Source organism: Pseudomonas sp. BF-B-15, from assembly GCF_019946675.1.
Taxonomy (GTDB): Bacteria; Pseudomonadota; Gammaproteobacteria; order Pseudomonadales; family Pseudomonadaceae; genus Aquipseudomonas; species Aquipseudomonas migulae.
In genome coordinates, this window is sequence record NZ_JAGYFZ010000037.1 from 1 (window position 1) to 51,693 (window position 51,693).

The following is a 51,693-nucleotide window of genomic DNA, read 5'->3' on the forward strand; positions in this document are numbered from 1 at the left end:
GAGCGAGGCTTGCCCGCGAAAGCGGTGTGTCAGGCACGACGCCTTCGCGGGCAAGCCTCGCTCCTACAATAACGGGCATAAAAAAGGCCTCGCATTTGCGAGGCCTTTTATTTGGGCTTCAATCTGGTCAACTCTGCGGCCTCAGTCCTTGAGAAAGTCCGAACATGAACAGTAATAAATCATGATCGGGTTGGGTTGCAACGGTCGCCTTCGCAACCCGTGGCATCGGACAACGCACGTCCCCGCTCACTGAACTGAGGACCTGCGTGCGGGGCTGCTCCCAAGCCGCCACCGCCAGTGAAGCAACTGCCAAGGCTCCTATCAGGAACAAACCTCTAGCAATTTCGAGTTTCATTGCTATAAACCTTTGATAGCGCTGCCAAACGCCGTCTCATAAAGGTAGACGAGATTTTTCCAGTCCGTGTCGCTGAACGACGAGTGGCGGCGCAGTTGCCGCATGTCATGGGTAGCGGCGCGACGGGCGGTCAAACGCTTCCGGCTCTTCTCCAGATCGAGCATGGCAATCTCGACGTTGGCGGCCTCGCCCTCACCAGTGACGCGTACGAATACGTGCTTCATATAGAGGCAGCCGTGCTGCCAGCGGCCCTTGTGCATGCGAGCCAGATTCTCGGCCAGATCTTTCAGGACCCGATCATGCACCGCCTCGCCATGACGTTCGCGACCACCACCTGCATACCAGTGTTCGATTTCTTCGAAACCGTCCAGTGCCTTGGTCACCAGCAATGCGCGCCACTTGTGAACCGGGTCATGCTGCGCACCGCAGAAAACGATTTCCGGAACGCGCACGTCGATCAGGCGCATGCCCATGAGCGCATCTCGCTCACGCAACACCGTCGGCCGACCGAAAGGATGCAGCCAACTCCGATAGATATGTCCGGTCTGACGTTTGACGTAAAGCAGTTGTCCCTTGCTGCTCTTGATACGCTGCACGCCACTTTCGCCGCCGCGACGGACGTTGGGTTCTTCAACCCACTCACCGCGCTGATTCCAGAAATAGTCAAAGCGGTCTTGGGAAGCGACGTCCGTTTCTGCTGCACACTGCACTGCCATTGAGTTACCTCTTGCGTAATACATAAACCCGCCACATGGCATAGAGCGGTAAAAAGTCCAGTTGTTCCTGGACTCGAAAACCCGCCTGCTCGAACTCCTTTTCGACCGTAGCCGCCGGTAACACAAATCGGTTTTGGTAACCGAGATGCCCACGTGTTTTTTCAAGCCGCCTGCGTTTCCAGGCTTTGAAATTGCCGTCCACCCACAACGAAATAATCACGCTGTCACGCGTGACGCGTTCGAACTCACGCAAAATGGCCAGTCGATGCTCGGCTTCACCGATGTGGTGCAGCAAACGCATACAAAAAATGCTGTCGACGGCGTTATCAGGCAAGGCAATGTCGAACGCAGATGTGTGCAAGGGTTGTACCCGTTTCACCACATCGGCCGGTTGCGCCTTCAAAGCGATTTTCAGCATGGACTCGGAGTTGTCCGCACCGATAATCACCCGATTGGCTTTTTCCGCCAGTAGTGGCCAGAAGCGCCCGGCACCGCAGGGTAAATCGAGAACCAGGCCAGGTTCACCGGCCAATGTCAAAGCCTTGCGCGCCAGTTGCTCGTCACGCCAATGGGACAGTCGGCGACCGAGTCCGTCCTGATGTTTGCGCAGGTATTTCTGAGCGTGTTGATCGTCGTATTTTTCGGAAAAATCAAGTTTGATCGGGCCAGCCATCACGAAGGGCTCCTGCGTTTCTGATGACCACTACCCTAAGGAATGGTGTGTCAGCGCCAGGTCATGCCTTCGTGAAAAAATCGTGGTGTAAAACCCCGACTTATTTCGAGGTTTTACAGGTTGATGGCAGTGGCCGAGGGCCACCAACGAAATCAACTATCGCGCTGACTCAACGTCACCTGAAAACGACAGCCATTGGGCTCCATGTTCGTCAGGCTGACATTCCACCCCTGGTTCTCGCAGATCCGCTGCACCAGCGACAGGCCCAGCCCCAGTCCTTCACCGCGCTTCTCGTTGCCACGCACGAACGGCTCGAACATCGCCTCGCGTTTTTCCTCGGGAATGCCCACACCACTGTCCTCGACCGTGAAACCGGCGGTCGTCAGCGTCAAGCGGATGAAGCCCCGTTCGGTGTAATGCAGCGCGTTACGCAGCAGGTTCCCCATGACTGCGTGCAACAGGGTTGCGTTGTAGCAGGTGCTGGCCGGATTGCCCGGTTCAAATATCAGCGACAGCCCTTTTGCCTCGATCGGTTCTCGCCATAAATTGAGCAGCCCGCCGGCGACCTGGCTCAAGGACTGCTGCGGCGCCATGCTGGCGTCTTCATGTTGGGCGCGGGCCAGCATCAGGAAGGTTTGCACCAGCTCACGCATCTCTTCGCAGGCGCGGGCGATTCGTTCAACCTGAGCCCGACCCCGCTGGTCGATGCCGGGGTTTTCCAGCAACAGCTCACAGGAACTGGCCAGCACCATCAACGGCGTGCGCAATTCGTGGCTGACGTCGCTGGTGAACAATCGCTCCCGGGTCAATGCCTGCCGCAAGCGCCCGAGGGTGGCGTCGAAGGCGACCGCCAGCTCGCCCACTTCATCAGCGGCGTAGTCCGGTGCCAACGGGGGCGCCAGCCCCAGGAGCTGATCGCGGTGACGCACCTGCCGAGCGAGGCGCACCACCGGCGCCATCACTTTGCGCGCGAGGACCCAGCCGAGGAACACCGCCAACGCCAGGCTCAAGACGAAGCCCACCAGCACCACCGCGAACAGCACCCGCTCACGCTCTTCGAAATCACTCTGGTCTTGCAGCAGCACATAATGCCGGCCGTCGACGACTTCGACCATCGCGTGATACGACAGCTGCTCCCGGAACACCTCGTGAAAACCCGGCTCCAGATGACGCAAATCCTTGGGCAAGTCGAAATCGCCCGGCCCGCCGCTGAAGTAGAACAGCTGGTCTGGTTCGGGGCGATGGCTCCAGTCCGAGACACTGTCCATCAACAACAGACGTTGCAGATCGCCACCCAGACCTGCAGAAATCAGTTTTTCTTCCACCAGGTGCACGGTTGCCACAATGCCCATGGCGAAGGCGCCTGCCACCAATGCGCTCATCAGCGCAAAGGCGATGATGATCCGTTGAGCAAGGCTCTGTTTAAACTCCATCACGGCCCTCGGCCAAGCGATAACCCACACCGTGTACGGTTTGCAGCAACGGCTTGGCGAACGGCTTGTCGATCACCTGACGCAATTGGTGGACGTGGCTGCGCAGGCTGTCGCTGTCCGGGCAGTCATCGCCCCACAGGGCCTCTTCGAGAATTTCCCGGCGCAAGACGTGCGGGCTTTTCTGCATCAGCACGGCCAACAGTTTCAGGCCGACCGGGTTGAGTTTCAGCAAGCGCCCTTCGCGGGTGACTTCCAGGGTATCGAGGTCGTAGATGAGATCGCCGACCTGCAGGGTACGACGACCGCCGCCCTGCGCCCGGCGCATCACCGCTTCGATCCGCGCAGCCAGTTCAGACAGGGCGAAAGGTTTGATCAGGTAATCATCCGCCCCGGACTTGAAGCCTTGCAGCCGGTCGTCCAGTTGATCGCGAGCGGTCAGCATGATCACCGGGGTGTCACGGCGAGCGTCTTCGCGCAGGCGTTTGCACAACGTATAGCCGTCGATGCCGGGCAACATGATGTCGAGCACGATCAAGTCGTAGTGCTCGGTGGCTGCCAGGTGCAGGCCAGACAAACCGTCCTGCGCGCAATCCACGGTGTAGCCTTTGAGCCCCAGGTAATCGGCCAGATTGGCCAGGATATCGCGGTTGTCTTCAACCAATAGAATTCGCATGGGCACCTCCTCCGTACACAGTAACGGCCGTCTTGGCCCGCGCAGCTTAAGGCCTGGCGTGGCGCAGAGCCAGAACTGTGTGCAGTGGCCAAACCCATTGATAAACCCGGTGTGACGTTGACGATTTTTTCACTATCGGTTCACACGGCAGCGACAGAAACAGGCCCAAACTCCGCGCGGCTGCGCTCTCAAGAACATTTAACCGACCAAGGAACTGCCATGGTTTCGACCACTGCCCGCCCCGCCTCTCGCCCTCTGAACTTCTGGGTGTGCCTGGGTGTGCCCGCCGTTGCGGCGATCATTCTGGTGCTGCTCGAACTGACGTCCGTGGACATGGACCTGGCGAGGATGTTCTACGACCCGGCTGCGAGGGATTTCATCGGACGGCACAGTTACTTCCTCGAAAACATCCTGCATGACCGCGCCAAACAGGTGGTCATCGCGTTTTCAGTGTTGGCCATCTTCGGCTTCATCGGCGCCTTTTTCATCGACCGGCTCAAACCGTTCAAACGGGAACTGGGCTGCCTGGTGCTGTCCCTTGGCCTGGCGACCTCTTTTGTCACGCCCGTCAAAGCGGTGACCGCGGTTCAATGCCCATGGAGCCTGGAGCAATTCGGCGGTCATGAAACCTACAGTGAACTGCTCAGCCCGCGCCCACCTACCGAAAAACCCGGCCGTTGCTGGCCGGGGGGTCATGCCGCCACCGGTTTCACGTTGTTTGCGCTGTTTTTTGTGCTGCGCGACCGACGTCCGCGTCTGGCGCGCAAGGCGCTGGTGTTCGCGTTCGCGCTGGGCACGGTGTTTTCCATCGGCCGGATGCTGCAGGGTGCGCATTTTTTCTCGCACAACGTGTGGACAGCGATTTTCTGCTGGCTGATTTGTCTGGGGTCGTATTACTACATCCTTTATCGACCTGCGGTGAAAGTTGAACAAGCAACCAAGGCAGAACCGATCAGCGCCTGATCTGACGCCTTCGCGGGCAAGCCTCGCTCCTACAAGGATCGCGCAGAACCTGTAGGAGCGAGGCTTGCCCGCGAAGGGGTCCTCAAAAGCAACACAACTTTCTGGCACGCAATAAAAAACCCCGCCTGCTTTCGCAGGCGGGGTTTTTTCGTACGGGGTAAGGCTGGCTTACATCATGCCGCCCATGCCGCCCATACCGCCCATGTCTGGCATGCCGCCGCCAGCTGGTGCGTCTTCCTTGATCTCGGCGATCATGGCTTCGGTGGTGATCATCAGGCTGGCAATCGACGAAGCCGCTTGCAGAGCCGAACGAGTCACTTTGGCCGGGTCCAGGATACCCATTTCGATCATGTCGCCGTATTCGCCGGTGGCAGCGTTGTAACCGTAGTTACCCGAACCCTGCTTGACCTTGTCCACAACTACGCTTGGCTCGTCGCCGGAGTTGGCAACGATCTGGCGCAGTGGAGCTTCTACAGCGCGACGCAGCAACTGGATGCCAACGTTCTGGTCATCGTTGTCGCCTTTCAGCTCGGAGATAGCCTGCAGAGCGCGAACCAGTGCCACGCCGCCGCCAGGTACCACGCCTTCTTCAACGGCTGCACGGGTAGCGTGCAGGGCGTCTTCAACGCGGGCTTTCTTCTCTTTCATTTCAACTTCGGAACCAGCGCCAACCTTGATCACTGCAACGCCGCCGGACAGCTTGGCCAGACGCTCTTGCAGTTTTTCACGGTCGTAGTCGGACGAAGTGTCGGCCACTTGCTGACGGATCTGCAGAACGCGAGCCTGGATGTCAGCCTCAACGCCGGCACCGTCGATCACGGTGGTGTTTTCTTTGGACAGGATCACGCGCTTGGCATTACCCAAGTGTTCCAGGGTAGTGCTTTCCAGGCTCAGACCGATCTCTTCGGAGATAACGGTACCGCCAGTCAGAACAGCGATGTCCTGCAGCATGGCCTTGCGACGGTCGCCGAAGCCTGGAGCCTTGACGGCTGCGACTTTGACGATGCCACGCATGTTGTTCACAACCAGAGTCGCCAGGGCTTCGCCTTCAACGTCTTCGGCCACGATCAGCAGTGGACGGCCGGCTTTGGCAACGGCTTCCAGTACTGGCAGCATTTCGCGGATGTTCGAGATCTTTTTGTCGACCAGCAGGATCAGCGGACCGTCCAGCTCGGCAGTCATGGTCTCTGGCTTGTTGACGAAGTACGGGGACAGGTAGCCACGGTCGAACTGCATGCCTTCAACAACCGACAGTTCGTTTTCCAGGCCCGAGCCTTCTTCAACGGTGATCACGCCTTCTTTACCGACTTTTTCCATGGCTTCGGCAATGATGTCGCCGATGGAGTTGTCGGAGTTGGCCGAGATGGTGCCGACCTGAGCGATTGCCTTGGTGTCAGCGCATGGCTTGGACAGGGCTTTCAGCTCTTTGACGATAGCGATCGTCGCTTTGTCGATACCGCGCTTGAGGTCCATCGGGTTCATGCCGGCAGCGACGGCTTTCAGGCCTTCGTTGACGATCGATTGAGCCAGAACGGTAGCGGTGGTGGTGCCGTCGCCTGCGTCATCGTTGGCACGGGAGGCAACGTCTTTGACCAGCTGCGCGCCCATGTTTTCGAAGCGATCTTTCAGCTCGATTTCTTTGGCAACGGACACGCCGTCCTTGGTGATGGTCGGAGCGCCGAAGCTCTTCTCGATGATCACGTTACGGCCTTTAGGGCCCAGGGTCGCTTTTACTGCGTCAGCCAGGACGTTTACACCGGCGAGCATTTTCTTGCGGGCGGAGTCGCCGAATTTAACTTCTTTAGCAGCCATGATCGATATTCCTTAAATACTTTGTAGTAGCGGGAAAATGAGCGGGGAATCAGCCTTCGATAACAGCGAGAATCTCGTTCTCAGCCATTACCAACAGGTCTTCGCCGTCGACTTTCACGGTGTTGCTGCCGGAGTACGGGCCGAACACAACCTTGTCACCCACTTTCACGGCCAGCGCACGCACTTCACCGTTGTCCAGCACGCGGCCGGTACCTACAGCGAGCACTTCGCCGCTGTTGGCTTTTTCAGCAGCCGAACCTGGCAGGACGATACCGCCAGCGGTTTTCTTTTCTTCTTCGCTGCGACGGATGACGACGCGGTCATGCAGAGGACGAAGCTTCATTGTCGATCTCTCCTAATTGTGGTTTTCATCGGCCGGTGTAGTCCCGGCGGGTTTAACAAATCCGGCGGTGCCGGGTGCGGTTCGTCAAGCGAACCGCGGAAGTCTGTCTGGCGTGATTGCCAGAAACCTTGCGGTGACCGTTACATAAGGGCGCATAAGCTTATTACAAGGGCGGGGATCGAAATTTTTTACGTTGATGCCCCGAAAATGAACACGGCACCCGAAGGTGCCGTGCAGGTGAAACGATTTACTTGGAATCGCGGTGTTCGAACTCACCTTCGATCACGTTCGGCTCTCGGCCCAACGGCTCGCGCGGGGCAGGACCGCCACGCGGCTGAAGATCATCGGCGAACGCACGCTGACGGATCGCCGCCTCTTCGGCGCGCTGGCGCATTTTATTGGCCAGCAGTCGACGCGAGATCGGCAGCAGCATGATCAGGCCCAGCACGTCGGTGACGAAGCCCGGCAGAATCAACAGACCACCGGCCAGGGCCAGCATCAGGCCTTCGAGCATGGTCTGGGCTGGCAGTTCGCCGCGGTTCAGACTTTCACGCGCACGCAGCGCAGTTGCCAGGCCGGCGATGCGCAGCACGAACACGCCGAGCATCGAGCCGAGAATGACCAGCAGCAGCGCCGGGAAAAACCCGATCGCACCGCTGACCTTGACGAATACGAACAGCTCCAACACCGGAAACAGTACAAAGAGCAATAAAAAAGGGCGCATCAAATGGTTCCTCAACGCAAGAATGCCTTGCCAGTCTTCCCTAGATGACGTCGCCCTTTCGTGAATTCAAGCGCCGGCCACTTCATTTTTCGGCCAATGTTCGGCGTGAGCCAGGAAAACCAAGGCCTCCCGAACTTGTGTCGGCGTATTACACGGGGCTTGAAACGGTAGCCAGTACAGCGCCTGACCAATGCGCAGGTGCATGCCTTCAGTGTCGATCCCGGCCAGTTGCGCCGGCTCGGTTTTCGGCAGCCCCGCCAGTTCGACGTAGTGGGCGATGGCTTTGGCGTGATCGGCGTTCATGTGCTCGACCATGCTCACCTCGGCCTTGCCGGCGAACGGATTGGCCAACGTCAGTTGATCAACCCAATGAATCGCGCCGAAGCCGCCGATGTAACGGTGACGCACGGGTTTGAGCACCCAGAAATCGAAATCGTGGGCCCTGTGGTAATTCTGCGAATCCGGGAAGTAACGGTAGTAGCGCTCGGCGGCCGCTTCAATCGCAGCCGCGTCCTCGAGTTTTTCTGCTTCGGCGAGGTACGTCAGGCGGCCGACCGCTTGCACGTCCTCGGCCCCGCGCTCACCGACGAACAGCGAACACTTCGGGTCTTTCTGCAGGTTGTGGGTGTGCTGGGCGATGCGGCTGATCAGGATCAGCGGCCGGCCCTGCTCGTCCAGACAGTAAGGAACCACGGAGCCAAACGGGAAACCGGGCATCGCCTTGGAGTGCGTCGACAGCACTCCGCGGTATTCCTTGAGAAGCAATTCTCGGGCATTCTTGGCCGCTTCAACGCTCAATTTATGACTCCTTATATAGAATCCGTCGAAAAAACGGACAGGCGACTGCAAAAAGTTCCAGTCCGCCATCGGGGCAGTTCTCATGTGCAACCAGGCCACATCAGGTGCAGATCGAGAGGCTCTCTAGAAGGAAGACCACTCCAACCTGCAACTGGGGCACGCGAATGCAACTCACTGACAAAGTAATCATTATCACTGGCGGTTGCCAGGGTTTAGGCCGTTCGATGGCCGAGTATTTAGCCGGCAAAGGCGCGAAGCTTGCGCTGGTTGACCTGAACCAGGAAAAGCTCGATGACGCCGTTGCCGCGTGCAAGGCCAAGGGCGTCGAGGCCCGCGCCTACCTGTGCAACGTGGCCAATGAAGAGCAAGTGACGCACATGGTCGCCCAGGTGGCCGAAGATTTCGGCGCGATCCATGGCTTGATCAACAACGCCGGGATCCTGCGTGACGGGCTGCTGTTGAAGGTCAAGGACGGCGAGATGACCAAGATGAGCCTGGCCCAATGGCAGGCGGTCATCGACGTCAACCTGACCGGCGTGTTCCTGTGCACCCGCGAAGTCGCGGCGAAAATGGTCGAGCTGAAGAATATCGGCGCGATCATCAACATCTCGTCGATCTCCCGCGCCGGCAACGTCGGCCAGACCAACTACTCGGCGGCCAAGGCCGGGGTTGCTGCGGCGACCGTCACTTGGGCAAAGGAATTGGCGCGTTACGGCATCCGCGTTGCGGGCATTGCACCGGGCTTTATCGAGACCGAGATGACGCTGGGCATGAAGCCTGAAGCGCTGGAGAAAATGACGTCCGGGATTCCGCTCAAGCGCATGGGCAAGCCGGAAGAGATCGCCCATTCGGCGGCGTACATTTTCGAGAACGACTACTACACCGGCCGGATCCTGGAAATGGATGGCGGGTTGCGCATCTAACCAACACCGCAAAACCAATGTGGGAGCGAGCCTGCTCGCGATAACGGTGTGCCAGTCAACGCATCCGTTGAATGTTAATCCGCTATCGCGAGCAGGCTCGCTCCCACAATTGGATCGCGTTTAATCGTCGCTGATGGTGATGTTCGGCATCGCCGGGGTCGCCGCTTCCTGCAACACGATCCGCGCGCCGACGTGGCGGGCGAGTTCCTGATACACCAGCGCGATCGGGCTGTCCGGCTCGGCAATGACCGTTGGCTTGCCGCCATCGGCCTGTTCACGAATGGCCATCGCCAGCGGCAACGACGCCAACAGTTCGACGCCGTACTGATTGGCCAGCTTCACCCCACCACCCTCGCCGAACAGATGCTCGGCATGCCCGCAGTTCGAGCAGATGTGCACCGCCATGTTTTCCACCACGCCCAGCACCGGGATGTTGACCTTGCGGAACATCTCCACGCCCTTGCGCGCGTCCAGCAACGCCAGGTCTTGCGGGGTGGTAACGATGACAGCGCCAGCCACCGGGACTTTCTGCGCCAGGGTCAGCTGGATGTCGCCGGTGCCAGGCGGCATGTCGATGACCAGGTAATCCAGATCGCCCCATGCGGTTTGTGTCACCAGTTGCAACAGTGCGCCAGAGACCATCGGCCCGCGCCAGACCATCGGCGTGTTGTCGTCGGTCAAAAACGCCATGGACATCACTTCGACGCCATGGGACTCAATCGGCACGAACCACTTCTGATCCTTGACCTTTGGTCGGGTGCCTTCGGGAATGCCGAACATGATGCCTTGGCTCGGACCGTAAATGTCCGCATCCAGAATCCCCACCTTGGCGCCTTCGCGAGCGAGGGCCAACGCGAGGTTGGCGGCGGTGGTGGACTTGCCCACGCCGCCCTTGCCGGACGCCACGGCCACGACGTTCTTGACGTTGGCCAGGCCCGGAATCTGTGCCTGAGCCTTGTGTGCAGCGATCACACTGGTGATATCAACGCGGGCGCTGGTGACGCCGTCGAGGCCTTCGATGGCCATCTGCAGCATCTGCGCCCAGCCACTTTTGAACAGGCCGGCGGCGTAACCCAACTCCAGCTGGACGCTGACGCGATCACCCTGGATGTCGATGTTGCGCACGCACCCGGCGCTGACCGGGTCCTGGTTCAGGTAAGGGTCGGTGTATTGGCGAAGGACGGCTTCCACCGCTGCGCGATTGACGGCGCTCATGGGCAACTCCGATAGCAAGACTGGAAAATCAGGCGGGTATCGTACCTGTTCTGATCGTTTGGCGGCATGCCGAAAAGATCTGTAGGAGCCGGCTTGCCGGCGATAGCTGACTTGAGGACGCCATCGCCGGCAAGCCGGGCTCCTACAGGAACGCGGCGCATCGCATGAATCCACGTCAGTCATCCAATGAAACAGGCGCACGGGGTGAAAAATATGCGCCGGCGCTTTATAGTGGCCGACCTCCGTTTCATCAAGTAGCCGAGCCCCATGTCCGAGCCACGCAAGATCCTCGTCACCAGCGCCCTGCCCTATGCCAATGGTTCGATCCATCTTGGCCACATGCTGGAATACATCCAGACCGATATGTGGGTGCGCTTCCAGAAGCACCGCGGCAACCAATGCATTTATGTCTGCGCCGACGACGCCCACGGTTCGGCGATCATGCTGCGCGCGGAAAAGGAAGGCATCACCCCGGAACAACTGATCGCCAACGTCCAGGCTGAACACAGCGCCGACTTTGCCGAGTTCCTGGTGGACTTCGACAACTTCCACTCCACTCACGCCGAAGAAAACCGTGAGCTGTCGAGCCAGATCTACCTGAAGCTGCGCGACGCCGGGCACATCGCCACGCGCTCGATCACACAGTATTTCGACCCGGAAAAGAAAATGTTCCTGGCCGACCGCTTCATCAAGGGCACCTGCCCGAAATGCGGCACCGAAGACCAGTACGGCGACAACTGCGAGAAATGCGGCGCGACCTACGCACCGACTGACTTGAAGGATCCCAAGTCGGCCATCTCTGGCGCCACCCCGGTGCTCAAGGATTCCCAGCACTTCTTCTTCAAACTGCCGGACTTCCAGGAAATGCTGCAAACCTGGACCCGCAGCGGCACGCTGCAAGACGCCGTCGCGAACAAGATCGCCGAATGGCTGGATGCCGGCCTGCAACAGTGGGACATCTCCCGCGATGCGCCGTACTTCGGTTTCGAAATCCCAGGCGAGCCGGGCAAGTACTTCTACGTCTGGCTGGACGCGCCAATCGGTTACATGGCCAGCTTCAAGAACCTGTGCAACCGCACGCCGGAGCTGGATTTCGATGCGTTCTGGGGCAAGGATTCCACTGCCGAGCTGTACCACTTCATCGGCAAGGACATCGTCAACTTCCACGCCCTCTTCTGGCCAGCGATGCTCGAAGGCGCCGGTTTCCGTAAACCGACCGGCATCAACGTGCACGGCTACCTGACCGTCAACGGTCAGAAAATGTCCAAGTCCCGCGGCACCTTCATCAAGGCCCGGACCTACCTGGATCACCTGTCGCCGGAATACCTGCGTTACTACTACGCGGCCAAACTGGGACGTGGCGTCGACGACCTCGACCTGAACCTCGAAGACTTCGTGCAGAAGGTCAACTCCGACCTCGTCGGCAAAGTCGTCAACATCGCCAGCCGCTGCGCCGGTTTCATCCACAAAGGCAACGCCGGCGTGCTGGTGGCCGGTAACGCCGCGCCAGAACTGACCGAAGCTTTCCTCGCCGCAGCGCCAAGCATCGCCGAAGCCTACGAGGCTCGCGACTTTGCCCGTGCCATGCGCGAAATCATGGGCCTGGCCGACCGCGCCAACGCCTGGATCGCCGACAAGGCGCCTTGGTCGCTGAACAAACAGGAAGGCAAGCACGACGAAGTCCAGGCGATCTGCGCGCTGGGCATCAACCTGTTCCGCCAACTGGTGATATTCCTCAAACCGGTGCTGCCACTGCTGGCCGCCGATGCCGAGGCGTTCCTCAACGTCGCACCGCTGACCTGGAACGATCACGCGACCCTGCTCAGTAACCATCAGTTGAACGAGTTCAAGCCGCTGATGACCCGCATCGACCCGGTGAAAGTGCAAGCCATGACCGACGCTTCGAAAGAAGACCTGACCGCCAGCCAGACCGACACCGGCGAAGCTGCACCTGCCGGCAACGGCGAACTGGCGAAGGATCCGCTGTCGCCAGAGATCGAATTCGATGCGTTTGCCGCCGTCGACCTGCGCGTTGCGCTGATCGTCAAGGCCGAAGCCGTGGAAGGCGCCGACAAGCTGCTGCGCCTGACCCTCGACATCGGTGACGAGCAACGCAACGTGTTCTCCGGGATCAAGAGCGCTTACCCGGATCCGTCCAAGCTCGATGGTCGCCTGACCATGATGATCGCCAACCTCAAGCCACGGAAAATGAAGTTCGGTATCTCCGAAGGCATGGTGATGGCGGCCGGTCCTGGCGGTGAAGAAATCTACCTGCTCAGCCCCGACAGCGGTGCCAAGCCAGGTCAGCGCATCAAGTAAGATCCTGCGGCAAACCGATCCCACAGTCGTGCCCGACGCGACTGTGGGATTTTCATGTCTGGCCCCCCCTCCTTCCTTGCCGGATAATGCCTAACCTTGTTAGCAAGGCTTCTTTCTTCCGGCACGATCATGACCGAGATGCTTCTTACGCTTATCAGCGCTGCCCTGATCAACAACGTCGTGTTGCACTGGCCGCTGGGCGTCGATCCGCTACTGGGCTCCGAGCGCCGTCAGGTGCATGCGCTGGGCATTGCGACGACGTGCCTGATGCTGATCGTCGGAATGCTTGGCTACGCGCTCTACCACTGGCTACTGGCGCCGCTGGAGCTGACTTCGCTGCGTTTGTTCGCGTTTCTGCCCGTGAGCGTGTTGTTGATCACACCGCTGCTGAAGCTGCTGCCGAAAGTGTTTTCGACGTTTTCGTTCGAAGGGCTCTGGCCGCTGCTGCTCGGCAATGCCGGCGTGCTCGGTCTGGCGCTGATCAACGCCCAGGAAAACCGCGGATTTTTCCACGCCACAGCCCTGAGCCTCGGCGCCGGGCTGGGGTTCTGGCTGGTGCTGAGTCTGTTCAGCGACTTGCGCCAGCGCACCCTCGATAACGATGTTCCCCTGCCCTTTCGCGGCCTGCCGATCGACCTGATCGGCGCCGGACTGATCGCAGTGGCTTTTCTCGGTTTCAGCGGACTGATCAAAACATGAGTCTGATTCAACGCATCGACGCCCTCTTGCCGCAGACCCAGTGCGGCAAATGTGGCCATCCCGGATGCAAGCCGTACGCAGAAGGCATCGCCAGCGGCGAGCCGATCAACAAGTGCCCGCCCGGCGGCAGCGAAACCATCGCAGCCTTGGCTGAGTTGCTGAAAGTGCCGGTGCTGGAGCTGGACGTCAGTCGCGGTTCGGCCCCGGCGCAAATCGCCTACATCCGCGAAGCCGAGTGCATCGGTTGCACCAAGTGCATTCAGGCCTGCCCGGTAGATGCCATCGTCGGCGCAGCGAAATTGATGCACACGGTGATCATCGACGAATGCACCGGTTGCGACCTTTGCGTGGCTCCTTGCCCGGTGGACTGCATCGAAATGCGGCCGTTGCCGCTGGCCACGGTGTTGCCGATTGTCGGTGGCCTGGCATTCAGCCCTGAAGAACAACAGGCGCGTACCGCCAAACGCAATCACGCCCGGCGGCGCTTTGAACAGCGCAACGCCCGCTTGCACCGCGAAGAAGAACAGAAACTCGCCGAGCGTCAGGCCCGGGCACATCGCGCTGCGCAACAGCAGCACAGTGAAGTGACAACGCTCGACCCGGTTCAAGCCGCGCTGGAAAGAGTTCGTGCGCAGAAAGCGGCCAATGCCGACGCGGCGTTGAAGAAAGCCAAAATCGATCTGGCGATGAGCCGCGCGCAACTGAACAAATCGCTCAAGGCGTTCGGCCATCCGCCGACCTTCGAACAGCAGTCGCAACTGATCGTCCTGCAACAGCAATTCGACGCCGCTGAACACGCCTTGGCACAGTTGGAAAACAGCGCTCCACCCGCCGCTGCGCCGGCGGTGCCAGTGAAAGACGCGGAGCTGAAGCGGGCGAAAATACAGTTGGCCATGCGCCGCGCCGAACTCAAGAAAGCGCAAACCAGTGACGCGCCGGCCGAGCAGATCGAAGCCCTGGAGCGTGCACTCGGCGAAGCTGAAAAAGCCCTGCACGCGGCAGAAGCTGCAAGCGAGCAGCCTTTACCTGACCTGGCGCGTGTCGAAAAACGCCCCATCGACAGCCAGCTTCGACAGCTGAAAACCGAATTGGCCTACGCTCGCGCGGATGTCAGCAAACTCGAACGTCGCACCGACACACCCGCTGAGTTATTGGACAAGGCGCGCGCTCGCCTGCAAGAAGCCGAGCGCCAGGTGGATGCCTATGTCGCCCCTTGAATCGGTCGACGAGCGCCTTCAGCAGGCCATGAAGCTGGTGTTGCTGGCCACCGTGCCGGGGATGCTGGTGCTGTTCTGGTTGTATGGCTGGGGCGTGTTGATCAATTTGATGCTGGCCGGCGTTACCGCGTTGGCCGTTGAAGCGGCAATGTTATGGCTGCGCAAACGCCAGATCAAACCGACCTTGAGCGATGGCAGCGCGCTGGTCAGTGCAACGCTGCTGGCCCTGGCCTTGCCGCCGTATTGCCCATGGTGGCTGACGGTCTGCGCCGCGGCATTCGCACTGATCGGAAAACAACTGTATGGCGGCGTGGGGAAAAACCCGTTCAACCCGGCGATGCTCGGTTTCGCTTTGGTGCTGGTGACCTTTCCCCAACCAATGACTCACTGGCCTTCGTCCCACGGCATGGACCTGCTCGGGGGTCTGCAGCAAGTGTTCGGTTTCAGCCTCAGCCAGACGCCGGATGCGTGGGTCCAGGCCACGGCGCTGGACAGCTTGCGAATCAACAAAAGCCTGACCATGGACGAACTCTTCGCCGGCAATCCAGCGTTCGGTCACTTCGGCGCGCGCGGCGTGGAATGGGTCAACCTGGCGTTTCTGGCGGGCGGTTTGTTTCTGCTGCAACGGCGGGTGTTCAGCTGGCATGCGCCGGTGGGCATGCTTGCCAGCCTGTTCGTCATCAGCCTGCTGTGCTGGAACGGTTCGGGCTCCGACTCCCATGGTTCCCCCCTGTTTCATCTGCTCACGGGCGCGAGCATGCTGGGCGCATTCTTTATCGTCACGGAGCCGGTGTCCGGCGCAAAAATCCCTGGCGCCCGACTGCTGTTCGGCGCGGGCGTGGGACTGCTGACTTACCTGATTCGCACTTGGGGCGGCTATCCGGACGGCGTTGCGTTTGCAGTGTTGTTGATGAATCTTTGCGTGCCGGCGCTGGAGCGGTTTGTCGCGTCCAGGCAGGAGCAGCTTTCGCCATGAGCCGAACGTCGAGCGTTGTGATTCTGCTGTTGCTGGCAAGCCTGGGGATTGGCGCAACCTGGCTTGTGCAGTACAGCAGCGCGCCACGTATCGCAGCCGAACAGCGACGGATCGACAGCCGCAACCTGCTCGACTTGCTGCCTTCCGACAGTTACGACAATCAACCGCTGGAGCAGCCGCTGCACCTCGGTAACCTGGCTTTGACCAACAGCACCTTGCTGGGCGGCTACCTCGCCACCAAGGCCGGCCAACCCGTTGCGGTCCTGCTGCGCAGCCAGACGATCGGGTATGCGGGCTCCATCGATTTGCTGATCGCCATTGACGCAAACGGCAAGTTGCTGGGGGTCAAGACCCTGAAACAATCGGAAACCCCGGGCCTGGGTGCACGTATCGCTGACTGGCCCAATACCTGGCTTCAGGCGTTCACTGGCAAATCCTTGAATGAACCCGCCGACAGCGGTTGGGCGTTGAAAAAGGATCAGGGGCAATTTGATCAAATCGCTGGCGCGACCATTACCTCCAGAGCCGTGATCAATGCGATCCACGAGGCTCTGCGCTACTTCGATGAACACTCGCGTCAGCTGATCGGGAGCGGCCTCCATGAATAAGTCCGCGAATTTACAGAACTCGCTGATGCTCGCACCGCTGATCGGCGCCACTGACTCGTTAGTGACCGCACTGGGTGTGTGGTTGATATTCATCGTGGTGATCAGTGCGTTTGGTGCGAGCATGGCTGCCTTGCGATCCCGACTGATCCCGGCGGCTCGCTTGTTCGCAGGCGTCCTGCTGGCGGCCACGCTGACCGGTTGTGCAGAACTCGCCGCGCAGGTCTGGTCACTTCAATGGCACCAGCATTCGGGGTTTTATGCAGCACTGATCGCTTTGCAGTGCGTCGTGTTGGAACATACCGGTTTTTTCCAGAGTGCATGGCGTGAGCGCCTGCGCCTGTGTGTCCTGTTCGGCGCGCTGATGGTCGGCCTGGGCCTGCTGCGCGAGTTCCTCGGCGACGCAGGCTTGCGACTGGCCACGTTGGCACCTGGCGGATTCATTCTGCTGGGCCTGCTGATCGCCGCCTGGCAAGCCTGGCCCCGCCCGACTCCCTCACATTGATCGCTTTCGAGGAAACGCACTGCCCATGAATGCCGCAAAACGTCTGGAAATTTTCCGCAGGCTGCATGAAGACAACCCGGAGCCGAAGACCGAACTGGCCTACTCCTCGCCATTCGAATTGCTGATCTCGGTGATTCTCTCGGCACAATCGACCGATGTCGGCGTCAATAAAGCCACCGCCAAGCTCTACCCGGTGGCCAATACGCCGCAGGCGATTTACGCCCTGGGCGTGGAAGGTCTGTCCGAGTACATCAAGACCATCGGCCTGTTCAACAGCAAGGCAAAAAATGTAATCGAAACCTGCCGCTTGCTGGTGGAACGCCATGGCGGGGAAGTGCCGCAGACCCGTGAAGAGCTCGAAGCGTTGCCCGGTGTCGGCCGCAAGACTGCCAACGTGGTGCTCAATACTGCGTTCCGCCAACTGACCATGGCCGTAGACACGCATATTTTCCGGGTCAGCAATCGTACTGGCATCGCTCCCGGCAAGAATGTGGTCGAGGTCGAGAAAAAACTGATGAAGTTCGTGCCGAAGGAATATCTGCTCGATTCCCATCACTGGCTGATTCTTCATGGGCGTTACGTTTGCCTGGCTCGCAAGCCTCGCTGCGGCAGTTGCCGGATAGAAGACCTGTGCGAATACAAGCACAAGACTTCGGACGATTGAGGCGCTATTAGGTTTTTTGATTTATCGATTGAAAAAATCTTTTTTACCCGCGAGGCGATTATCGATATAAGGAGCGCCAAAGGCAGTCTTAGCCTGGAGTTAACCTTATGAGCACTGGCAAAGAGCAATTGGACGTAGAAGACGACTTCACACCCGTTGAGGCCGATGACGCGGAACCGGTGGTTGAAGTGGCAAAGACCAACCTGAGCAAACGCCGCACCATCGACAATCTGCTGGAGGAGCGCCGACTGCAAAAGCAATTGGCCGATTACGATTTTGACCTATGACACCTGAAAGCCTCCCGAAACGGAGGCTTTTTACTAGGTGCGAAACCTTGAAAACGCCCACTCTTTACGCCCCTTCAAGCACTGGCGCAGTCATACCAACCCATTGCGTTGAGCCAGCTCGATCAGGTCAACCAGGGACCGCGCATTGAGTTTCAACAACAGCCGCGTCTTGTAAGTACTGACGGTTTTATTGCTGAGGAACATTCCATCGGCAATTTCCTTGTTGGTCTTGCCGCGAGCCAACTGTTGCAAGACCATCATCTCCCGCCCCGAAAGACGATCCACCATATCGGCTTCACTGGCATTCCCCAGACTGGAGCGCACGGTATGCAAGGCTTGATTGGGAAAGTAACTGTAGCCCGACAATACCGCCTTTATTGCACTGAGCAACTCAGTGAGGTCCTGTTGTTTGCAAACATATCCTGCAGCACCGGATTGCATGCAACGCATCGAAAAATGCCCGGGAGCCTGTGAAGTCAATATCAGTACTTTCATTGGCATCGCTGCCGATGCCAGACGTGCAATGACTTCCAGCCCATCCAGTTTGGGTATTCCAATATCCAGGATGACAATATCCGGCATATGTTCACGAGCTAGTTGCAATGCATCCACGCCATTATCTGTTTCTGCAATGACTTCGTAGCCATGACGCTCCATCAGCATACGTACCGCAAGACGAATGACGGGGTGATCATCCACGATCAGCACTTTATTCATGGGCAAGTCCAATTTTCGCTGTTCGAATTTTTAGAGCCCGCACAATAGCCTAGTCGTTTCACCCATGGCATGCCGCTCCCCCCGGCCACCCACACCGAGAGACATTCCCTACAAACATCGCGGAATAATCTTACAAAAAATCTTGAAACACAGCGCGCCAGAAACTTTATCTGTCTCATGATATTTCAGTATTCAACAGTTCTTTGTTTCGATTTACAACCAGCACGCCACACAACAACAGTTGACCAAGATGATCCGACACACGCCAACGATTAGTCTACCCTTGTAGGGTAATTGATATTTCCCGGCCTGCCCACCACACCAGAAACATCAAACACAAAACCTTACATCAAAAGTCAATTAACAATAAATGAATAGCAAAACTGATATATCCGAACTATAAATCCACCGCTACCATATAAACTCTACACCCTAACAACCACCAACTAACACAATGAGAAAAGACGAACTAATATGAGTAAAAAATATGATAAAACTCAAACAACGAATCACCAACCCCATGACAGTCATCGCGATATTCGCAACACTGTCTGAAACATCGGCCGCCATCTCTCTACCCTTCCTCGATGACGAAGATAAAGAGATCTACATCTGGTTTTTGATCAGCTTTCCCTTTTATTTGCTTTTTCTTTTCTTCGCCACCCTTAACTTCAATTATCGATCGCTTTACGCGCCTTCCGACTTTGAAAAGGGAAAGCATTTCATAAAGGTGATGGACAACGCAGAGCGTTCAGGTAACGCGCAAGATCCGCCCGACGAGATCGGCTTACAGCCAAGTCTCTCGGCTCAGTACCCTATTCGGCTGCCTGAGTCACTCAAGGATCTGCACATCATTGATGCGCGGTGGATGAACAAAAAAAATGAGTTCCGCGCCCTTCTGGAAAAGCTTCGCCAGCCCAAGGGGAATCCGGCACACGTTGTCGTGTTTCTCGTTGTTGCCGAATCGGAGACGTTACTGAAAGAAAGCGCACTCAAGTTTTGCCGAAACGCAAAAAAACGCAGCAGCGCAACGTTCTGTATTGCTTACAATTTGAGTTCACGTGACGTGACGGTCATTGATCAATATTGCCGGGCTGACACACAGCAGGCAGTTGCTCTTTAGGATCAATGGGGGGCGGACAGGAAGGAATTTAAAACAACAAGAATGTTGAATCGCAATGTCAGACAGAAAATCCCTGTTTTCAAATGTGTGGCCTTGTCCTGGACAAGGCCACACATTCCATCAGCGTGTCAAAGATCTCAGAACAGCTTGCGACCTTTGTTTGCCGCGATACGCATGCGCAGCGCGTTGAGCTTGATGAAGCCCGCCGCGTCGGCCTGGTTGTAGGCGCCGCCATCTTCCTCGAAGGTCGCGATGTTGGCATCGAACAACGATTCGTCGGACTTGCGGCCAGTGACGATCACGTTGCCCTTGTACAGCTTCAGGCGCACGACGCCGTTCACGTGAGCCTGGGACGCATCGATCATCTGTTGCAGCATCAGACGCTCAGGGCTCCACCAGTAACCGGTGTAGATCAGGCTGGCGTATTTAGGCATCAGCTCGTCTTTGAGGTGAGCCACTTCGCGGTCCAGCGTGATCGATTCGATCGCACGGTGGGCGCGCAGCATGATGGTGCCGCCAGGGGTTTCGTAGCAGCCACGGGACTTCATGCCCACGTAACGGTTCTCGACGATGTCGAGACGGCCGATACCGTGTTCGCCACCGATACGGTTCAGGGTCGCCAGCACGGTGGCCGGAGTCATTTCGACGCCGTCCAGTGCAACGATGTCGCCGTTACGGTAAGTCAGTTCGAGGTACTGCGCCTTGTCAGGAGCCTTCTCCGGGGAGACGGTCCATTTCCACATGTCTTCTTCGTGCTCGGTCCAGGTGTCTTCCAGCACGCCGCCTTCATAGGAGATGTGCAGCAGGTTGGCATCCATCGAGTACGGGGATTTCTTCTTGCCATGACGCTCGATCGGGATCGCGTGCTTTTCAGCGTAATCCATCAGCTTTTCACGGGAGAGCAGGTCCCATTCGCGCCACGGAGCGATCACTTTCACACCTGGCTTCAAGGCATAAGCGCCCAGTTCGAAACGAACCTGGTCGTTACCCTTGCCGGTGGCACCGTGGGAAATGGCGTCAGCGCCGGTTTCGTTGGCGATTTCGATCAGGCGTTTGGCGATCAACGGACGAGCGATGGAAGTACCCAGCAGGTACTCGCCTTCGTAAACGGTGTTGGCGCGGAACATCGGGAATACGAAGTCACGCACGAATTCTTCGCGCAGATCGTCGATGTAGATTTCTTTTACGCCCATGGCCTGAGCCTTGGCGCGAGCCGGCTCGACCTCTTCGCCCTGACCCAGGTCAGCGGTAAAGGTCACCACTTCACAGTTATAAGTATCCTGCAGCCACTTGAGGATCACCGAAGTGTCCAGGCCGCCGGAATACGCCAGAACGACCTTGTTTACGTCCGCCATGCCATCACTCCACGGGGTTCTACGGAAAGCCGTCAAGTCTACCGGTCATGCAGGATAATTTACAGAGGCGCGACAGCTTATGACGACGAAGCGACAGATTATGTCGAGCGGGCGACGATGACAGCCGGTTCAGTATGTCTTCGCGGGGCTCGCCGATGCGGTTGTCTGAGGCGCCGGCTGCTCGGTGGGTGCGACCCGCGCCAGATGCACATTGACCCGACGGTTCTTCGCCCGATTGGCGGCATTGGTGTTGGGTGCCAACGGATAACGCTCGCCGTGGAAGCGCACGGTGATCTGCGATTCCTGAAAACCGTTGGCCTTGAAGAACTCCATGACCGCCAGGGCCCGACGCCGCGACAGGTCACGATTGGCCAGGCGATTGCCGCTGTTGTCGGAGTGGCCGTCGAGTTCGATGTGATTGACCGTCGGATCAGCCTTCATGAATTCCAGCATGACCTGCAACTGGGCCTTGGCCTGTGCGTCGAGATCCAGGCCGTCGCCGGGAAAGCCGATCTGCGTTTGTTTGACTTGCTCGAAATTCTTCGGCAGCAGCTTCGCCACACAGCTTTGATAATCGTTGAACGCCTTGCTGAACTTGACCGGCAACAACCGCACTTCCGACACCCGGCCATCGCCCGAAGAATGTCGAATGACCGGGCTGCGCCCATCCATCAGGCCACTGATCAGGCGTCCGGCCTGAACTTGCGAACTGTTGAACAGCACATTGCCGCTACCAATCCGCACGGAGCCCAGATTGATGTCGCCCCGCCCCGGCTGCCAGGGCGCTGCGGCTGCCAGCAGGGTCGCCGAGCCGCCGCCGACCATCGAGTTATAGGCTTTCAGACGAAACGTCGCCTGCTCGCCGGCGCGGCGCACGAACTCACCCGAACCGAAATCGGTGATCGGTTGAGTCAGGCGGCACTCGAACTTGTCCCCTTCGACCGTCCACTCGATGCTCTCCAGACGGGTCTGGAAAGTGAGCGCCATCGCGGGAAGGCTGGCAAACACGCTGAGCAAGGCTAAATAACGCTGGCGCACGGGAGGCTCCACTGGCTTCTACAACAAAAAGACCGACACACACATGTTTACGGCATACCTGTTGGATATCGGAAGCTTCCCGCAAAACTTGATAGCGAGTGCCTGAGAGAGTCTTTTCCGGTAGCATTCCCTTCAGTTTGACCCGCCTGGAATCCCCTCATGTCCGACCGCCTGACCCTGCTGCGTCCCGACGACTGGCATATTCATCTTCGCGATGGTGCCGTGTTGACCAATACCGTTGCGGATGTCGCGCGCACCTTTGGTCGCGCCATCATCATGCCCAACCTGGTACCTCCGGTGCGCAACGCCGCTGAAGCCGACGGCTATCGCCAGCGGATTCTCGCTGCACGTCCGGCTGGCAGCCGTTTCGAACCGTTGATGGTCCTTTACCTGACCGACCGCACCCAGCCCGAAGAAATTCGTGAGGCCAAGGCCAGCGGTTTCATTCATGCCGCCAAGTTGTATCCGGCCGGCGCGACCACCAACTCGGACTCTGGCGTCACCAGCATCGACAAGATCTTCCCTGCGCTTGAGGCCATGGCCGAAGTCGGGATGCCTTTGTTGGTTCACGGTGAAGTCACCCGTGGCGATGTCGACGTGTTCGACCGCGAAAAAATCTTCATCGATGAGCACATGCGTCGTGTGGTCGAGCGTTTCCCGACGCTCAAAGTGGTGTTCGAACACATCACCACCGCGGACGCCGTGCAGTTCGTCAACGAGGCTTCGGCCAACGTTGGCGCGACCATCACCGCGCATCACCTCTTGTACAACCGCAACCACATGCTGGTGGGCGGGATTCGGCCGCACTTCTATTGCCTGCCGATCCTCAAGCGCAATACGCATCAGGAAGCCCTGCTCGACGCCGCCACCAGCGGCAGCGAAAAGTTCTTCCTCGGCACCGACTCGGCGCCTCACGCCCAGCATGCCAAAGAAGCCGCGTGCGGCTGTGCCGGTTGCTACACCGCTTATGCGGCGATCGAGATGTACGCCGAAGCGTTCGAACAACGTAACGCACTGGACAAGCTCGAAGCCTTCGCCAGCCTCAACGGCCCGCGCTTCTATGGCCTGCCGGTGAACACCGATCGCATTACTCTGGTCCGCGACGAGTGGACCGCCCCAACCAGCCTGCCATTTGGCGAGCTGACCGTTATCCCGCTGCGCGCCGGTGAAAAACTGCGCTGGCGCCTGCTGGAGGAACACGCGTGAGTGAAGACCATTACGACGACGAACAGGACGGTCAAGGCGGCGGAGGTGGTCCACGCCACCCGATGGCAGCTCGATTCCGTGGATACCTGCCAGTCGTTGTCGACGTTGAAACCGGTGGTTTCAACTCTGCCACTGACGCTTTGCTGGAAATAGCCGCTACCACGATCGCCATGGACGAGAAGGGTTTTGTATACCCTGACCACACCTACTTCTTCCGTGTCGAGCCTTTTGAAGGCGCCAACATCGAAGCGGCCGCGCTGGAGTTCACCGGGATCAAACTCGATCACCCGCTGCGCATGGCGGTGAGTGAAGAAGCGGCGCTGACCGATATTTTCCGCGGCATCCGCAAGGCGTTGAAAGCCAACGGCTGCAAGCGGGCGATTCTGGTCGGGCACAACAGCAGCTTCGATCTGGGCTTCCTGAACGCGGCGGTTGCGCGCCTGGACATGAAGCGCAACCCGTTTCATCCGTTCTCCAGCTTCGACACGGCCACCCTGGCCGGTCTGGCGTACGGTCAGACGGTGCTGGCGAAAGCCTGTCAGGCCGCCGATATCGACTTCGACGGTCGCGAGGCTCACTCGGCTCGCTACGACACAGAGAAGACGGCCGAGCTGTTCTGCGGCATCGTCAATCGCTGGAAACAGATGGGCGGCTGGGAAGACTACAACGACTGATCGGCTTTTCGTAGGAGCCGGCTTGCTGGCGATTCAGCCACCGCGGTTTGTCTGATTACCGAGGCGCCTGGATCGCCAGCAAGCCGGCTCCTACAGGAATCACCGCTTCTCCGCCCATAAAAAAACCGGCCTCAACGGCCGGTTTTTTTGTGCCTCGAATGCGCCTTACAGGGCAGCAGCATTCTCGGTCAGGTAAGCCGCGACGCCTTCGGTCGAAGCGGTCATGCCTTTGTCGCCTTTTTTCCAGTTGGCAGGGCAAACTTCGCCGTGCTCTTCGTGGAATTGCAGAGCGTCGACCAGACGGACCAGCTCTTCGATGTTACGGCCCAGTGGCAGGTCGTTGATGATCTGCGAACGGACAACGCCTTTGTCGTCGATCAGGAACGCGCCACGGAAAGCCACGCCGCCTTCGGATTCAACATCGTAGGCCTTGGCGATTTCGTGCTTCAGGTCGGCTGCCATGGTGTAGCGAACTTCGCCGATGCCACCATTGTTGACCGGGGTGTTGCGCCACGCGTTGTGGGTGAAGTGCGAGTCGATCGAAACAGCGATCACTTCAACGTTGCGGGCCTTGAAGTCGGACATGCGGTTGTCCAGAGCGATCAGCTCGGATGGGCAAACGAAGGTGAAGTCCAACGGGTAGAAGAACACCAGGCCGTATTTGCCTTTGATGGCCGACGACAGGGTGAAGCTGTCGACGATTTCGCCATTGCCGAGTACGGCTGGTACGGTGAAGTCAGGGGCTTGCTTGCCTACGAGTACGCTCATTGAATATCTCCTGGTGTAAAAACGTGAAGTTCCGGGTTTGCGCCAGCCTGCCACCCTCAGGCGACAGCCCTGTGACACCCACCCGCTTCATAAGGACCGGCCATCATACACTGCGTTTTTGAGCTGTCCTCAACGGATTTTCACCGACAGGCCAAATTCCCGGCGACACGCTTACTGGCAGATTGCCCTAGGAAAACCGTTCGTCAGTCACCCTCGCTTATAACGCAAAGCTTTCAGAAACCACTTTGACAATCATTCTCGTTAACATTAAGATCCATCGCAATTGAGTCATAACCAGCGACGGTTTCAGTTATGTATGTCTGCCTCTGCACTGGCGTCACCGACGGACAAATCCGCGAAGCAATCTATGAAGGTTGCTGCAGCTACAAGGAAGTCCGCCAAGCTACCGGCGTAGCCAGCCAATGTGGCAAATGCGCCTGCCTTGCCAAGGAAGTGGTGCGTGAAACCCTGACCAAATTGCAAACAGCCCAGGCTGCGATTCCTTTCCCTGTAGAATTTACTGCCGCGTAAATACCCTATTCCAAAGAACCGGACCTCATGTCCGCCTATATTTAGCTTTATATTTTAAAGAATTCTATACAAAACAAGGGCTTGCAGCGATGCAGGCCCTTGTCGTTTCTGGTCGTGGTTACTCATGGCTTACGCTGGCACTTCATGCAAACGTACGATATTCGGTTGCCCTCGGTGTTCGGCCTGCCACAAGTCATAGGCTGCCTTCATGGCCAGCCACTGGCGGCCGGTGCTTATACCGGCGAGTTCCAAGCGCAGCGCTAGTTCAGCAGAAATCGCTGCATGACCGTTGAGCACGGTCGATAGGTGGCCACGCGAATAGCGTCCCCGCTTTCGACTTTGCTGACATTTCTCGTTCTCCTTCTCCTTGCTCAAGGGCCGACCAAAGTTGTTTGGCTACTGGGAGCTAAAATTTCCTGTTCCCTCCTGCTTTGATTTTCCGGCCGAGAGCGTTTCCTGCCGAATTGACGCAATCCAATGTCACTGCTACACAAATAGCATGCGACACAAACTCGGGGGAGGGCGCTTTGTTAAATCTCAGCCTGGTAAAAAACGTTTATGCGCTCATCCTGATTAGCGTCACGATATCCGCCTTTGCGCAGATCGCCCTCAAGGCCGGCATGGACTCCCCTTCCGTCCAGAGGGGGATCGCAGAAGGAGGGGCACGAGTATCAGCATTGCTCGATATTGCCCTCAACCCCCTAATATTGCTCGGCCTTTTCCTGTATTTCAGCAGTGCGGCGGTCTGGCTGATGGTGCTATCCAAGGTGCAGGTCAGTTTCGCCTATCCGTTCGTGGCACTGGGCTTTGTGCTAACGGCCGTGCTCGGCCGCCTCGTCTTCAATGACACCTTCTCCGCGGCCAAGGTCATCGGCACATTGCTGATCATGAGCGGGGTTGTCGTGATGGCGAGGGGGGCGTGACGTCATGACGAACATGAACGAAATCGATGACGCGCCGATTCCGCTTTGCGTGGATCTGGATGGCACACTGGTGCGCACCGACATGCTGCTCGAAACATTTCTGTTGCTTGCAAAGACCTCGCCTCTCTCGCTCGCCTCCCTGCCGGGCTGGCTCATGAAGGGCAAGGCGAGCCTCAAGCACCGCATCGCCGAGCGAGTAACGATCGATGCAGCTAGCCTCCCCTATCGCACCGATGTGCTAGTCCTGATCGAAACCGCCCGCGCAGCGCAGCGCCCTATCATTCTTGCCACGGCATCTTGCGCCGGCGTCGCCAATGGTATTACGGACCATCTGGGCCTCTTCGACGAGGTACTGTGCAGCGACGAAGGCACCAATCTTTCCTCCCACGCCAAGGCTAGTATGCTCGTCGAACGCTTTGGCGAACGAGGCTTCGACTATATCGGCAACGACAAAGCGGACTTGCCCGTATTCGCACGGGCGCGCCGGGCGTTTCTGGTTTCCTCACAGGACGGTCTGAGGCAAGCGGCGCGGGATAGCAATCACGACATTGATTTTATAGAGGATCCAAGCGGTGGTTTTCGTGTCTGGTGGAGAGCCCTGCGCATTCAGCAGTGGCTGAAGAATCTCCTTGTCTTCGTCCCCCTGCTAGCGGCGCATCAGGTGACGAATCCGCAACTATTGTTCTGGGCGATCCTTGCCTTCATCTCGTTCAGCCTGTGCGCCTCGTCCGTCTATCTGCTGAATGATCTGCTCGACCTGCCCGCAGATCGCAAGCATCACCGCAAGAAGAACCGGCCTTTTGCCGCTGGGACCTTGTCCGTGAAATCGGGCATCGCCGCCATCCCCTTGCTGCTTGGTTCATCCCTGATACTTGCGCTGCAATTGCCGCCACGCTTTCTCGTTGTGCTCGGTGTCTACTATTTTCTGACCGCTGCCTATTCCTTCCTGCTGAAGAAGCAGGTGATCGTCGATGTGATGATACTGGCTAGCCTTTATTCGATTCGTGTCATAGCGGGCGCCGCCGCGACGGATATCAAACCGTCCTTTTGGTTACTCGCTTTTTCCATGTTCATCTTCCTCAGTCTTGCCCTGGTGAAGCGTTACTCGGAGCTGCGGGATACTGCCTTTTCGGTCAAGTCGTTGCCTGGTCGCGGTTATCGTCCTGAAGATCTGCCGGTGGTGCTGGCGCTTGGCTCATCCAGCGGCATGATCAGCGTTCTGATCCTCGCCATGTACACGCAGGCCGAGATTGTGCCCGTCATGTATCCTTCGCACGAATGGTTGTGGTTTGCGCCTTCGCTCATGCTCTATTGGACTGCACGCCTGTGGATGAAGACTGTGCGAGGCGAGGTGGATGAAGACCCCGTGCTCTTCGCGGCGCGGGACTGGCAGAGCATCGTCGTGGTAGCACTGATGGGCTGCACCTTCTTCATGGCAATAAGTGGTCCTTCCTTATGGTGAACACAACATGGCTACTCGCACAGGCCAGCTTCAAGTCAGGTGTCTTGCCCATTCTGATGCTGACTTTTGCGATCCGGTTGATATGGGGACTATTGGTTCCAGTAAGCCCTGTATCGGACGCGAACATGTATCACAGCTTCGCGCAGGAAATCGCAGCAGGCCGAGGCTATGTCTATCCTGGTGGTGAAGCCACGGCTTACTGGCCTGTTGGCCCGTCCGCCCTTTACGGCGCCTTTTATGCGATGTTGGGCGTGCATGGCTGGGTAGTCATTCTTGTCAACCTGATTCTCAGCTCTATATCGGTAGCTGGAATCTATCAACTCGGCCTTTTGTATTTTGACAGGACGATCGCACGCATCGCGGCGCTGCTATTCGCCTTCTGGCCCGCATGGATCGCCTTCACCACCGTTCCAAACAGCGAATTGCCTCTCATGACGCTGGTGATCTGGGCTTTTGTGGCTCGTGGTACGGGGAAGTTGCCGCACTGGGCTCGCACCGTTCTGTCGACTGCTCTTCTGGTCGCCGCCGCATTCATGCGGCCGACGGCTCTACCGCTAATTGTTTTGCTACCGCTTCTGGATCAGCCCTTCCGTAAACCGGCGCAAACTGTTCTGCACGTCATTCTGGCGCTGGTCGTCGCAGCAATATTGCTGACTCCTTGGGCAGAGCGTAATCGCGCTTTATTTGGCGAGCCGGTACTTATTTCTGCGAATTTCGGTATCAATCTGTGGATGGGCAATAACCCCCAGGCAAATGGGGCCTATATGTCGGTGCCCGAAATAAATCTCAATACAAAAAACGAAGTAGTCCGCGATAACCATTACAAAGGTCTCGCGCTCGACTTCATTCGCGAAAATCCAGGTCTCTATCTTCGGTTATGCCTGAACCGGGTCGCCCACAGCTTTGATCGCGAAAGCATCGGCATAGCATGGAACCAGAACTCGCTAGCTCCTGCATTGCAACCGATACTCAAGGCTGGCTCTGCCGCCTATTGGTTAGCAATTTTCTCCCTCTCTCTCATTGGCGTCGGAGTATTTCTCCGGGAAAATCCTTTGCGTTTGTTCGATCCGCTGGTGGTAACGCCCGCCTTGTTTGCAGCCGTGGCTCTGCTGATCGTCGGCCAGGATCGCTATCATATGCCGATGACGCCGTTCATCGCCTTGTTTGCTGCCTTTTTCATCAATCACATCCTGCACCGTCGATCATCTCGATCAGTGCCGGATACTGCTGCTTAGTTATGATTCGTATGTTCATTTAAGTTTCAATAAGTTAGGTTTGACACTCTTAGTTGTGCGGCTCAAACTCTGGTTTATAGACAGCTATTACAGGGCAGGACCCCATCATGAAAGGCGACATTACAGTCATCCAGCATCTCAACAAGATCCTTGCCAATGAACTGGTCGCGATCAATCAGTATTTTCTGCATGCGCGCATGTATGAAGATTGGGGTCTGAACAAGCTCGGCAAGCACGAATACCACGAGTCCATCGACGAGATGAAACACGCGGACAAGCTGATCAAGCGCATCCTGTTCCTGGAAGGCCTGCCAAACGTGCAGGACCTGGGCAAGCTGCAGATCGGCGAACACACCCAGGAAATGCTTGAGTGCGACCTGCGTATCGAACGTACCGGCCACGCTGACCTGAAAGTCGCGATCGCTCATTGCGAAACCGTTGGCGACTACGGTAGCCGTGAACTGCTCGAAGATATTCTTGAATCCGAAGAAGAACATATCGACTGGCTGGAAACCCAACTGGGCCTGATCGATAAAATCGGTCTTGAGAACTATCTGCAATCGCAGATGGGCGACGACGAGTAAGTTATCGCCCGTTAGATTCAAGACAATAAAAAGCCCCGCTCTCTTTTAAGAGGCGGGGCTTTTTTGTGCCTGTGCTGTTGTAGGAGCGAAGCTTGCTCGCGAAAGCGGTGTGTCAGGTACAACGCCTTCGCGGGCAAGTCGGAACGCCGAACCGCTCGCTCCTACAGAAAGCAGGTCAAGCTTCGGTCTTGGCAGCAGCGGCGGCTTCAACAGCCGCTTTGATGGTGCTTTGCAGCGAACCGTCTGCAGCCATCTCGGTCATGATGTCGCTACCGCCGACCAGCTCACCACCGACCCACAGCTGCGGGAAAGTTGGCCAGTTGGCGTATTTTGGCAGGTTGGCGCGGATTTCCGGGTTCTGCAGGATGTCCACGTACGCAAACTTTTCACCACATGCCATCACGGCCTGTGCGGCTTTCGCGGAGAAGCCACACTGCGGGGCATTCGGCGAACCTTTCATGTAAAGCAGAATGGTGTTGTTGGCAATCTGCTCTTTAATCGTTTCGATGATATCCATGAAGCACCTCGGCTGAACTTTCCGACTCGGGGGTCGGCACGGTGGCGCATTGTAACGGAAAGCCGAGCGCCATGCTCGGTCTCCCCGACAGACTCAATCAAGCCGCCGCTACGGTCACCGGCACACCGTTCAATGCCGCATTCCCCGACAACTCATCGAGCTGACACTCGTCGGTCAGGTCATTGGCACTGGAACCTGGCTGGCCGCTGGCAATCGTCATCTGCACGCCAGGCCGCGCATGGCCCCAACCGTGCGGCAGGCTGACCACACCTTTCATCATATCCTGACTGCCCAGCACTTCCACTTCGATCATGCCGACCCGGGAACTGACCCGCACCCGCTGCCCATCGCTGAGCCCGCGACTGGCAAGGTCGTCCGGATGCATCAGCAACTGATGACGCGGCTTGCCCTTCACCAGTCGGTGATAGTTGTGCATCCACGAGTTATTGCTGCGCACGTGACGACGGCCAATCATCAGCAGTTCATCAGCCGCCGGAGCTTGCAGCGCCGCAAATCGCGAGAGGTCGGCAAGGATCGCCGCCGGTGCTGCCTGAACGCGCTGGTTGGCGGTTTTCAGGCGTGGCGCCAGATTGGATTTCAGCGCGCCAAGGTCGACGCCATGCGGCTGATCAAATAGCGTCGCCAAAGACAGCTTGTGCAGCGAGGCGTCGCCATACAGCCCCATTCGCAAACCACGATCGATCATCTGCGCAGGGGGAATCGTCGGTTTCAGTTCCTTGCCGGTCTTCGCGGCAAAGGCCTTGGCCAGCCCGACGAAAATCTCCCAGTCGTGCAACGCGCCTTCCGGCTTGGCCAGGATCGCGCGATTGAACCGGCTGACGTTACGCACCGCAAACATGTTGAACGTGGTGTCGTAGTGATCGTTTTCCAGAGCGGAAGTCGACGGCAGGATCAGGTCGGCATAGCGCGTGGTTTCGTTGATGTACAAGTCAACACTGACCATGAACTCCAACCCGTCAAGCGCCTGCTCCAGTTGCCGGCCATTGGGCGTCGACAACACCGGATTGCCGGCCACAGTAATCAACGCGCGAACCTGCCCTTCCCCTTCGGTGAGCATCTCTTCGGCCAGCGCCGACACTGGCAGCTCGCCGCTGTATTCCGGACGCCCGGACACGCGGCTCTGCCACAGATTGAAATGTCCGCCCGAGGTAGATGCCACCAGGTCCACCGCCGGTTCGGTGCACACCGCACCACCGACGCGATCAAGGTTGCCGGTGACCAGGTTGATCAACTGCACCAGCCAATGGCACAACGTACCGAACGCCTGGGTAGAAACGCCCATACGGCCATAACAAACCGCTGTCGGCGCCGCCGCGAAGTCCCGCGCCAATTGGCGGATCTGCTCGGCCGGCACGGCACACAGCGGGCTCATGGCTTCGGCGGTGAAAGCCGCGACGGCCTTGCGCACGTCATCCAGGCCGTCGACCGGCAAATGGCTGTCGCGGGTCAGGCCTTCAGCAAACAACGTGTTGAGCAGCCCGAACAGCAATGCTGCGTCGCCGCCCGGACGGACGAACAGATGCTGATCGGCAATCGCAGCCGTTTCGCTGCGACGCGGATCGACCACCACCACTTTACCGCCCCGGCCCTGTATCGCTTTCAGGCGCTTTTCCACATCTGGCACGGTCATGATGCTGCCGTTGGAGGCCAGCGGATTACCACCAAGAATCAGCATGAAATCGGTGTGATCGATGTCCGGGATCGGCAACAGCAAGCCGTGGCCGTACATCAAATGGCTGGTCAGGTGATGAGGCAACTGATCGACCGAGGTCGCGGAAAACCGGTTGCGGGTTTTCAGCAGGCCAAGAAAGTAATTGCTGTGGGTCATCAGCCCGTAGTTGTGCACGCTGGGGTTGCCTTGATAAACCGCCACCGAGTTCTGCCCGTGGCGCTCCTGTATCCCTGCCAGGCGTTCAGCGACCAGGTTGAAGGCATCTTCCCACTCGATGGGTTGCCATTCGCTGCCAACGCGCAGCATCGGCTGACGCAGGCGGTCTGGATCGTTCTGGATGTCTTGCAGGGCAACGGCCTTGGGGCAGATGTGCCCGCGGCTGAACGTATCGAGGGCATCGCCCTTGATCGAGGTGATCTGCACATCACCATCGAGCTCGGTGGTCTCGATGGTCAGGCCGCAGATGGCTTCACACAGGTGGCAGGCACGGTGATGGAGAGTCTTGGTCATGGCCAGTCTCTGTCTTGTTCTGGGCGGGCAATAACGGCCGCGGGAACAAAACTATGGCGCGTGCCCCGCCACTGCGCCAGCGACGTTCGTCTTGTGAATCGGCGACCATCAGGCCAGCCGATGACCGCTCGGGATCAGTTTGACGGCAGCCTCGGTGGCGCCTGCAACTGAATCTCCTGGATGGTTTCAATCTGTTCGTGGGCGACATGCACGCCGGTGAGTTCGCCGATCAGCCGCCAGTGCTCGTCGAGCCCTGTGCTGATGGTGGCCATGCGGTCGATCATCCGCCGGCCAGCGGCCCTGGTCACCTCGTCGTTACTTCGCAAAAGCTCAAAGGACATTGAGGTCATGGAAGCGGTGAGATGCGTCAGTGAGCGGGCCGTGAGACCTAGTAATTCCATCAATTGCTGTTCTTTCGATTCCATTCCGAAGGCTTCCTGCATCGCTCGTGACTTAGTTATAACCCAGCACATTGCATTAGCAAGTGTTACAAACGAGGCACATTGCCATCAGCGGGCTGGAATGCCGGGTCAGAAACCGACCATCAGCACACCATGCCCGCCCTGTTTGATTGCAAAGCCCCGCAGCCGCAGTGTACAAATGAGCAGCTGCTGTCAGGAAACAGGCTTCAAAAGCGCTACTGCGGTCACCCCATAGCCCCTCTGAAATCCCCTAAAAACCGTAGCCCTATTGGTAAGACGCGACATTTAATTATAAGATCGCGCCTTCCCCTATTTCGTCGCCCTGTGCGGCTTACGCCGCAGGTCTCGCCCGTTTTCCAGTTAAACAAGGCTTTGAGCATCTGCGGTTTGTAGCAAAAAGGTAGTCAATGATGAGCGCAAGGCACTTTCTCTCCCTGATGGATTGCACGCCCGAAGAGCTGGTCAGCGTGATCCGTCGAGGCGTTGAGCTCAAAGACCTGCGTAACCGCGGCGTACTGTTCGAGCCCCTGAAAAACCGCGTGCTCGGGATGATTTTCGAGAAGTCCTCGACCCGTACCCGGATCTCGTTCGAGGCCGGCATGATCCAGCTCGGCGGCCAGGCAATCTTCCTGTCGCCGCGCGACACGCAACTGGGCCGTGGCGAACCGATCGGCGACGCCGCCATTGTCATGTCGAGCATGCTCGATGCGGTGATGATCCGTACGTTTTCCCACAGCACCCTGACCGAATTCGCCGCCAATTCGCGCGTCCCGCTGATCAACGGCCTGTCCGATGACCTGCACCCGTGCCAGTTGCTGGCCGACATGCAAACCTTCCTCGAACATCGCGGCTCGATCCAGGGCAAGACCGTTGCCTGGATCGGCGACGGCAACAACATGTGCAACAGCTATATAGAAGCGGCGATCCAGTTCGACTTCCAGTTGCGCATTGCGTGCCCTGAAGGCTATGAACCCAATCCTGAGTTCGTGGCCAGCGCCGGTGACCGGGTGACCATCGTCCGGGATCCGAAGGACGCCGTGCGCGGCGCGCATCTGGTGAGCACCGACGTCTGGACCTCCATGGGCCAGGAAGAGGAAACCGCCAAGCGCCTGAAGCTGTTCGCACCGTTCCAGGTCACCCGTGCCCTGCTGGACCTGGCCGCCGATGACGTGCTGTTCATGCATTGCCTGCCCGCCCACCGTGGCGAGGAAATCAGCCTCGACCTGCTCGATGACCCGCGCTCAGTCGCCTGGGATCAAGCGGAAAACCGTCTTCACGCACAAAAGGCCCTGCTCGAGTTTCTCGTTCCGCCTTCGTACCACCACGCATGAGCCAGCCATTACTGCTTAACCTGCGCAACCTCGCTTGCGGCTATCAAGACCAGCGCGTCGTGCAGAACCTCAACCTGCATTTGAATGCCGGTGATATCGGTTGCCTGCTCGGTTCTTCGGGTTGCGGCAAAACCACGACGCTGCGGGCGATTGCCGGTTTTGAACCGGTGCACGAAGGTGAAATCACCCTGGCGGGCGAGACGATCTCCAGCGCCGGCTTCACCCTCGCGCCGGAGAAACGCCGGATCGGCATGGTGTTCCAGGATTACGCGCTGTTTCCGCATTTGAGCGTGGCGGAAAACATCGCGTTCGGGATTCGCAAGCATCCGCAAAAGGATCGTGTGACCGAAGAGCTGCTGGAACTGGTCAACCTGAAAAACCTCGGCAAACGCTTTCCGCACGAGCTTTCCGGCGGTCAGCAACAGCGTGTCGCCCTGGCTCGCGCCCTGGCGCCGGAACCGCAACTGTTGCTGCTCGACGAACCGTTTTCCAACCTCGACGGCGAACTGCGGCGCAAGCTCAGCCACGAAGTGCGCGACATCCTCAAGGCCCGTGGCACCAGCGCGATTCTGGTGACCCACGACCAGGAAGAAGCCTTCGCGGTAAGCGATCATGTCGGGGTTTTCAAGGAAGGTCGCCTGGAACAGTGGGACACGCCCTACAACCTGTATCACGAACCGCTGACGCCCTATGTGGCCAGTTTCATCGGTCAGGGATACTTCATTCGTGGTCAGCTGAGCAGCCCGGAATCGGTGCAGACCGAGCTGGGTGAGTTGCGCGGCAATCGGGCCTACACCTGGCCGATTGGTGGCGCCGTGGACGTATTGTTGCGCCCGGACGATATCGTTTATGCACCGGACAGTGGCTTGAAGGCGCGGATTGTCGGCAAGTCGTTCCAGGGTGCGTCGACGTTGTATCGGTTGCAGATGCCCACCGGCGCGCAGCTGGAATCGATTTTCCCGAGCCATGCCGATCATCTGGTCGGTGCAGAAGTTGGCATTCGGGTTGCCGCTGAACACCTGGTGTTGTTCCAGGCGTCCGGCAGCATCGCCGCGCAGATTCCGACGGTCGAATCCGGCGTTCGTCGTTACAGCACCGCCAGCTGATACCTGAATCTGTAGGAGCGAGCGGTGCGGCGATCCGACTTGCCCGCGAAGGCGTAGTGTCAGTCGATATTTGCATTGCCTGACACTACGCCTTCGCGGGCAAGCCTCGCTCCTACGGGATTGGGGTTAACCGAGGATCAGCATTCCACTCGCAACCAGCGTCGCATTCCCGCCGATCTTCACCCGATCGCCTTCCAGCCGACAGAACAACTCCCCGCCTCGCTTCGAACACTGATACGCCGTCAGGCTCGACTTGCCCAAACGCTTCGACCAATACGGGATCAAACTGCAATGGGTCGAACCGGTCACCGGATCCTCATTGATACCGATCGCCGGCGCGAAGTACCGCGACACAAAATCATGCTTGCTGCCCTTGGCGGTGACGATGGCACCCGGCCACGGCAGTTTGGCCAACGCGACCATATCGGGCTGACAGTCGAGCACGGCCTGCTCCGACTCCAGCACCACGAATAACTCATTCGAACCCAACACATCGACCACGTCGACGCCCAAGGCACGTTCGACATCCAGGGTCACGCCGACTGCAGACGGCACGATTGCCGGGAAATCCAGCCACAAACGACCGCCCTCACGACTCACGCTCAGCGGGCCGGATTTACAAATGAAGTCCAGGCGTTCGACCGGCTCTTTATAGATCTCGAACAAGACATAAGCGCTGGCCAGGGTGGCATGCCCACACAAAGGCACCTCGGTGGTCGGAGTGAACCAGCGGATGTGCCACCCCTGCCCTTCACGCACCACAAAGGCGGTTTCGGCGAGGTTATGTTCAGCGGCGATTTTCTGCATCAACTCATCGGCGAGCCACGCATCGAGGCGATAGACCATCGCCGGGTTGCCGCTGAACGGTCGCTCACTGAACGCATCGACCTGATGAAACTCAAGCTGCATAACCTTCTCCCTGATTCAGGCGCGGCCGATATCGGCGAACTTGGCCTGGGTATGTTCGGCCAGTACCGCGGGGGCCAGTTCCACTTCCAGGCCACGTCGACCGGCACTGACGAAAATGCTGGCAAAGGGTTGGGCCGAATTATCGATAAACGTGCGCAGGCGCTTTTTCTGTCCCAGCGGGCTGATACCGCCCAACAGATAACCCGTCGAGCGCTGTGCAGCGGCAGGGTCGGCCATTTCGACTTTTTTCACCCCGGCCGCATGCGCCAGGCCCTTCAAGTCCAGACTTCCGACGACCGGCACCACCGCCACCAGCAATTCCCCTTTTTCACTGGCCGCCAGTAACGTCTTGAACACTTGCGCCGGGTCCAGCCCCAGTTTCTCCGCGGCCTCCAAGCCATAGGACGCCGCCTTCGGATCATGTTCGTAACTGTGCACGCGATGTTCGGCACGAACTTTTTTCAACAAATCCAATGCGGGGGTCATGACAGCTCCAGACTGGGCGGCAGAGAAAAATACTGCGCTGGATTCTAGGACATTGCTCCACAAAAGGCTCTATCACGGCAGCGTTTCCAGCGCTTGGCGCGATTTTTTACCGCTCGTCAGAGTTCGTCCGGTTCGCCAAACAAAACGATCATTCATGTGACTAATAGTTGCATTGTGACCGACAGTTCACTTTCGACCTTTGACAGCAGTGTTTCTTGTCTATATTTTTTCGAATCTGAATACAGCACAACGTGACAACGCAGTACCCAGCAGTAAGCCAGGAACAGGATGGGGATCCTGCCCTGGTGAAAATCGCGCTTTGGCCATGACGAAAAAAGCGCCAGACAACAAAAACAAAGAGGTTTTCAATGACAACTGCTTTACAACAACCGTCGCTTTCGAGCCAATGCATGGCCGAGTTTCTGGGCACTGCACTGCTGATCTTTTTTGGTACCGGTTGCGTTGCCGCGCTCAAGGTCGCGGGTGCCAGCTTTGGCTTGTGGGAAATCAGCATCATCTGGGGCGTCGGCGTCAGCATGGCGATCTACCTGACCGCCGGGGTTTCGGGTGCTCATCTCAATCCTGCCGTAAGCATCGCGCTGAGCATTTTCGCTGACTTCGAAAAACGCAAACTGCCGTTCTATATTCTTGCCCAGGTGGCCGGCGCCTTCTGCGGCGCGTTGTTGGTTTACACGCTGTACAGCAATCTATTCTTCGATTACGAACAAACTCACCATATGGTTCGTGGCACTCAAGCCAGCCTTGAACTGGCGTCGGTGTTCTCCACGTTCCCCAACCCGGTCTTGTCCACGGCCCAGGCCTTCCTGGTTGAAGTGATCATCACCGCCGTCCTGATGGGCGTGATCATGTCCCTGACCGATGACAACAACGGTCTGCCAAACGGGCCGATGGCGCCGCTGCTGATCGGCCTGCTGATCGCGGTGATCGGCAGCTCGATGGGCCCGCTGACCGGTTTTGCGATGAACCCGGCGCGTGACTTCGGTCCCAAACTGATGACTTTCTTCGCTGGCTGGGGTGAAATTTCCTTCACTGGTGGCCGCGATATCCCGTATTTCCTGATCCCGATTTTTGCACCGATTGTCGGTGCCTGCCTCGGTGCTGCAGCGTATCGCGGGCTGATTGCCCGTCATCTGCCCAGCGCCGAACCTGCTACAAAGGACGCAACACCGGCCATTGACGGCAAACCAAGAACTTCTTGATACCGTAGGCGCGTGATCCTGCCCATTTGGTCCCGCGCCTGACCTCACTCCCTTTTTTCGTCCAAGGCAATCGACATGACCGACATTCAGAATAAGAACTACATCATTGCCCTCGATCAGGGTACGACCAGCTCCCGCGCGATCATTTTCGACCGCGACGCGAACGTGGTTTGCACCGCCCAACGCGAATTCGCCCAGCATTACCCGCAAGCCGGTTGGGTCGAACACGACCCGATGGAAATCTTCGCCACCCAAAGCGCCGTGATGGTCGAGGCCCTGGCGCAAGCCGGCCTGCATCACGACCAGGTCGCGGCCATCGGCATCACCAACCAGCGCGAAACTACTGTGGTCTGGGACAAGACCACCGGCCGCCCGATCTACAACGCGATCGTCTGGCAGTGCCGCCGCAGCACCGAGATCTGCCAGCAGCTCAAACGTGACGGCCACGAGCAATACATCAGCGACACCACCGGCCTGGTCACCGACCCGTACTTCTCCGGCACCAAACTCAAGTGGATCCTCGACAACGTCGAAGGCAGCCGCGAGCGTGCGCGCAAAGGCGAACTGCTGTTCGGCACCGTGGACAGCTGGCTGATCTGGAAATTTACCGGCGGCAAAGTCCACGTCACCGACTACACCAACGCCTCGCGCACCATGCTCTTCAACATCCACACCCTGGAGTGGGATGCGAAGATGCTGGAGGTGCTGGATATTCCGCGCGAGATGTTGCCGGAAGTTAAATCCTCGTCGGAAATCTACGGCCACACCAAAAGCGGCATCGCCATTGGCGGTATCGCCGGTGATCAGCAGGCTGCCCTGTTCGGCCAGATGTGCGTCGAGCCAGGCCAGGCGAAAAACACCTACGGCACCGGCTGCTTCCTGCTGATGAACACCGGCGACAAAGCGGTGAAGTCCAAGCACGGCATGCTGACCACCATCGCTTGCGGTCCGCGTGGCGAAGTGGCCTACGCGCTGGAAGGCGCGGTGTTCAACGGCGGCTCCACCGTTCAGTGGCTGCGTGACGAACTGAAAATCATCAACGACGCGCACGACACCGAATACTTCGCCAACAAGGTCAAGGACAGCAACGGCGTGTACCTGGTGCCAGCCTTCACCGGCCTGGGCGCTCCGTACTGGGACCCGTATGCCCGTGGCGCATTGTTCGGCCTGACTCGCGGCGTACGCGTGGATCACATCATTCGTGCAGCGCTGGAGTCGATTGCCTACCAGACCCGCGACGTGCTCGACGCCATGCAACAGGATTCCGGCGAACGCCTGAAAGCACTGCGCGTGGATGGCGGCGCGGTGGCAAACAACTTCCTGATGCAATTCCAGGCCGACATCCTCGGCACTCAGGTCGAGCGCCCGCAAATGCGCGAAACCACCGCACTCGGTGCCGCGTACCTGGCCGGTCTGGCGTGTGGCTTCTGGGGCAGCCTGGAAGAACTGCGCGGCAAGGCAGTGATCGAGCGCGAATTCGAGCCGACACTGGACGAAACCGCCAAGGAAAAACTCTACGCCGGCTGGAAAAAAGCGGTCAGCCGCACGCGTGACTGGGAACCGCACGAAGGCGCTGAATAAGCCACGGACCGGACTCGTATCCGGTTGTAACTGGTCGGGAGCGGATTCCTGCGGCATCATGGGCAAATTTTGCACGGCAGCCCAAAGGAAGCCCCATGAATCTGCCTCCCCGTCAGCAGCAAATCCTCGAACTGGTCCGCGAACGCGGCTATGTCAGCATCGAGGAAATGGCCACGCTGTTCGTCGTTACACCGCAGACCATCCGCCGCGACATCAATCAGCTCGCGGAATCCAATTTATTGCGTCGCTACCATGGTGGCGCAGCCTACGATTCCAGTGTCGAAAACACCGCCTACGCCATGCGTGCCGATCAGATGCGCGATGAAAAGCAGCGTATCGGCGAAGCCATTGCCGCACAGATCCCCGATCACGCCTCGCTGTTCATCAACATCGGCACCACGACCGAATCGATCGCACGGGCGCTGCTCAACCACAACCATCTGAAGATCATCACCAACAACCTGCATGTGGCTTCGATGCTCAGCGCCAAGGACGACTTCGACGTTCTGCTGACCGGTGGCAATGTGCGGCGCGACGGTGGCGTGGTCGGCCAGGCGAGTGTCGACTTCATCAACCAGTTCAAGGTCGACTTCGCCCTCGTCGGTATCAGCGGTATTGATGAAGACGGCAGCCTGTTGGACTTCGATTATCAGGAAGTGCGGGTGTCGCAGGCGATCATCGCCAATGCACGACAGGTGATTCTGGCAGCGGACTCCAGCAAATTCGGGCGCAATGCCATGATTCGCCTGGGGCCGATCAGCTTGATCGATTGCCTGGTGACGGATCAGCAGCCAGTGCCGGCGCTGGCGCAGTTGTTGAGTCAGCACAAGATTCGGTTGGAAGTCGTTTAAACACCGTTGACATCTTAGTCGTTCATACCGACGCCATCGCGAGCAGGCTCGCTCCCACAGGTTTAGCGTAACCCTGTGGGAGCGAGCCTGCTCGCGATGACGATCGTCGAAGCAACACATCTCTTGCTCTCTATCGCCTGTTTAAATGTTCGTAAATTTTCCTTTAACGGCCCTTCGATCAGTATTTTCAATCGAAGTTAACTGGCTGTGGGCGGCTTTATGGGCTACCATTTTCGCAAATGAACATTAATGTTCGAAATCCAATATCGACTATCAAAAAAACCGAGGCCAGCCGATGCCCACTTCTACCTTGCCTACGCCCCCACTCGCCGAGGTCTACGATATCGCCGTCATCGGTGGCGGGATCAATGGCGTGGGGATCGCAGCGGATGCCGCCGGTCGCGGTCTTTCGGTGTTCCTTTGCGAAAAGGATGATCTGGCCAGCCACACCTCGTCGGCCAGCAGCAAACTGATCCACGGTGGCCTGCGCTACCTCGAACATTACGAATTCCGCCTGGTCCGCGAAGCCCTTGCCGAGCGCGAAGTGTTGCTGGCCAAGGCGCCGCACATCGTCAAGCAAATGCGCTTCGTCCTGCCGCACCGTCCGCACCTGCGTCCGGCCTGGATGATCCGCGCCGGCCTGTTCCTGTATGACAACCTGGGCAAACGGGAAAAACTGGAAGGTTCGAAAAGCCTGAAGTTCGGCCCGGACAGCCCGTTGAAAAGCGAAATCACCAAAGGCTTCGAATACTCCGATTGCTGGGTCGACGACGCGCGCCTGGTGGTCCTGAACGCCATGGCGGCCCGCGAGAACGGCGCCCATGTGCACACCCAAACCCGCTGCGTCAGCGCCCGTCGAACCAAAGGCCTATGGCATCTGCACCTGGAACGCGCCGACGGCAGCCTGCTTTCGATCCGCGCCAAGGCGCTGGTGAATGCGGCCGGCCCATGGGTTGCCAAGTTCATTCGTGATGATTTGAAGATGGAATCGCCGTACGGCATCCGCCTGATCCAGGGCAGTCACCTGATCGTGCCGAAACTGTACGAAGGTGATCACGCCCACATTCTGCAAAACGAAGATCAGCGCATCGTCTTCACCATTCCGTACCTGAACCATTTCACCCTGATCGGCACCACCGACCGCGAGTACACCGGCGACCCGGCTAAAGTGGCGATCACCGAAGGCGAAACCGATTACCTGTTGAAAGTGGTCAACGCCCACTTCAAGAAGCAGATCAGCCGCGACGACATCCTGCACAGCTATTCCGGTGTTCGTCCGCTGTGCAACGACGAATCCGACAATCCGTCGGCCGTCACCCGCGACTACACCCTCGCGCTTTCGGGCACGGGCGAAGAAGCGCCGTTGCTGTCGGTGTTCGGCGGCAAGCTGACCACCTACCGCAAACTGGCCGAGTCGGCGCTGGCGCAACTGGCGCCTTACTTCACGCACATCAAGCCGAGCTGGACTGCCAGCGCCACCCTGCCGGGCGGCGAAGACATGACCACCCCGCAGGCGCTGAGCTCGCGCATCCGTGACCAGTTCGACTGGGTGCCGACCGAAATCGCCCGTCGCTGGGCCACCACTTACGGCAGCCGCACCTGGCGCATGCTTGAAGGCGTGCAAAGCCTCAGCGACCTGGGCGAGCACATCGGCGGCGGTCTCTACACCCGCGAAGTCGATTACCTGTGCAGCGAAGAGTGGGCAACCACGGCGCACGACATTCTGTGGCGTCGCAGCAAGCTGGGCTTGTTCACCACCCCGGCCGAGCAGCAAGCGCTAGCGGAGTATCTGAGCAAGGTGGAGCAGAACCGCAGCAAGATTGAAGCGGCCTGATCGGCAATCCGCTTGAACGAAAGCCCCTGAATCTCACGATTCAGGGGCTTTTTGCTATTCGGGAAACACCATCAACCCCCTGTAGGAGCTGGCTTGCCAGCGATGAGGCCCTTGGCTTTTGCACCTATCTAAGGGACGCCATCGCCGGCAAGCCAGCTCCTACAAGGTTAGCGTGCGTCCGGCATTCGGTTTTCCGAACGCGACTCCTCGGTCTATTCGGTTAACCGGACTATCTCACTCCAAAAAACGCGCCATAAATATTTAATCTCCTTACAAATCAATACTTTAGTTTGTATCGACTGGTCTGGCACGAGTCATGCTCTACACTCTTGGACGAATGCTTGTTGCGCGGACCTTGAGAAGCCGACAGACATTCGAAGCACAAAAGGGCCGATGAACTGGCTCCATAAAAAAAACAATGTCGAGGAAAATTTGATGCGCATCGTTCCCCATATCCTGGGCGCAGCCATTGCTGCAGCTCTGATTACCACTCCAGTTTTCGCTGCCGAACTCACCGGCACACTGAAGAAGATCAAAGAGTCCGGCACCATCACCCTCGGGCATCGTGACGCTTCCATTCCGTTTTCCTATATCGCGGACGCTTCCGGCAAACCGGTTGGCTACTCCCACGATATTCAGCTGAAAGTCGTTGAAGCCCTGAAAAAAGACCTCGACATGCCGAATCTCCAGGTCAAATACAACCTGGTGACCTCGCAAACCCGCATCCCGCTGGTGCAGAACGGCACCGTGGACCTCGAGTGCGGTTCCACCACCAACAACGTCGAGCGTCAGCAGCAAGTTGACTTCTCCGTCGGCATTTTCGAAATCGGTACTCGCCTGCTGTCCAAGGCAGACTCCAAGTACAAGGATTTCGCTGACCTGGCCGGCAAGAACGTCGTGACCACCGCCGGCACCACGTCCGAACGCATCCTGAAGGCGATGAACGCCGACAAGCAGATGGGTATGAACGTCATCTCCGCCAAAGACCACGGCGAATCCTTCCAGATGCTGGAAACCGGCCGTGCCGTGGCTTTCATGATGGACGACGCCCTGCTGGCAGGTGAAGCAGCCAAAGCCAAGAAGGCAACTGACTGGGCCGTGACCGGCACTCCACAGTCCTACGAAATCTACGGCTGCATGGTCCGCAAGGGCGACGAGCCGTTCAAGAAGGCTGTAGACGACGCCATCGTGGCAACCTACAAGTCGGGCGAGATCAACAAGATCTACGACAAATGGTTCATGCAGCCAATCCCGCCAAAAGGTCTGAACCTGAACTTCCCGATGAGCGACGAGCTCAAGGCCCTGATCGCCAATCCGACTGATAAAGCGGCTGACGACAAGAAGTCCTGATTTTCTGACTAACCTTATCTCCTGAGAGGGCCGTCGCCCTTTCAGGAGGTGGTCACTTCCTGCTGGTATTTTTTGGAAACACTCGAACCGGTGGCTGTCGAGCCGGGAGCGTGTGCCTGACCGAAAAGGTCAGGCGGGAACGGAGCTTCCCCCAAGCGGGCACTTGCACATCGATTGAACTGAGGGGAGACCCTAATGAATTACAACTGGGACTGGGGCGTGTTCTTCAAGTCCACCGGCGTGGGCAGCGAGACCTATTTCGACTGGTACGTGTCCGGTCTGGGCTGGACCATCGGCATCGCCATCGCGGCCTGGATCATCGCCCTGACACTGGGCTCGATCCTGGGCGTCATGCGCACCGTGCCGAACCGCATCGTATCGGGCATCGCCACCTGCTACGTCGAACTTTTCCGTAACGTACCGCTGCTGGTGCAGCTGTTCATCTGGTACTTCCTGGTGCCCGACCTGCTGCCGCAAGACCTGCAGGAATGGTACAAACAGGACCTGAACCCGACCACCTCCGCGTTCCTCAGCGTGGTTGTCTGCCTGGGCCTGTTCACCACGGCTCGCGTTTGCGAACAGGTGCGCACCGGTATTCAGGCGTTGCCAAAAGGCCAGGAATCCGCTGCTCGCGCCATGGGCTTCAAGCTGCCGCAGATCTACTGGAACGTGCTGCTGCCCCAGGCCTACCGGATCATCATTCCGCCGCTTACCTCGGAATTCCTGAACGTATTCAAGAACACCTCCGTCGCCTCGCTGATCGGCCTGATGGAGTTGCTTGCACAAACCAAACAGACCGCCGAGTTCTCCGCGAACCTGTTCGAAGCGTTCACCCTGGCAACCCTGATCTACTTCACCTTGAACATGAGCCTGATGCTGCTGATGCGCCTGGTCGAGAAGAAAGTGGCCGTACCGGGCCTGATCTCCGTAGGGGGTAAATGATGGAATTCGACTTCTCGGGCATCATCCCGTCCCTGCCGGGCCTTTGGAACGGCATGATCATGACCCTGCAACTGATGGCGCTCGGCGTCATTGGCGGGATCATCCTCGGCACGATCCTCGCGCTGATGCGCCTGTCCCACAGCAAAGTGCTGTCGAACATCGCCGGCGCCTACGTTAACTACTTCCGTTCGATTCCACTGCTGCTGGTCATCACCTGGTTCTACCTGGCGGTGCCGTTCGTGCTGCGCTGGATCACCGGCGAAGACACACCGATCGGCGCATTCGCCTCGTGCATCGTGGCGTTCATGATGTTCGAAGCGGCGTACTTCTGCGAAATCGTCCGCGCTGGCGTGCAGTCGATTCCCAAAGGCCAGATGGGCGCTGCCCAGGCCCTGGGCATGTCGTATGGCCAGATGATGCGCCTGATCATCCTGCCGCAAGCGTTCCGCAAGATGACCCCGCTGCTGCTGCAACAGAGCATCATCCTGTTTCAGGACACCTCGCTGGTCTATGCCGTCGGCCTGGTGGACTTCCTCAATGCCTCGCGTGCCAGTGGCGACATCATCGGCCGCTCGAATGAGTTCCTGATCTTCGCAGGTCTCGTGTACTTCACAATCAGCTTTGCCGCCTCGCTGCTGGTCAAGCGTCTGCAAAAAAGGTTTGCCGTATGATCTCTATCAAGAATGTCAACAAGTGGTATGGCGACTTCCAGGTACTGACTGACTGCAGCACCGAGGTCAAAAAAGGCGAAGTGATCGTGGTGTGCGGGCCGTCCGGCTCCGGCAAATCCACCCTGATCAAATGCGTCAACGCCCTGGAACCGTTCCAGAAAGGCGACATCGTGGTCGACGGCACGTCCATTGCGGACCCGAAGACCAACCTGCCGAAGCTACGCTCTCGCGTGGGCATGGTGTTCCAGCATTTCGAGCTGTTCCCGCACCTGACCATCACCGAAAACCTGACCATCGCGCAGATCAAGGTGTTGGGCCGCAGCAAGGAAGAAGCCACCAAGAAAGGCCTGCAACTGCTGGAGCGCGTCGGCCTCTCGGCACACGCTCACAAGCACCCGGGCCAGCTCTCCGGTGGTCAGCAACAGCGTGTGGCGATTGCCCGTGCGCTGGCGATGGACCCGATCGTCATGCTGTTCGACGAACCGACCTCCGCGCTCGACCCTGAAATGGTCAACGAAGTGCTCGACGTGATGGTGCAACTGGCCCACGAAGGCATGACCATGATGTGCGTAACCCACGAAATGGGCTTCGCCCGCAAAGTGGCGGACCGGGTGATTTTCATGGACGCCGGCAAAATCATCGAAGACTGCAAGAAAGAGGAGTTCTTCGGCGACATCAGCCACCGCGCCGAGCGTACCCAGCACTTCCTCAACAAGATCCTGCAGCACTAAAAAACACCGCTCCCCTGTAGGAGCCGGCTTGCTGGCGATGGAGTGTCAGTCGACATCAATGTGGCTGACCCACCATCGCCAGCAAGCCGGCTCCTACAGGGGTCGGTGATGGTTTTGAGATTTGTGTTGTGGTTGACCCAAGGCATCTGTGATGAAATGCGACCCCACTCTCTATCGCGCAGCGCCGCCATCACTCGTCGTGAAACCCCGTCTGATCCGCCACTTGTTCCTGCCGCCACTGGTCATCGCCCTGATGATCGGATTGGGTTACCTCGGCTTCTGGGTCAGCGAGCACTACGGGATCCGCAGCCTCAGCGAGAACGGCCAGCGTCAGCTCGAACTGCACGCCCGCGCCGTCGAGAGCGAGATCAGCAAGTACACCTACCTGCCCAGCCTGCTGGAACTCGAAACCAGCGTTTCGAAGCTGCTGGCCGACCCGTCGCCGGAACACCGGCAAACGGTCAATGAATACCTCGAAGGCCTGAACCGGCGCAGCCGCAGTCGGGCCATCTACGTGATGGACACCACCGGTCGTGTCATGGCCACCAGCAACTGGCGCGACGTCGACAGTTACCTCGGTGAAGACCTGTCCTTTCGCGCCTATTTCCAGAACGCCGTGCGCGGCCAGCCGGGTCGCTTCTATGGCATCGGCAGCACCAACGGCGAACCCGGTTATTACCTGGCCCATGGCCTGGAAGAACACGGCAAGATCATCGGTGTCGCGGTGGTCAAAGTCCGCCTCGAAGCCATGGAAGAACGCTGGCAGCGGGCACGCCTGGAAGCCTTCGTCAGCGACGAAAACGGCATCATCATTCTCTCCAGCGATCCGGCGCGACGGCTGAAATCAGTCGTTCCATTGAGCGACGAGACCAAGGAAAAACTCGCCCGCAGCCTTCAGTACTACTGGTTTCCACTGAACGAGCTGCAACCGCTGGCCCGGGAAAGACTGGCCGAAGGCGAGGAAAAACTGACCTTCCCGGCCAACAGCGAAGTGGAGTCCGACGAAGAGGACATCAGTTACCTCTCGCAAACCCGCCCCTTGAGCGACACCCCGTGGAATTTCACCCTGCTCACGCCGCTGCAGGATTTGCGTCGCGAAGCGATCAATCAGGGGATTCTGGTGGCCGTGGCGTTTGCCCTGGTGGCGTTCCTGCTGATCGCCTGGAACGAGCGCCGCAAGGTGATCGCCACCCGTCTCGCCGCCCGGGAAGCCTTGCAGGAAGCCAACAATCAACTGGAGCGTCGGATTACCGAACGCACCACCGACCTGCGCGCCAGCAACGAACGGCTCAAGGGCCAGATCCGTGAACGCCGTCAGGCCGAAGAGACCTTGCGCCGCGCCCAGGATGAACTGGTGCAGGCCGGAAAACTCGCGGCCATCGGCCAGATGTCCACCAGCATCGCCCACGAATTGAACCAGCCGCTGGCGGCGCTGCGCACCTTGTCCGGCAACACCGTGCGCTTTCTCGAGCGCGGGCAACTGGATGTGGCCAGCACCAACCTCAAGACCATCAACGAACTGATCGACCGCATGGGGCGGATCACCGCAAGCCTGCGCTCCTTCGCCCGGCGCGGCGACGACAAGGGCCAGGCCTGCCTCGGCAAAGCGGTGGACGCCGCGCTGCAACTGCTCGGCGGACGCGTGGAAAGCGTCCCTCTGCACTTGCATCGTGAGTTCGCCGACGTGCAGGTGCAGATTGACCAGACCCGCCTGGAGCAGATTCTGGTCAACCTGATCGGCAACGCCCTCGACGCCATGCAATCGCAGCCCCAACCGGAACTGTGGCTCGAAGGCGAAGCATTCGACGGCAAATATCGCCTGCGGGTACGCGACAACGGCCACGGCATCGATGCCGAAGCGCGCAAGCATCTGTTCGAACCGTTCTTCACCACCAAACCCGGCGAGCAAGGCCTGGGCCTCGGCCTGACCCTGTCCGCCAGCCTGGCCGCCGCCACCGGCGGACACCTGGGTGTCGAACACCCGGCCAGCGGTGGTACCACCTTCGTCCTCAGTTTACCGTTGGTAAGCCCCCTTCAAGCCGAGCCAATATGAACAACGACCTTAGTGTGCTGATCGTCGAAGACGACCCTCATGTGCTGCTCGGCTGCCAACAGGCGCTGACCCTGGAAGACATTCCCTGCGTCGGCGTGGGCAGCGCCGAAGAAGCGCTGGAGCGGGTCGGCGACAACTTTGCCGGCATCGTCATCAGCGACATTCGCCTGCCGGGCATCGATGGCCTGGAATTGCTGACCCGGCTCAAGGCCCGTGATCGCAGCCTGCCGGTGGTGCTGATCACCGGCCACGGCGACATTTCCATGGCCGTCGGTGCGATGCAGAAAGGCGCCTACGACTTCATGGAGAAACCTTTCTCCCCCGAACGCCTGGTGGATGTCGCCCGTCGTGCGCTGGAGCAACGCAGCCTCGCCCGGGAAGTCTCTTCGCTGCGCCGGCAATTGGCGGAACGGGATTCCCTGGAAGGCCGGATCATCGGTCGTTCGCCAGCCATGCAGAACCTGCGGGAATTGATCGCCAACGTCGCCGATACCTCGGCCAACGTGCTGATCGAAGGCGAAACCGGCACCGGTAAAGAACTGGTCGCGCGCTGCCTGCACGACTTCAGTCGGCGTCACACCAAACAGTTCGTCGCCCTGAACTGCGGTGGTCTGCCGGAGAACCTGTTCGAAAGTGAAATCTTCGGCCACGAAGCCAACGCCTTCACCGGCGCCGGCAAGCGGCGGATCGGCAAGATCGAACACGCCGACGGCGGCACGCTGTTCCTCGACGAAGTGGAAAGCATGCCGCTGCCGTTGCAGATCAAACTGCTGCGGGTGTTGCAGGAGCGCACCCTCGAACGCCTCGGCTCGAACCAGAGCGTGGCGGTGGATTGCCGGGTGATCGCGGCGACCAAGTCCGATCTCGACGAGTCGAGCAAGGCCGGCGAATTCCGCAGCGACTTGTATTACCGGCTGAACGTGGTGACCCTGGAACTGCCGCCGCTGCGCGAGCGCCGCGAAGACATCCTGCAACTGTTCGAGCACTTCCTGCAGCAATCGTCCTTGCGCTTTGACCGTGCCGTGCCGGAGCTGGACAACCAGACCGTGTCGAACCTGATGAGCCACGACTGGCCGGGCAACGTCCGTGAACTGCGCAACGTTGCCGAGCGTTATGCCCTCGGTCTGCCGGCCTTCAAGAAGTCGGGCGCCAGCGGCAGCAATCAGGGCCTGGCCTTCGCCGAAGCGGTGGAAGCCTTCGAGCGCAACCTGCTCGGCGACGCCTTGCAACGCAGCGGCGGCAACCTGACCCAGGCCAGCCTGGAACTGGGCATGGCCAAAACCACGCTGTTCGACAAAGTGAAGAAGTACGGGTTGAGCCACTGATGGACCTGATGCTCAAGGCAACCCTGGGTGCGGCGGTGGTGTTGATCCTCGCTGCGCTGGCCAAGACCAGAAACTATTACATCGCCGGCCTGGTGCCGCTGTTTCCGACCTTTGCGCTGATTGCGCACTACATCGTCGGCAAGGGTCGCTCGCTGGACGACTTGAAGACCACGATTGTGTTTGGCATGTGGTCGATCATTCCGTACTTCATCTATCTGGCGACGTTGTACGTGATGGTCGACCGGATGCGGCTGGAGGCTTCGCTCGCCGTGGCGGCGGTGGCGTGGTTGATCGCGGCGACGATCCTCGTCAGCGTCTGGGTTCGCTTCCAGACCTGACCACCCCAATCCTGTAGGAGCGAGGCTTGCCCGCGAAGAACGATAACGCGGTGTATCAGTTGCTCCGCGGCGGACCATTCGCGGGCAAGTCGGATCGCCGCACCGCTCGCTCCTACAGGATCTGCGTTGTTTCGAGACTGGAGGCTGGCCCGCCCCTTGCATTTACCCCCAAAAGCCCCCTCGGCCGGCCTTCATGATGGATGGAGCCGGTGTCTGGGAGGGTCTGCCAAGGGTGAATTGCGACCTTGAACATTTTAGATCTCGACCACAGCCTGACTGCCCAGGCCCCCATCGCACGGTTGCTCGACAGCGGCCGCGCGAAACGCCTGGACCTGCTCGACCTCGGTCCGAAATTGCGACTCTGGTCCAGCGAACGCATCTGGCGCCGCTTCGCCGAACGCCTGCAACAACGTCCGCGCCACAGCGGCCCGCAACCGGAAATCTTCTTCGTCGGCTCCGGCGATTACCACCACTTGACCCCGGCCTTTCTCACTGACTTGCCGGCGCCGGTGAGCCTGATCCACTTCGACAATCACCCCGACTGGGTCCACTTCGCCCCGCGTCGGCATTGCGGTTCGTGGGTCAACCAGGCGCTGAAACTGCCGAACGTCCAGCGCATCATCACCCTCGGCCCATGCAGCGATGACCTGCAAAATCCACAGCTCAAGGGTGGCAACCTCAGCGCCCTGAAACGCGGGGTCTTGCAGCTGTTTCCGTGGCAGCATCCGCCCTCGAAAGTCTGGGGCCGGGTCGGCGATGGTGCCGGGCATCAGCAACTGGAAAACCAGCTGCACTGGCGCAACCTCGCCGAGCTGGATTGGCCGGTGTTTCTCGATCAGTTGATCACCAGCCTGCCCACAGAGGCGGTGTGGATCACCATCGACAAAGACGTCCTGGCCTGCGAAGACGCGGCGACCAACTGGGATCAGGGCGGCATGCGCCTGAGCCATCTGCTGCAAGCGATACGCGTGCTGGCCGCGAACAAGCGGATCCTCGGCATCGACATCTGCGGCGAATACGCCCGCCCCGCCTTCAGCAACGCCTTCAAACGCTGGGAAGCCAAGGCCGACCAGCCGCCAGCGGAACGCTGGAGCGCAGACGATCTGCTGCGTAACTCGGCCACCAATCAGGCACTGATCGAGCTGTTCGAGGAGCTGTTCCCATGACCCTTACCGTGATTGTGCTGGTGGCGTTTTCCATCGTGCTGGACGTCATTGGCCAGCTCTGTTTCAAGCTCGGACTCGACCGTTTGCCGGAACTTGAAGGCGGTTTTCGCCTGAATGCATTCTGGGGCCAGGTGTTCAACGCGCCGCTGCTGTGGTGCGGGATCGGCGCCTACGTGATCGAGTTTTTTGTCTGGCTGGAAGCCCTCTCCCGCGCGCCGCTGAGCCTGCTGTTTCCGGCTGCGGCGTTGGCGTATTGCGGGGTGGTGCTGGCCGGCAAACTGATCCTCGGCGAAACCGTGAGTCGTCGGCGCTGGCTCGGCACTTTAGTGATTACGGCGGGCGTGATGCTCGTGTGTGTCGCCCATGCATGAGGCTCAATCGATGATCAGAGGCAAGACCGACTGGCTGCATGAGCGCCTCGGCACCATCGTGCTATGGGCGCTGTTGATCGCTTTTGAAAGCGCCGGGCAGATCGCCACGAAGGTGGGCGGCGATCAACTGGGGCAGATGGATTTCAACCTGAAGTGGCTGATGGCCGTAGCAGTGAATCCTGGGGTGTGGCTGGCGATTGCCTGTTACATCGGGGCGTTTTTCGTGTGGATGCTGATATTGCGACGCAGCAGTCTGTCGCTGGCGTTTCCGTTGAGTTCGCTGGTGTTTGTCGGGGTTTTGCTTGGGTCTTGGCTGGGGCTGGGCGAGCAGATCAGCGTGCTGCACTGGGTGGGGGTGGCGGTGATCATGGGGGGGATTGCGTTGCTGGCTGAAGGTGAAGAAACCTAGATTTCAGTGATCTCAAGGGCCCCATCGCGAGCAGGCTCGCTCCCACATTTTGACCGCATCCCCCTGTGGGAGCGAGCCTGCTCGCGATGGCGTCAGACCAGCCAATGAACCTGTCTATTCAAACTTGTAAGCCACCGCCGCCTGCACTCCACCCTGATGGGTATCCCCGACCGCTTTGACAATGCTGCTATCCGCCGCCGCCCCTGTCAGGTGAATCCAGCTCGCGCTCGTCAGCAGTGACCATTGCGGCGCCAGGGGAAATTCGAAGCTCTGGGTCAGCGCGACGTTCTGCAAGCCACCACCGGCGTTGTACGGGCGAATCCCCGAGGCCTGAGACTCGTCGGCACTGACGCCGAAGAAC

General features: G+C 58.8%; 54 protein-coding genes. 34 read left to right on the forward strand and 20 right to left on the reverse strand.

Features of this window, described 5'->3' with window-relative positions:
* Positions 1 to 127 precede the first annotated feature (127 nt).
* The 5 genes from KGA97_RS14020 to colR all read right to left on the reverse strand — a co-directional run bounded on the left by KGA97_RS14020 (position 128) and on the right by colR (position 3,850).
* Positions 128 to 355, reverse strand: coding sequence for a hypothetical protein (locus KGA97_RS14020; RefSeq protein WP_032832295.1), 228 nt, complete (start codon positions 353 to 355; stop codon positions 128 to 130).
* 2 nt (positions 356 to 357) lie between these two features.
* Positions 358 to 1,071, reverse strand: coding sequence for a lipopolysaccharide kinase InaA family protein (locus tag KGA97_RS14025; protein WP_192228592.1), 714 nt, complete (start codon positions 1,069 to 1,071; stop codon positions 358 to 360).
* A 4-nt stretch (positions 1,072 to 1,075) separates the two neighbouring features.
* The gene (locus KGA97_RS14030) at positions 1,076 to 1,744 is read right to left on the reverse strand and encodes a class I SAM-dependent methyltransferase (RefSeq protein ID WP_192228591.1); all 669 of its coding nucleotides are present in this window, start codon (positions 1,742 to 1,744) and stop codon (positions 1,076 to 1,078) included.
* A 152-nt stretch (positions 1,745 to 1,896) separates the two neighbouring features.
* Positions 1,897 to 3,177, reverse strand: a complete 1,281-nt coding sequence (locus KGA97_RS14035) for a sensor histidine kinase (RefSeq protein ID WP_008036469.1) — start codon at positions 3,175 to 3,177, stop codon at positions 1,897 to 1,899.
* The gene (gene colR, locus KGA97_RS14040) at positions 3,167 to 3,850 is read right to left on the reverse strand and encodes a two-component system response regulator ColR (RefSeq protein ID WP_095132512.1); all 684 of its coding nucleotides are present in this window, start codon (positions 3,848 to 3,850) and stop codon (positions 3,167 to 3,169) included. Before colR ends, KGA97_RS14035 begins: the two co-directional genes overlap by 11 nt.
* Positions 3,851 to 4,069: 219 nt before the next feature.
* On the opposite strand from colR, the gene KGA97_RS14045 reads away from it, so the two are divergent.
* The gene (locus tag KGA97_RS14045) at positions 4,070 to 4,813 is read left to right on the forward strand and encodes a phosphatase PAP2 family protein (RefSeq protein ID WP_223480951.1); all 744 of its coding nucleotides are present in this window, start codon (positions 4,070 to 4,072) and stop codon (positions 4,811 to 4,813) included.
* A 168-nt stretch (positions 4,814 to 4,981) separates the two neighbouring features.
* On the opposite strand, the gene groL is transcribed toward KGA97_RS14045, so the two are convergent.
* From groL to KGA97_RS14065, 4 genes are all read right to left on the reverse strand, one after another.
* Positions 4,982 to 6,625 carry a chaperonin GroEL gene (gene groL, locus KGA97_RS14050; RefSeq protein WP_008032122.1) on the reverse strand — a complete coding sequence of 548 codons (1,644 nt, stop codon included), beginning with the start codon at positions 6,623 to 6,625 and terminating at the stop codon, positions 4,982 to 4,984.
* A 49-nt stretch (positions 6,626 to 6,674) separates the two neighbouring features.
* Positions 6,675 to 6,968, reverse strand: a complete 294-nt coding sequence (locus tag KGA97_RS14055; RefSeq protein ID WP_008032125.1) for a co-chaperone GroES — start codon at positions 6,966 to 6,968, stop codon at positions 6,675 to 6,677.
* 247 nt (positions 6,969 to 7,215) lie between these two features.
* Positions 7,216 to 7,692 carry an FxsA family protein gene (locus KGA97_RS14060; protein ID WP_008032127.1) on the reverse strand — a complete coding sequence of 159 codons (477 nt, stop codon included), beginning with the start codon at positions 7,690 to 7,692 and terminating at the stop codon, positions 7,216 to 7,218.
* A 66-nt stretch (positions 7,693 to 7,758) separates the two neighbouring features.
* A complete protein-coding gene (locus KGA97_RS14065; protein WP_223480952.1) occupies positions 7,759 to 8,490 on the reverse strand; it encodes a HugZ family protein in 732 nt (243 codons plus the stop codon).
* Positions 8,491 to 8,654: 164 nt separating this feature from the next.
* Between KGA97_RS14065 and KGA97_RS14070 the strand changes: the two genes are divergently transcribed.
* Positions 8,655 to 9,413 (forward strand): SDR family oxidoreductase, encoded by a 759-nt coding sequence (locus tag KGA97_RS14070; RefSeq protein WP_192228588.1) that lies wholly within the window; start codon positions 8,655 to 8,657, stop codon positions 9,411 to 9,413.
* A gap of 120 nt (positions 9,414 to 9,533) precedes the next feature.
* Here the strand turns inward: KGA97_RS14070 and apbC are convergent, their stop codons facing one another.
* Positions 9,534 to 10,628 carry an iron-sulfur cluster carrier protein ApbC gene (apbC, locus tag KGA97_RS14075; protein ID WP_008036460.1) on the reverse strand — a complete coding sequence of 365 codons (1,095 nt, stop codon included), beginning with the start codon at positions 10,626 to 10,628 and terminating at the stop codon, positions 9,534 to 9,536.
* Between the two features lie 267 nt (positions 10,629 to 10,895).
* On the opposite strand from apbC, the gene metG reads away from it, so the two are divergent.
* The 8 genes from metG (at position 10,896) to KGA97_RS14115 (ending at position 17,900) form a co-directional block, all read left to right on the forward strand.
* Positions 10,896 to 12,947, forward strand: coding sequence for a methionine--tRNA ligase (gene metG / locus KGA97_RS14080; RefSeq protein WP_207285853.1), 2,052 nt, complete (start codon positions 10,896 to 10,898; stop codon positions 12,945 to 12,947).
* A 129-nt stretch (positions 12,948 to 13,076) separates the two neighbouring features.
* The gene (locus tag KGA97_RS14085; RefSeq protein WP_223480953.1) at positions 13,077 to 13,646 is read left to right on the forward strand and encodes an electron transport complex protein RnfA; all 570 of its coding nucleotides are present in this window, start codon (positions 13,077 to 13,079) and stop codon (positions 13,644 to 13,646) included.
* Positions 13,643 to 14,863, forward strand: coding sequence for an electron transport complex subunit RsxB (rsxB, locus tag KGA97_RS14090; protein ID WP_223480954.1), 1,221 nt, complete (start codon positions 13,643 to 13,645; stop codon positions 14,861 to 14,863). Before KGA97_RS14085 ends, rsxB begins: the two co-directional genes overlap by 4 nt.
* The gene (locus KGA97_RS14095) at positions 14,850 to 15,839 is read left to right on the forward strand and encodes an RnfABCDGE type electron transport complex subunit D (RefSeq protein WP_223480955.1); all 990 of its coding nucleotides are present in this window, start codon (positions 14,850 to 14,852) and stop codon (positions 15,837 to 15,839) included. Before rsxB ends, KGA97_RS14095 begins: the two co-directional genes overlap by 14 nt.
* Positions 15,836 to 16,447: an RnfABCDGE type electron transport complex subunit G gene (locus KGA97_RS14100; protein ID WP_223480956.1), complete on the forward strand. Its 612-nt coding sequence runs from the start codon at positions 15,836 to 15,838 to the stop codon at positions 16,445 to 16,447. The genes KGA97_RS14095 and KGA97_RS14100 overlap by 4 nt, the downstream gene beginning before the upstream one ends.
* A complete protein-coding gene (locus KGA97_RS14105; RefSeq protein WP_008036447.1) occupies positions 16,440 to 16,949 on the forward strand; it encodes an Rnf-Nqr domain containing protein in 510 nt (169 codons plus the stop codon). Before KGA97_RS14100 ends, KGA97_RS14105 begins: the two co-directional genes overlap by 8 nt.
* Before the next feature lie 25 nt (positions 16,950 to 16,974).
* Entirely contained in the window at positions 16,975 to 17,613 is a 639-nt protein-coding gene (gene nth / locus KGA97_RS14110) for an endonuclease III (RefSeq protein WP_008032146.1), read from the forward strand.
* A 107-nt stretch (positions 17,614 to 17,720) separates the two neighbouring features.
* The gene (locus KGA97_RS14115) at positions 17,721 to 17,900 is read left to right on the forward strand and encodes a PA3496 family putative envelope integrity protein (protein WP_007898493.1); all 180 of its coding nucleotides are present in this window, start codon (positions 17,721 to 17,723) and stop codon (positions 17,898 to 17,900) included.
* Between the two features lie 90 nt (positions 17,901 to 17,990).
* On the opposite strand, the gene KGA97_RS14120 is transcribed toward KGA97_RS14115, so the two are convergent.
* A complete protein-coding gene (locus KGA97_RS14120; RefSeq protein ID WP_008032148.1) occupies positions 17,991 to 18,617 on the reverse strand; it encodes a response regulator transcription factor in 627 nt (208 codons plus the stop codon).
* 487 nt (positions 18,618 to 19,104) lie between these two features.
* Between KGA97_RS14120 and KGA97_RS14125 the strand changes: the two genes are divergently transcribed.
* The gene (locus KGA97_RS14125; protein ID WP_223480957.1) at positions 19,105 to 19,740 is read left to right on the forward strand and encodes a hypothetical protein; all 636 of its coding nucleotides are present in this window, start codon (positions 19,105 to 19,107) and stop codon (positions 19,738 to 19,740) included.
* A gap of 137 nt (positions 19,741 to 19,877) precedes the next feature.
* Here KGA97_RS14125 and KGA97_RS14130 read toward each other — a convergent pair whose 3' ends face one another.
* Together KGA97_RS14130 and KGA97_RS14135 are read right to left on the reverse strand one after the other, a co-directional pair.
* Positions 19,878 to 21,095: an argininosuccinate synthase gene (locus tag KGA97_RS14130; RefSeq protein WP_008032151.1), complete on the reverse strand. Its 1,218-nt coding sequence runs from the start codon at positions 21,093 to 21,095 to the stop codon at positions 19,878 to 19,880.
* A 129-nt stretch (positions 21,096 to 21,224) separates the two neighbouring features.
* Complete coding sequence (locus KGA97_RS14135; RefSeq protein WP_008036440.1) at positions 21,225 to 22,133, reverse strand: flagellar protein MotY; 909 nt, start codon at positions 22,131 to 22,133, stop codon at positions 21,225 to 21,227.
* A gap of 159 nt (positions 22,134 to 22,292) precedes the next feature.
* Between KGA97_RS14135 and pyrC the strand changes: the two genes are divergently transcribed.
* Together pyrC and rnt are read left to right on the forward strand one after the other, a co-directional pair.
* Complete coding sequence (gene pyrC / locus KGA97_RS14140; protein WP_008036439.1) at positions 22,293 to 23,339, forward strand: dihydroorotase; 1,047 nt, start codon at positions 22,293 to 22,295, stop codon at positions 23,337 to 23,339.
* Positions 23,336 to 24,013 carry a ribonuclease T gene (gene rnt, locus KGA97_RS14145; RefSeq protein WP_008036438.1) on the forward strand — a complete coding sequence of 226 codons (678 nt, stop codon included), beginning with the start codon at positions 23,336 to 23,338 and terminating at the stop codon, positions 24,011 to 24,013. The genes pyrC and rnt overlap by 4 nt, the downstream gene beginning before the upstream one ends.
* A 165-nt stretch (positions 24,014 to 24,178) precedes the next feature.
* Here the strand turns inward: rnt and KGA97_RS14150 are convergent, their stop codons facing one another.
* Positions 24,179 to 24,781 (reverse strand): peroxiredoxin, encoded by a 603-nt coding sequence (locus KGA97_RS14150; protein ID WP_008032158.1) that lies wholly within the window; start codon positions 24,779 to 24,781, stop codon positions 24,179 to 24,181.
* Between the two features lie 312 nt (positions 24,782 to 25,093).
* Here KGA97_RS14150 and KGA97_RS14155 point away from each other — a divergent pair, with 312 nt between their 5' ends.
* The 5 genes from KGA97_RS14155 to bfr all read left to right on the forward strand — a co-directional run bounded on the left by KGA97_RS14155 (position 25,094) and on the right by bfr (position 29,516).
* Positions 25,094 to 25,312 carry a bacterioferritin-associated ferredoxin gene (locus KGA97_RS14155; RefSeq protein ID WP_008032160.1) on the forward strand — a complete coding sequence of 73 codons (219 nt, stop codon included), beginning with the start codon at positions 25,094 to 25,096 and terminating at the stop codon, positions 25,310 to 25,312.
* A gap of 527 nt (positions 25,313 to 25,839) precedes the next feature.
* Positions 25,840 to 26,235: an EamA family transporter gene (locus KGA97_RS14165; RefSeq protein WP_223480958.1), complete on the forward strand. Its 396-nt coding sequence runs from the start codon at positions 25,840 to 25,842 to the stop codon at positions 26,233 to 26,235.
* A 4-nt stretch (positions 26,236 to 26,239) separates the two neighbouring features.
* Positions 26,240 to 27,697, forward strand: a complete 1,458-nt coding sequence (locus KGA97_RS14170) for a UbiA family prenyltransferase (RefSeq protein WP_192228579.1) — start codon at positions 26,240 to 26,242, stop codon at positions 27,695 to 27,697.
* Positions 27,691 to 28,932, forward strand: coding sequence for an ArnT family glycosyltransferase (locus tag KGA97_RS14175; protein ID WP_223480959.1), 1,242 nt, complete (start codon positions 27,691 to 27,693; stop codon positions 28,930 to 28,932). Before KGA97_RS14170 ends, KGA97_RS14175 begins: the two co-directional genes overlap by 7 nt.
* A 107-nt stretch (positions 28,933 to 29,039) precedes the next feature.
* Entirely contained in the window at positions 29,040 to 29,516 is a 477-nt protein-coding gene (bfr, locus tag KGA97_RS14180; protein WP_008032161.1) for a bacterioferritin, read from the forward strand.
* Between the two features lie 175 nt (positions 29,517 to 29,691).
* On the opposite strand, the gene grxD is transcribed toward bfr, so the two are convergent.
* The 3 genes from grxD to KGA97_RS14195 all read right to left on the reverse strand — a co-directional run bounded on the left by grxD (position 29,692) and on the right by KGA97_RS14195 (position 32,661).
* Positions 29,692 to 30,033, reverse strand: coding sequence for a Grx4 family monothiol glutaredoxin (gene grxD / locus KGA97_RS14185; protein ID WP_008032163.1), 342 nt, complete (start codon positions 30,031 to 30,033; stop codon positions 29,692 to 29,694).
* 97 nt (positions 30,034 to 30,130) lie between these two features.
* Positions 30,131 to 32,236 (reverse strand): molybdopterin oxidoreductase family protein, encoded by a 2,106-nt coding sequence (locus KGA97_RS14190; RefSeq protein WP_223437266.1) that lies wholly within the window; start codon positions 32,234 to 32,236, stop codon positions 30,131 to 30,133.
* Between the two features lie 134 nt (positions 32,237 to 32,370).
* The gene (locus KGA97_RS14195) at positions 32,371 to 32,661 is read right to left on the reverse strand and encodes a hypothetical protein (protein WP_192228576.1); all 291 of its coding nucleotides are present in this window, start codon (positions 32,659 to 32,661) and stop codon (positions 32,371 to 32,373) included.
* Positions 32,662 to 33,068: 407 nt separating this feature from the next.
* Between KGA97_RS14195 and argF the strand changes: the two genes are divergently transcribed.
* Positions 33,069 to 33,989, forward strand: coding sequence for an ornithine carbamoyltransferase (gene argF, locus KGA97_RS14200; RefSeq protein ID WP_032832563.1), 921 nt, complete (start codon positions 33,069 to 33,071; stop codon positions 33,987 to 33,989).
* On the forward strand, positions 33,986 to 35,095 hold the full coding sequence (locus tag KGA97_RS14205; RefSeq protein ID WP_008040856.1) for an ABC transporter ATP-binding protein: 1,110 nt from the start codon (positions 33,986 to 33,988) through the stop codon (positions 35,093 to 35,095). The genes argF and KGA97_RS14205 overlap by 4 nt, the downstream gene beginning before the upstream one ends.
* A 126-nt stretch (positions 35,096 to 35,221) precedes the next feature.
* Here KGA97_RS14205 and KGA97_RS14210 read toward each other — a convergent pair whose 3' ends face one another.
* Entirely contained in the window at positions 35,222 to 36,004 is a 783-nt protein-coding gene (locus KGA97_RS14210; RefSeq protein WP_008032170.1) for a PhzF family phenazine biosynthesis protein, read from the reverse strand.
* 15 nt (positions 36,005 to 36,019) lie between these two features.
* Positions 36,020 to 36,490, reverse strand: coding sequence for a Cys-tRNA(Pro) deacylase (gene ybaK, locus KGA97_RS14215; protein WP_007971306.1), 471 nt, complete (start codon positions 36,488 to 36,490; stop codon positions 36,020 to 36,022).
* A gap of 368 nt (positions 36,491 to 36,858) precedes the next feature.
* Here ybaK and KGA97_RS14220 point away from each other — a divergent pair, with 368 nt between their 5' ends.
* From KGA97_RS14220 to KGA97_RS14285, 14 genes are all read left to right on the forward strand, one after another.
* On the forward strand, positions 36,859 to 37,710 hold the full coding sequence (locus KGA97_RS14220) for an MIP/aquaporin family protein (protein WP_008032171.1): 852 nt from the start codon (positions 36,859 to 36,861) through the stop codon (positions 37,708 to 37,710).
* 75 nt (positions 37,711 to 37,785) lie between these two features.
* Positions 37,786 to 39,291 (forward strand): glycerol kinase GlpK, encoded by a 1,506-nt coding sequence (gene glpK, locus KGA97_RS14225; protein WP_008032172.1) that lies wholly within the window; start codon positions 37,786 to 37,788, stop codon positions 39,289 to 39,291.
* 95 nt (positions 39,292 to 39,386) lie between these two features.
* A complete protein-coding gene (locus KGA97_RS14230) occupies positions 39,387 to 40,142 on the forward strand; it encodes a DeoR/GlpR family transcriptional regulator (protein ID WP_008032173.1) in 756 nt (251 codons plus the stop codon).
* A 295-nt stretch (positions 40,143 to 40,437) separates the two neighbouring features.
* Positions 40,438 to 41,976, forward strand: coding sequence for a glycerol-3-phosphate dehydrogenase (glpD, locus tag KGA97_RS14235; protein WP_008032174.1), 1,539 nt, complete (start codon positions 40,438 to 40,440; stop codon positions 41,974 to 41,976).
* Positions 41,977 to 42,411: 435 nt separating this feature from the next.
* Positions 42,412 to 43,326, forward strand: a complete 915-nt coding sequence (locus KGA97_RS14240; RefSeq protein ID WP_008032176.1) for a glutamate/aspartate ABC transporter substrate-binding protein — start codon at positions 42,412 to 42,414, stop codon at positions 43,324 to 43,326.
* Between the two features lie 195 nt (positions 43,327 to 43,521).
* Positions 43,522 to 44,268, forward strand: a complete 747-nt coding sequence (locus KGA97_RS14245) for an amino acid ABC transporter permease (protein WP_008032179.1) — start codon at positions 43,522 to 43,524, stop codon at positions 44,266 to 44,268.
* On the forward strand, positions 44,268 to 44,939 hold the full coding sequence (locus KGA97_RS14250) for an amino acid ABC transporter permease (protein ID WP_032832562.1): 672 nt from the start codon (positions 44,268 to 44,270) through the stop codon (positions 44,937 to 44,939). Before KGA97_RS14245 ends, KGA97_RS14250 begins: the two co-directional genes overlap by 1 nt.
* Positions 44,936 to 45,670, forward strand: coding sequence for an amino acid ABC transporter ATP-binding protein (locus KGA97_RS14255; RefSeq protein ID WP_008032183.1), 735 nt, complete (start codon positions 44,936 to 44,938; stop codon positions 45,668 to 45,670). Before KGA97_RS14250 ends, KGA97_RS14255 begins: the two co-directional genes overlap by 4 nt.
* 151 nt (positions 45,671 to 45,821) lie before the next feature.
* Positions 45,822 to 47,723 (forward strand): sensor histidine kinase, encoded by a 1,902-nt coding sequence (locus KGA97_RS14260; protein ID WP_008040854.1) that lies wholly within the window; start codon positions 45,822 to 45,824, stop codon positions 47,721 to 47,723.
* A complete protein-coding gene (locus KGA97_RS14265; RefSeq protein ID WP_008040853.1) occupies positions 47,720 to 49,048 on the forward strand; it encodes a sigma-54-dependent transcriptional regulator in 1,329 nt (442 codons plus the stop codon). Before KGA97_RS14260 ends, KGA97_RS14265 begins: the two co-directional genes overlap by 4 nt.
* Before the next feature lie 8 nt (positions 49,049 to 49,056).
* Positions 49,057 to 49,386, forward strand: a complete 330-nt coding sequence (locus KGA97_RS14270; RefSeq protein WP_177318184.1) for a GlpM family protein — start codon at positions 49,057 to 49,059, stop codon at positions 49,384 to 49,386.
* A 245-nt stretch (positions 49,387 to 49,631) separates the two neighbouring features.
* Entirely contained in the window at positions 49,632 to 50,552 is a 921-nt protein-coding gene (locus KGA97_RS14275) for an arginase (protein ID WP_223480960.1), read from the forward strand.
* The gene (locus KGA97_RS14280) at positions 50,549 to 50,923 is read left to right on the forward strand and encodes an EamA family transporter (RefSeq protein ID WP_192420029.1); all 375 of its coding nucleotides are present in this window, start codon (positions 50,549 to 50,551) and stop codon (positions 50,921 to 50,923) included. The genes KGA97_RS14275 and KGA97_RS14280 overlap by 4 nt, the downstream gene beginning before the upstream one ends.
* A 10-nt stretch (positions 50,924 to 50,933) precedes the next feature.
* Positions 50,934 to 51,332, forward strand: a complete 399-nt coding sequence (locus KGA97_RS14285) for a transporter (RefSeq protein ID WP_008040850.1) — start codon at positions 50,934 to 50,936, stop codon at positions 51,330 to 51,332.
* 114 nt (positions 51,333 to 51,446) lie between these two features.
* On the opposite strand, the gene KGA97_RS14290 is transcribed toward KGA97_RS14285, so the two are convergent.
* The coding region (locus KGA97_RS14290; protein WP_223480961.1) for a MipA/OmpV family protein at positions 51,447 to 51,693 on the reverse strand (247 nt) is incomplete at its 5' end.

Excerpts from the sequence above, each read along its gene's own strand:
- KGA97_RS14020 (WP_032832295.1), bottom strand. The coding sequence starts at position 355 with ATGAAACTCGAAATTGCTAGAGGTTTGTTCCTGATAGGAGCCTTGGCA.
- KGA97_RS14025 (WP_192228592.1), bottom strand. The coding sequence starts at position 1,071 with ATGGCAGTGCAGTGTGCAGCAGAAACGGACGTCGCTTCCCAAGACCGC.
- KGA97_RS14030 (WP_192228591.1), bottom strand. The coding sequence starts at position 1,744 with ATGGCTGGCCCGATCAAACTTGATTTTTCCGAAAAATACGACGATCAA.
- KGA97_RS14035 (WP_008036469.1), bottom strand. The coding sequence starts at position 3,177 with ATGGAGTTTAAACAGAGCCTTGCTCAACGGATCATCATCGCCTTTGCG.
- colR (WP_095132512.1), bottom strand. The coding sequence starts at position 3,850 with ATGCGAATTCTATTGGTTGAAGACAACCGCGATATCCTGGCCAATCTG.
- KGA97_RS14045 (WP_223480951.1), top strand. The coding sequence starts at position 4,070 with ATGGTTTCGACCACTGCCCGCCCCGCCTCTCGCCCTCTGAACTTCTGG.
- groL (WP_008032122.1), bottom strand. The coding sequence starts at position 6,625 with ATGGCTGCTAAAGAAGTTAAATTCGGCGACTCCGCCCGCAAGAAAATG.
- KGA97_RS14055 (WP_008032125.1), bottom strand. The coding sequence starts at position 6,968 with ATGAAGCTTCGTCCTCTGCATGACCGCGTCGTCATCCGTCGCAGCGAA.
- KGA97_RS14060 (WP_008032127.1), bottom strand. The coding sequence starts at position 7,692 with ATGCGCCCTTTTTTATTGCTCTTTGTACTGTTTCCGGTGTTGGAGCTG.
- KGA97_RS14070 (WP_192228588.1), top strand. The coding sequence starts at position 8,655 with ATGCAACTCACTGACAAAGTAATCATTATCACTGGCGGTTGCCAGGGT.
- apbC (WP_008036460.1), bottom strand. The coding sequence starts at position 10,628 with ATGAGCGCCGTCAATCGCGCAGCGGTGGAAGCCGTCCTTCGCCAATAC.
- metG (WP_207285853.1), top strand. The coding sequence starts at position 10,896 with ATGTCCGAGCCACGCAAGATCCTCGTCACCAGCGCCCTGCCCTATGCC.
- KGA97_RS14085 (WP_223480953.1), top strand. The coding sequence starts at position 13,077 with ATGACCGAGATGCTTCTTACGCTTATCAGCGCTGCCCTGATCAACAAC.
- rsxB (WP_223480954.1), top strand. The coding sequence starts at position 13,643 with ATGAGTCTGATTCAACGCATCGACGCCCTCTTGCCGCAGACCCAGTGC.
- KGA97_RS14095 (WP_223480955.1), top strand. The coding sequence starts at position 14,850 with ATGTCGCCCCTTGAATCGGTCGACGAGCGCCTTCAGCAGGCCATGAAG.
- KGA97_RS14100 (WP_223480956.1), top strand. The coding sequence starts at position 15,836 with ATGAGCCGAACGTCGAGCGTTGTGATTCTGCTGTTGCTGGCAAGCCTG.
- KGA97_RS14105 (WP_008036447.1), top strand. The coding sequence starts at position 16,440 with ATGAATAAGTCCGCGAATTTACAGAACTCGCTGATGCTCGCACCGCTG.
- nth (WP_008032146.1), top strand. The coding sequence starts at position 16,975 with ATGAATGCCGCAAAACGTCTGGAAATTTTCCGCAGGCTGCATGAAGAC.
- KGA97_RS14115 (WP_007898493.1), top strand. The coding sequence starts at position 17,721 with ATGAGCACTGGCAAAGAGCAATTGGACGTAGAAGACGACTTCACACCC.
- KGA97_RS14120 (WP_008032148.1), bottom strand. The coding sequence starts at position 18,617 with ATGAATAAAGTGCTGATCGTGGATGATCACCCCGTCATTCGTCTTGCG.
- KGA97_RS14125 (WP_223480957.1), top strand. The coding sequence starts at position 19,105 with ATGATAAAACTCAAACAACGAATCACCAACCCCATGACAGTCATCGCG.
- KGA97_RS14130 (WP_008032151.1), bottom strand. The coding sequence starts at position 21,095 with ATGGCGGACGTAAACAAGGTCGTTCTGGCGTATTCCGGCGGCCTGGAC.
- pyrC (WP_008036439.1), top strand. The coding sequence starts at position 22,293 with ATGTCCGACCGCCTGACCCTGCTGCGTCCCGACGACTGGCATATTCAT.
- KGA97_RS14150 (WP_008032158.1), bottom strand. The coding sequence starts at position 24,781 with ATGAGCGTACTCGTAGGCAAGCAAGCCCCTGACTTCACCGTACCAGCC.
- KGA97_RS14155 (WP_008032160.1), top strand. The coding sequence starts at position 25,094 with ATGTATGTCTGCCTCTGCACTGGCGTCACCGACGGACAAATCCGCGAA.
- KGA97_RS14170 (WP_192228579.1), top strand. The coding sequence starts at position 26,240 with ATGACGAACATGAACGAAATCGATGACGCGCCGATTCCGCTTTGCGTG.
- KGA97_RS14175 (WP_223480959.1), top strand. The coding sequence starts at position 27,691 with ATGGTGAACACAACATGGCTACTCGCACAGGCCAGCTTCAAGTCAGGT.
- bfr (WP_008032161.1), top strand. The coding sequence starts at position 29,040 with ATGAAAGGCGACATTACAGTCATCCAGCATCTCAACAAGATCCTTGCC.
- grxD (WP_008032163.1), bottom strand. The coding sequence starts at position 30,033 with ATGGATATCATCGAAACGATTAAAGAGCAGATTGCCAACAACACCATT.
- KGA97_RS14190 (WP_223437266.1), bottom strand. The coding sequence starts at position 32,236 with ATGACCAAGACTCTCCATCACCGTGCCTGCCACCTGTGTGAAGCCATC.
- KGA97_RS14195 (WP_192228576.1), bottom strand. The coding sequence starts at position 32,661 with ATGGAATCGAAAGAACAGCAATTGATGGAATTACTAGGTCTCACGGCC.
- argF (WP_032832563.1), top strand. The coding sequence starts at position 33,069 with ATGAGCGCAAGGCACTTTCTCTCCCTGATGGATTGCACGCCCGAAGAG.
- KGA97_RS14205 (WP_008040856.1), top strand. The coding sequence starts at position 33,986 with ATGAGCCAGCCATTACTGCTTAACCTGCGCAACCTCGCTTGCGGCTAT.
- KGA97_RS14210 (WP_008032170.1), bottom strand. The coding sequence starts at position 36,004 with ATGCAGCTTGAGTTTCATCAGGTCGATGCGTTCAGTGAGCGACCGTTC.
- ybaK (WP_007971306.1), bottom strand. The coding sequence starts at position 36,490 with ATGACCCCCGCATTGGATTTGTTGAAAAAAGTTCGTGCCGAACATCGC.
- KGA97_RS14220 (WP_008032171.1), top strand. The coding sequence starts at position 36,859 with ATGACAACTGCTTTACAACAACCGTCGCTTTCGAGCCAATGCATGGCC.
- glpK (WP_008032172.1), top strand. The coding sequence starts at position 37,786 with ATGACCGACATTCAGAATAAGAACTACATCATTGCCCTCGATCAGGGT.
- KGA97_RS14230 (WP_008032173.1), top strand. The coding sequence starts at position 39,387 with ATGAATCTGCCTCCCCGTCAGCAGCAAATCCTCGAACTGGTCCGCGAA.
- glpD (WP_008032174.1), top strand. The coding sequence starts at position 40,438 with ATGCCCACTTCTACCTTGCCTACGCCCCCACTCGCCGAGGTCTACGAT.
- KGA97_RS14240 (WP_008032176.1), top strand. The coding sequence starts at position 42,412 with ATGCGCATCGTTCCCCATATCCTGGGCGCAGCCATTGCTGCAGCTCTG.
- KGA97_RS14245 (WP_008032179.1), top strand. The coding sequence starts at position 43,522 with ATGAATTACAACTGGGACTGGGGCGTGTTCTTCAAGTCCACCGGCGTG.
- KGA97_RS14250 (WP_032832562.1), top strand. The coding sequence starts at position 44,268 with ATGGAATTCGACTTCTCGGGCATCATCCCGTCCCTGCCGGGCCTTTGG.
- KGA97_RS14255 (WP_008032183.1), top strand. The coding sequence starts at position 44,936 with ATGATCTCTATCAAGAATGTCAACAAGTGGTATGGCGACTTCCAGGTA.
- KGA97_RS14260 (WP_008040854.1), top strand. The coding sequence starts at position 45,822 with ATGAAATGCGACCCCACTCTCTATCGCGCAGCGCCGCCATCACTCGTC.
- KGA97_RS14265 (WP_008040853.1), top strand. The coding sequence starts at position 47,720 with ATGAACAACGACCTTAGTGTGCTGATCGTCGAAGACGACCCTCATGTG.
- KGA97_RS14270 (WP_177318184.1), top strand. The coding sequence starts at position 49,057 with ATGCTCAAGGCAACCCTGGGTGCGGCGGTGGTGTTGATCCTCGCTGCG.
- KGA97_RS14280 (WP_192420029.1), top strand. The coding sequence starts at position 50,549 with ATGACCCTTACCGTGATTGTGCTGGTGGCGTTTTCCATCGTGCTGGAC.
- KGA97_RS14285 (WP_008040850.1), top strand. The coding sequence starts at position 50,934 with ATGATCAGAGGCAAGACCGACTGGCTGCATGAGCGCCTCGGCACCATC.